This window comes from Malonomonas rubra (genome assembly GCF_003247215.1).
GTDB classification, from domain to species: Bacteria; Desulfobacterota; Desulfuromonadia; order Desulfuromonadales; family Geopsychrobacteraceae; genus Malonomonas; species Malonomonas rubra_A.
Map to the genome: position 1 here is coordinate 1 of NZ_QKAP01000081.1, position 56,925 is coordinate 56,925.

Annotated in this window: 61 protein-coding genes and 2 pseudogenes (1 of these 63 only partly in view); 53 read left to right on the forward strand and 10 right to left on the reverse strand. The window is 52.1% G+C overall.

What is annotated here, in order from left to right:
- The 43 genes and pseudogenes from Q7J88_RS08140 to ppdK form a co-directional block, all read left to right on the forward strand.
- A pseudogene (locus Q7J88_RS08140) lies at positions 1-196 on the forward strand (50S ribosomal protein L10); the annotation flags it as partial.
- Positions 197-254: 58 nt separating this feature from the next.
- Positions 255-635 (forward strand): 50S ribosomal protein L7/L12, encoded by a 381-nt coding sequence (gene rplL, locus Q7J88_RS08145; protein WP_303721672.1) that lies wholly within the window; start codon positions 255-257, stop codon positions 633-635.
- Between the two features lie 245 nt (positions 636-880).
- Positions 881-4,987, forward strand: coding sequence for a DNA-directed RNA polymerase subunit beta (gene rpoB / locus Q7J88_RS08150; protein WP_303721674.1), 4,107 nt, complete (start codon positions 881-883; stop codon positions 4,985-4,987).
- Between the two features lie 77 nt (positions 4,988-5,064).
- The gene (gene rpoC, locus Q7J88_RS08155; protein ID WP_303721675.1) at positions 5,065-9,219 is read left to right on the forward strand and encodes a DNA-directed RNA polymerase subunit beta'; all 4,155 of its coding nucleotides are present in this window, start codon (positions 5,065-5,067) and stop codon (positions 9,217-9,219) included.
- A gap of 185 nt (positions 9,220-9,404) precedes the next feature.
- A complete protein-coding gene (rpsL, locus tag Q7J88_RS08160; protein WP_303721676.1) occupies positions 9,405-9,776 on the forward strand; it encodes a 30S ribosomal protein S12 in 372 nt (123 codons plus the stop codon).
- A gap of 15 nt (positions 9,777-9,791) precedes the next feature.
- Positions 9,792-10,262, forward strand: coding sequence for a 30S ribosomal protein S7 (gene rpsG / locus Q7J88_RS08165; RefSeq protein WP_303721677.1), 471 nt, complete (start codon positions 9,792-9,794; stop codon positions 10,260-10,262).
- Between the two features lie 27 nt (positions 10,263-10,289).
- Positions 10,290-12,368, forward strand: coding sequence for an elongation factor G (gene fusA, locus Q7J88_RS08170; protein ID WP_303721678.1), 2,079 nt, complete (start codon positions 10,290-10,292; stop codon positions 12,366-12,368).
- Positions 12,369-12,391: 23 nt separating this feature from the next.
- Entirely contained in the window at positions 12,392-13,585 is a 1,194-nt protein-coding gene (gene tuf / locus Q7J88_RS08175; protein WP_303721679.1) for an elongation factor Tu, read from the forward strand.
- 15 nt (positions 13,586-13,600) lie between these two features.
- Positions 13,601-13,909: a 30S ribosomal protein S10 gene (gene rpsJ / locus Q7J88_RS08180; protein ID WP_029911171.1), complete on the forward strand. Its 309-nt coding sequence runs from the start codon at positions 13,601-13,603 to the stop codon at positions 13,907-13,909.
- A 35-nt stretch (positions 13,910-13,944) separates the two neighbouring features.
- Positions 13,945-14,568, forward strand: a complete 624-nt coding sequence (rplC, locus tag Q7J88_RS08185; RefSeq protein ID WP_369681996.1) for a 50S ribosomal protein L3 — start codon at positions 13,945-13,947, stop codon at positions 14,566-14,568.
- Positions 14,569-14,594: 26 nt separating this feature from the next.
- Positions 14,595-15,218, forward strand: a complete 624-nt coding sequence (gene rplD, locus Q7J88_RS08190; protein WP_303721680.1) for a 50S ribosomal protein L4 — start codon at positions 14,595-14,597, stop codon at positions 15,216-15,218.
- The gene (locus tag Q7J88_RS08195; RefSeq protein WP_369681997.1) at positions 15,215-15,502 is read left to right on the forward strand and encodes a 50S ribosomal protein L23; all 288 of its coding nucleotides are present in this window, start codon (positions 15,215-15,217) and stop codon (positions 15,500-15,502) included. Before rplD ends, Q7J88_RS08195 begins: the two co-directional genes overlap by 4 nt.
- A gap of 34 nt (positions 15,503-15,536) precedes the next feature.
- Positions 15,537-16,364 (forward strand): 50S ribosomal protein L2, encoded by an 828-nt coding sequence (gene rplB / locus Q7J88_RS08200; protein WP_303721681.1) that lies wholly within the window; start codon positions 15,537-15,539, stop codon positions 16,362-16,364.
- Positions 16,365-16,396: 32 nt separating this feature from the next.
- Positions 16,397-16,678 (forward strand): 30S ribosomal protein S19, encoded by a 282-nt coding sequence (gene rpsS / locus Q7J88_RS08205; RefSeq protein WP_303721682.1) that lies wholly within the window; start codon positions 16,397-16,399, stop codon positions 16,676-16,678.
- Between the two features lie 30 nt (positions 16,679-16,708).
- A complete protein-coding gene (rplV, locus tag Q7J88_RS08210; protein ID WP_303721683.1) occupies positions 16,709-17,041 on the forward strand; it encodes a 50S ribosomal protein L22 in 333 nt (110 codons plus the stop codon).
- A gap of 17 nt (positions 17,042-17,058) precedes the next feature.
- Positions 17,059-17,709 carry a 30S ribosomal protein S3 gene (gene rpsC, locus Q7J88_RS08215; RefSeq protein WP_303721684.1) on the forward strand — a complete coding sequence of 217 codons (651 nt, stop codon included), beginning with the start codon at positions 17,059-17,061 and terminating at the stop codon, positions 17,707-17,709.
- Between the two features lie 16 nt (positions 17,710-17,725).
- Complete coding sequence (gene rplP / locus Q7J88_RS08220) at positions 17,726-18,148, forward strand: 50S ribosomal protein L16 (protein ID WP_303721685.1); 423 nt, start codon at positions 17,726-17,728, stop codon at positions 18,146-18,148.
- Positions 18,138-18,329, forward strand: coding sequence for a 50S ribosomal protein L29 (gene rpmC / locus Q7J88_RS08225; protein ID WP_303721686.1), 192 nt, complete (start codon positions 18,138-18,140; stop codon positions 18,327-18,329). The genes rplP and rpmC overlap by 11 nt, the downstream gene beginning before the upstream one ends.
- A gap of 16 nt (positions 18,330-18,345) precedes the next feature.
- A complete protein-coding gene (gene rpsQ, locus Q7J88_RS08230) occupies positions 18,346-18,612 on the forward strand; it encodes a 30S ribosomal protein S17 (protein ID WP_303721687.1) in 267 nt (88 codons plus the stop codon).
- A gap of 11 nt (positions 18,613-18,623) precedes the next feature.
- Entirely contained in the window at positions 18,624-18,992 is a 369-nt protein-coding gene (gene rplN, locus Q7J88_RS08235) for a 50S ribosomal protein L14 (RefSeq protein ID WP_303721688.1), read from the forward strand.
- Positions 18,993-19,018: 26 nt separating this feature from the next.
- A complete protein-coding gene (gene rplX, locus Q7J88_RS08240) occupies positions 19,019-19,348 on the forward strand; it encodes a 50S ribosomal protein L24 (RefSeq protein WP_369681998.1) in 330 nt (109 codons plus the stop codon).
- 12 nt (positions 19,349-19,360) lie between these two features.
- Positions 19,361-19,900: a 50S ribosomal protein L5 gene (gene rplE, locus Q7J88_RS08245; RefSeq protein WP_303721689.1), complete on the forward strand. Its 540-nt coding sequence runs from the start codon at positions 19,361-19,363 to the stop codon at positions 19,898-19,900.
- A gap of 21 nt (positions 19,901-19,921) precedes the next feature.
- Entirely contained in the window at positions 19,922-20,107 is a 186-nt protein-coding gene (locus Q7J88_RS08250) for a type Z 30S ribosomal protein S14 (RefSeq protein ID WP_303721690.1), read from the forward strand.
- A gap of 23 nt (positions 20,108-20,130) precedes the next feature.
- Positions 20,131-20,529, forward strand: a complete 399-nt coding sequence (rpsH, locus tag Q7J88_RS08255; protein ID WP_303721691.1) for a 30S ribosomal protein S8 — start codon at positions 20,131-20,133, stop codon at positions 20,527-20,529.
- Positions 20,530-20,545: 16 nt separating this feature from the next.
- A complete protein-coding gene (gene rplF, locus Q7J88_RS08260) occupies positions 20,546-21,082 on the forward strand; it encodes a 50S ribosomal protein L6 (protein ID WP_303721692.1) in 537 nt (178 codons plus the stop codon).
- 27 nt (positions 21,083-21,109) lie between these two features.
- Positions 21,110-21,472 (forward strand): 50S ribosomal protein L18, encoded by a 363-nt coding sequence (gene rplR / locus Q7J88_RS08265; protein WP_303721693.1) that lies wholly within the window; start codon positions 21,110-21,112, stop codon positions 21,470-21,472.
- 11 nt (positions 21,473-21,483) lie between these two features.
- Positions 21,484-21,975 carry a 30S ribosomal protein S5 gene (gene rpsE, locus Q7J88_RS08270; RefSeq protein WP_303721694.1) on the forward strand — a complete coding sequence of 164 codons (492 nt, stop codon included), beginning with the start codon at positions 21,484-21,486 and terminating at the stop codon, positions 21,973-21,975.
- Positions 21,976-21,998: 23 nt separating this feature from the next.
- Positions 21,999-22,178 (forward strand): 50S ribosomal protein L30, encoded by a 180-nt coding sequence (gene rpmD, locus Q7J88_RS08275; RefSeq protein ID WP_303721695.1) that lies wholly within the window; start codon positions 21,999-22,001, stop codon positions 22,176-22,178.
- 19 nt (positions 22,179-22,197) lie between these two features.
- Positions 22,198-22,638, forward strand: a complete 441-nt coding sequence (gene rplO / locus Q7J88_RS08280) for a 50S ribosomal protein L15 (RefSeq protein ID WP_303721696.1) — start codon at positions 22,198-22,200, stop codon at positions 22,636-22,638.
- Positions 22,639-23,949 carry a preprotein translocase subunit SecY gene (gene secY / locus Q7J88_RS08285; protein WP_369682000.1) on the forward strand — a complete coding sequence of 437 codons (1,311 nt, stop codon included), beginning with the start codon at positions 22,639-22,641 and terminating at the stop codon, positions 23,947-23,949.
- A gap of 12 nt (positions 23,950-23,961) precedes the next feature.
- Positions 23,962-24,609 (forward strand): adenylate kinase, encoded by a 648-nt coding sequence (locus Q7J88_RS08290; protein ID WP_303721698.1) that lies wholly within the window; start codon positions 23,962-23,964, stop codon positions 24,607-24,609.
- Between the two features lies 1 nt (position 24,610).
- The gene (gene map, locus Q7J88_RS08295; protein WP_303721699.1) at positions 24,611-25,363 is read left to right on the forward strand and encodes a type I methionyl aminopeptidase; all 753 of its coding nucleotides are present in this window, start codon (positions 24,611-24,613) and stop codon (positions 25,361-25,363) included.
- A gap of 58 nt (positions 25,364-25,421) precedes the next feature.
- Positions 25,422-25,535: a 50S ribosomal protein L36 gene (rpmJ, locus tag Q7J88_RS08300; protein WP_029911095.1), complete on the forward strand. Its 114-nt coding sequence runs from the start codon at positions 25,422-25,424 to the stop codon at positions 25,533-25,535.
- 20 nt (positions 25,536-25,555) lie between these two features.
- Entirely contained in the window at positions 25,556-25,924 is a 369-nt protein-coding gene (rpsM, locus tag Q7J88_RS08305) for a 30S ribosomal protein S13 (protein ID WP_303721701.1), read from the forward strand.
- Between the two features lie 11 nt (positions 25,925-25,935).
- Positions 25,936-26,331, forward strand: a complete 396-nt coding sequence (gene rpsK / locus Q7J88_RS08310; protein ID WP_303721702.1) for a 30S ribosomal protein S11 — start codon at positions 25,936-25,938, stop codon at positions 26,329-26,331.
- Between the two features lie 19 nt (positions 26,332-26,350).
- The gene (gene rpsD / locus Q7J88_RS08315) at positions 26,351-26,980 is read left to right on the forward strand and encodes a 30S ribosomal protein S4 (RefSeq protein ID WP_303721703.1); all 630 of its coding nucleotides are present in this window, start codon (positions 26,351-26,353) and stop codon (positions 26,978-26,980) included.
- 37 nt (positions 26,981-27,017) lie between these two features.
- Entirely contained in the window at positions 27,018-28,028 is a 1,011-nt protein-coding gene (locus tag Q7J88_RS08320; RefSeq protein WP_303721704.1) for a DNA-directed RNA polymerase subunit alpha, read from the forward strand.
- A gap of 34 nt (positions 28,029-28,062) precedes the next feature.
- The gene (gene rplQ, locus Q7J88_RS08325; RefSeq protein WP_303721705.1) at positions 28,063-28,590 is read left to right on the forward strand and encodes a 50S ribosomal protein L17; all 528 of its coding nucleotides are present in this window, start codon (positions 28,063-28,065) and stop codon (positions 28,588-28,590) included.
- Positions 28,591-28,753: 163 nt separating this feature from the next.
- On the forward strand, positions 28,754-30,112 hold the full coding sequence (gene mgtE, locus Q7J88_RS08330; RefSeq protein WP_303721706.1) for a magnesium transporter: 1,359 nt from the start codon (positions 28,754-28,756) through the stop codon (positions 30,110-30,112).
- A gap of 9 nt (positions 30,113-30,121) precedes the next feature.
- Complete coding sequence (gene recO / locus Q7J88_RS08335; protein ID WP_303721707.1) at positions 30,122-30,856, forward strand: DNA repair protein RecO; 735 nt, start codon at positions 30,122-30,124, stop codon at positions 30,854-30,856.
- Positions 30,857-30,970: 114 nt separating this feature from the next.
- A complete protein-coding gene (gene glyQ / locus Q7J88_RS08340; protein WP_303721708.1) occupies positions 30,971-31,840 on the forward strand; it encodes a glycine--tRNA ligase subunit alpha in 870 nt (289 codons plus the stop codon).
- 43 nt (positions 31,841-31,883) lie between these two features.
- Positions 31,884-33,947 (forward strand): glycine--tRNA ligase subunit beta, encoded by a 2,064-nt coding sequence (gene glyS / locus Q7J88_RS08345; RefSeq protein WP_303721709.1) that lies wholly within the window; start codon positions 31,884-31,886, stop codon positions 33,945-33,947.
- A gap of 257 nt (positions 33,948-34,204) precedes the next feature.
- Positions 34,205-36,868: a pyruvate, phosphate dikinase gene (gene ppdK / locus Q7J88_RS08350; RefSeq protein WP_303721710.1), complete on the forward strand. Its 2,664-nt coding sequence runs from the start codon at positions 34,205-34,207 to the stop codon at positions 36,866-36,868.
- A 211-nt stretch (positions 36,869-37,079) separates the two neighbouring features.
- Here the strand turns inward: ppdK and Q7J88_RS08355 are convergent, their stop codons facing one another.
- From Q7J88_RS08355 to Q7J88_RS08385, 7 genes are all read right to left on the reverse strand, one after another.
- Positions 37,080-39,254, reverse strand: coding sequence for an EAL domain-containing protein (locus tag Q7J88_RS08355; protein ID WP_303721711.1), 2,175 nt, complete (start codon positions 39,252-39,254; stop codon positions 37,080-37,082).
- Positions 39,255-39,272: 18 nt separating this feature from the next.
- Positions 39,273-41,354: an HDOD domain-containing protein gene (locus Q7J88_RS08360; RefSeq protein WP_303721712.1), complete on the reverse strand. Its 2,082-nt coding sequence runs from the start codon at positions 41,352-41,354 to the stop codon at positions 39,273-39,275.
- A 312-nt stretch (positions 41,355-41,666) separates the two neighbouring features.
- A complete protein-coding gene (locus Q7J88_RS08365; protein ID WP_303721713.1) occupies positions 41,667-41,999 on the reverse strand; it encodes a hypothetical protein in 333 nt (110 codons plus the stop codon).
- 246 nt (positions 42,000-42,245) lie between these two features.
- Positions 42,246-43,442 carry a rhodanese-like domain-containing protein gene (locus tag Q7J88_RS08370; protein WP_303721714.1) on the reverse strand — a complete coding sequence of 399 codons (1,197 nt, stop codon included), beginning with the start codon at positions 43,440-43,442 and terminating at the stop codon, positions 42,246-42,248.
- A 195-nt stretch (positions 43,443-43,637) separates the two neighbouring features.
- On the reverse strand, positions 43,638-44,516 hold the full coding sequence (locus Q7J88_RS08375; RefSeq protein WP_303721715.1) for a Rossmann-like and DUF2520 domain-containing protein: 879 nt from the start codon (positions 44,514-44,516) through the stop codon (positions 43,638-43,640).
- The gene (locus tag Q7J88_RS08380; RefSeq protein WP_303721716.1) at positions 44,513-45,169 is read right to left on the reverse strand and encodes a fumarylacetoacetate hydrolase family protein; all 657 of its coding nucleotides are present in this window, start codon (positions 45,167-45,169) and stop codon (positions 44,513-44,515) included. Before Q7J88_RS08380 ends, Q7J88_RS08375 begins: the two co-directional genes overlap by 4 nt.
- 38 nt (positions 45,170-45,207) lie before the next feature.
- Positions 45,208-45,810 carry a trimeric intracellular cation channel family protein gene (locus Q7J88_RS08385; protein ID WP_303721717.1) on the reverse strand — a complete coding sequence of 201 codons (603 nt, stop codon included), beginning with the start codon at positions 45,808-45,810 and terminating at the stop codon, positions 45,208-45,210.
- Between the two features lie 110 nt (positions 45,811-45,920).
- Between Q7J88_RS08385 and Q7J88_RS08390 the strand changes: the two genes are divergently transcribed.
- The 5 genes and pseudogenes from Q7J88_RS08390 to Q7J88_RS15395 form a co-directional block, all read left to right on the forward strand.
- Positions 45,921-47,081 (forward strand): rhomboid family intramembrane serine protease, encoded by a 1,161-nt coding sequence (locus Q7J88_RS08390; protein WP_303721718.1) that lies wholly within the window; start codon positions 45,921-45,923, stop codon positions 47,079-47,081.
- A gap of 2 nt (positions 47,082-47,083) precedes the next feature.
- Positions 47,084-47,971, forward strand: coding sequence for a radical SAM protein (locus Q7J88_RS08395; protein ID WP_303721719.1), 888 nt, complete (start codon positions 47,084-47,086; stop codon positions 47,969-47,971).
- A gap of 42 nt (positions 47,972-48,013) precedes the next feature.
- On the forward strand, positions 48,014-49,534 hold the full coding sequence (locus Q7J88_RS08400) for an aldehyde dehydrogenase (NADP(+)) (RefSeq protein WP_303721720.1): 1,521 nt from the start codon (positions 48,014-48,016) through the stop codon (positions 49,532-49,534).
- A gap of 412 nt (positions 49,535-49,946) precedes the next feature.
- Positions 49,947-50,198 carry a hypothetical protein gene (locus Q7J88_RS08405; RefSeq protein WP_303721721.1) on the forward strand — a complete coding sequence of 84 codons (252 nt, stop codon included), beginning with the start codon at positions 49,947-49,949 and terminating at the stop codon, positions 50,196-50,198.
- 15 nt (positions 50,199-50,213) lie between these two features.
- Positions 50,214-50,360: pseudogene (locus Q7J88_RS15395) on the forward strand (DUF4157 domain-containing protein); the annotation flags it as partial.
- A 113-nt stretch (positions 50,361-50,473) separates the two neighbouring features.
- Here Q7J88_RS15395 and Q7J88_RS08410 read toward each other — a convergent pair.
- Entirely contained in the window at positions 50,474-51,739 is a 1,266-nt protein-coding gene (locus Q7J88_RS08410; RefSeq protein WP_303721722.1) for an acetate kinase, read from the reverse strand.
- A gap of 296 nt (positions 51,740-52,035) precedes the next feature.
- Between Q7J88_RS08410 and Q7J88_RS08415 the strand changes: the two genes are divergently transcribed.
- Entirely contained in the window at positions 52,036-52,200 is a 165-nt protein-coding gene (locus Q7J88_RS08415) for a DUF362 domain-containing protein (protein ID WP_303721723.1), read from the forward strand.
- An 89-nt stretch (positions 52,201-52,289) separates the two neighbouring features.
- On the opposite strand, the gene Q7J88_RS08420 is transcribed toward Q7J88_RS08415, so the two are convergent.
- The gene (locus tag Q7J88_RS08420; RefSeq protein ID WP_303721724.1) at positions 52,290-53,435 is read right to left on the reverse strand and encodes a DUF3426 domain-containing protein; all 1,146 of its coding nucleotides are present in this window, start codon (positions 53,433-53,435) and stop codon (positions 52,290-52,292) included.
- A 53-nt stretch (positions 53,436-53,488) separates the two neighbouring features.
- Complete coding sequence (gene hpt / locus Q7J88_RS08425; RefSeq protein ID WP_303721725.1) at positions 53,489-54,016, reverse strand: hypoxanthine phosphoribosyltransferase; 528 nt, start codon at positions 54,014-54,016, stop codon at positions 53,489-53,491.
- Between the two features lie 161 nt (positions 54,017-54,177).
- Here hpt and Q7J88_RS08430 point away from each other — a divergent pair, with 161 nt between their 5' ends.
- The 4 genes in view from Q7J88_RS08430 to Q7J88_RS08445 are tightly spaced (at most 33 nt apart) and all read left to right on the forward strand, a layout consistent with a single transcriptional unit that may run on beyond the window.
- Positions 54,178-54,855, forward strand: a complete 678-nt coding sequence (locus Q7J88_RS08430) for a DUF1573 domain-containing protein (RefSeq protein ID WP_303721726.1) — start codon at positions 54,178-54,180, stop codon at positions 54,853-54,855.
- Between the two features lie 33 nt (positions 54,856-54,888).
- Complete coding sequence (locus Q7J88_RS08435; protein ID WP_303721727.1) at positions 54,889-55,323, forward strand: ubiquinol-cytochrome c reductase iron-sulfur subunit; 435 nt, start codon at positions 54,889-54,891, stop codon at positions 55,321-55,323.
- Between the two features lie 9 nt (positions 55,324-55,332).
- Positions 55,333-56,427, forward strand: a complete 1,095-nt coding sequence (locus tag Q7J88_RS08440; protein WP_303721729.1) for a cytochrome bc complex cytochrome b subunit — start codon at positions 55,333-55,335, stop codon at positions 56,425-56,427.
- Positions 56,424-56,925: the 5' portion of a multiheme c-type cytochrome gene (locus Q7J88_RS08445; RefSeq protein ID WP_303721730.1), read on the forward strand. It continues 314 nt past the right edge of the window; the window shows 502 of its 816 coding nt (coding positions 1-502); its start codon is at positions 56,424-56,426; the stop codon falls past the right edge of the window. The genes Q7J88_RS08440 and Q7J88_RS08445 overlap by 4 nt, the downstream gene beginning before the upstream one ends.

Consider the following 56,925-nt stretch of genomic DNA (forward strand, 5'->3'; position numbering starts at 1 on the left):
GGGTGTTCTCAGTGGCAAAATGTTGTCGGTTGCCGACATTATTGCGCTGGCTGATATGCCGAGCCAGGAAGAGCTGCTCGCCAAGGCTTTGTCGTCGATGAACGCCCCAGTGTCCAACTTTGTTGGTGTCATGGCTGCTATTCCGCGCCAGTTGGTGCAGGTGATCAGCGCAATTGGGCAGAGCAAGGCAGCCTAATTACTGTTTAAATCAAACAATTTATAAAGAATAAGAAGCATAATTTTCGGAGGAAAAAATGGCTGATGTAACTAAAGAACAAGTTGTTGAGTTTTTGAAAGGTATGACCGTTCTGGAGATGTCTGAGTTCGTTAAAGAACTGGAAGAGATCTTCGGTGTTTCCGCGGCTGCTCCGGTTGCAGTTGCTGCTGCTCCAGTTGCTGGCGGTGGTGAAGCTGCTGAAGAGAAGGATGAGTTTGATGTTGTCTTGACCAGCGCGGGCGACAAGAAAATTAACGTTATTAAGGTTGTCCGTGCGATCACCGGCCTCGGTCTGAAAGAGGCAAAAGAGATGGTCGATGGCGCTCCGAACACCGTTAAGGAAGCTGCAGCTAAAGCTGAGGCGGAAGACATTAAGAAGCAACTGGAAGAAGCTGGCGCCAGCGTGGAGCTGAAGTAGACTCTTCGACCCAGTGTAAGACCCTAGCCAAGGTCGCCTTGTGCGGCCTTGGCTATTCTCGTTATCAGCCCTGGTGGAAACGCCAGGGCAGAACTGTCTGTTGGCTCAGATAGCAATCGGAGCTGACAGGTTACGTTGTAATTCGGGATAAACCTGCTATAACACGGCCTTAGGGTGCTGGTTTGATGTCGACATAGTGTATCGGCAGCTCGGCCAGTCTATGATCCTGAACCGAAGGAGAAATCATGGCCTATTCGTTTGCGAATAATCCGCTCCTCAGGAAGCACTTCGCAAAGGTTAGCAATATCATCGATATTCCTAATCTCATCGATATCCAAAAAACTTCCTACAAACGTTTTCTGCAGGCGGACTTACCCTCCAGCGCACGCAAGCCGAGTGGACTGGAAGCGGTTTTCCGTTCTGTGTTTCCGATTCGCGATTTCAGCGATACCTGTTCCATGGAGTACGTCTCTTATGGTTTGGGTACGCCCAAGTATGATGTAGAGGAATGCCACCAGCGCGGCATGACCTATGCGGCACCGATCAAAGTGAAGGTGCGGCTGGTGACCTGGGATGTCGACAAAGAATCCGGCACTCAGTCGATCCGTGACATCAAGGAACAGGAAGTCTATTTTGGTGAAATTCCGTTGATGACGGAGAACGGGACTTTCATAATTAATGGTACCGAGCGGGTTATTGTCAGCCAGTTGCATCGCTCCCCTGGTGTTTTCTTCTCCCATGACAAAGGAAAAACCCATTCGAGCGGGAAGGTGCTTTATAATGCACGGGTCATCCCCTATCGTGGTTCCTGGCTCGATTTCGATTTCGATCATAAAGATATCCTCTGGGTGCGGATCGACCGTCGTCGCAAGCTCCCGGCCACGGTTCTGCTGAAGGCTCTCGGCTATACCACTGAAGAGCTGCTGAACTACTACTATGATCTGGAAGAGATTAAGTGGGATGGCAAGGAGTACCGCAAGGCGATCAATTACGATCTACTTGCGGGCCAGCGTGCCAGTTGTGATGTGTTATCCAGTTCCGGCGAAGTTCTGGTCAAGGCAAACCGCAAGTTCACTCGTGCGGCGATACGCAAAATGAAGGAAGACAATGTCGAGTCGGTTCCGCTTTCGGCAGAGGGGTTGGTCGGCAAGATTGTTGCCAGCGATATCGTCGATGAGTCGACCGGTGAAGTCATTATTGAGTGTAATGGTGAACTGACCGAAGCCAAGCTTGAAGAGTTGCGTGAGAAGGGGATTAATGAGTTCTCGGTTCTCTTTATCGACCACCTTTATGTCGGTTCGTATCTGAGTGACACGCTCAAGGTCGACAAGGTTGAGACTGGTGAAGACGGGATTATTGAGATCTTCCGTCGCCTGCGCCCAGGTGATCCGCCGACGATCAAGACTGCAACTGCTCTGTTCGAGAGCCTGTTTTTCAATGCGGATCGTTATGACATTTCGGCGGTCGGTCGGCTCAAGCTGAACCACAAGCTTGGACTTGATAGCCCGCTTGAGCTGTCAACTCTTACCAAGGAAGATATCCTCCAAGTCGTTCGCTACCTGATCGACCTGCGCAACGGTAAAGGGCATATCGACGACATCGATCACCTCGGCAACCGCCGTGTCCGGGCCGTCGGTGAACTTCTCGAGAATCAGTACCGCGTTGGGCTGGTGCGGATGGAGCGGGCGATCAAGGAACGGATGAGCCTGCAGGATGTCGACAGCCTGATGCCGCATGACCTGATCAACTCCAAGCCGGTTTCGGCCGTGGTTAAGGAATTTTTCGGTTCGTCGCAGCTGTCCCAGTTTATGGATCAGACCAACCCGCTTTCGGAAGTTACTCACAAGCGACGCCTTTCGGCCCTCGGCCCCGGCGGTTTGACCCGTGAACGTGCCGGATTTGAGGTTCGCGACGTTCACCCGACCCACTACGGCCGGGTCTGTCCGATCGAGACACCTGAGGGACCGAACATTGGTTTGATTGCTTCGCTTTCGACTTACGCGCGTATCAACGAGTACGGTTTCGTGGAAACCCCGTACCGGATCGTTGAGAACGGTCAGGTGACCAACGAGATCAAGTACTTCTCGGCCCTTCAGGAAGAGGGGCATGCGATTGCCCAGGCCAACGCGCCGATTGATGAGGATGGCAAGTTTATCAACGAGCTGGTCAACGTGCGTAAGGATGGTGAGTTCATGCTTTTGGCACCAGACGAGATCAGCTTAATGGACGTTTCTCCGAAGCAGATCGTTTCGGTTGCCGCTGCGTTAATTCCGTTCCTCGAAAATGACGACGCCAACCGTGCGCTGATGGGTTCCAACATGCAACGTCAGGCGGTGCCGCTGCTGCGTGCCGATGCGCCGCTGGTCGGCACCGGGATGGAGCGTGTGGTTGCCCACGATTCCGGTAATTCGGTGGTCGCTCGTCATGACGGTGTGGTTGCGAGTGTTGATGCCGGCCGAATAGTTATTCAGATCGATGAAGCTGATATGGATGAAACCGGAACCGGCGTCGATATTTATAACCTGCTCAAATTCAGTCGTTCGAATCAGAATACCTGCATCAACCAAAAGCCGATTGTCAAAGTTGGCGACCGGGTTAAGAAGGGGGATGTGATCGCCGATGGCCCGTCGACCCAGTGGGGCGAGTTGGCCCTGGGGCAGAACGTGCTGGTCGCGTTTATGCCGTGGCACGGTTACAACTTCGAGGATTCGATCCTGATTTCCGAGAAACTGGTGCAGGAAGACCGCTATACCTCGATTCATATCGAGGAATTCGAGTGTGTCGCCCGTGATACCAAGCTCGGTAAGGAAGAGATAACCGACGATATCCCGAATCTGGGTGAGGACGCACTCCGCAACCTCGACGAGTCGGGAATCATCCGTATCGGTGCCAGCGTCAAGCCAGGTGATATTCTGGTCGGCAAGATCACTCCGAAAGGTGAAACTCAGCTCTCTCCGGAAGAGAAGCTGTTGCGCGCCATTTTCGGTGAGAAGGCCGGCGATGTACGAGATACCTCGCTGCGGGTTCCGCCGGGTGAAGAAGGGGTTGTGATCGGCGCCCGGGTTTTCTCCCGTAAAGGCTCCGACAAAGATGCCCGTACCGAGCAGATCGAAACCCGTGAGATTGAGAAGCTGCTCAAGGATCAAGAGGATGAAATCCGTATCCTGCGTACTTCGACCCGCAAAAAGATTCGTTCGTCGCTGGTCGGGTTGATTTCTGCAGTCGACATGATGGATGAGGACGGGACCGTCCTGCTGCCGAAAAAGCGCAAGATCAGCGAAGAGGATTTCGACAAGATTCCTTTTAAGCGACTGCGTGAAATTTCGGTATCGGGAGACCCTGAGACTGAAGAGAAGGTCAATAATCTGCTCAACCGACTGGCTGAGCGTGAGCAGCTGATTTCAGCAGTTTTCGAGGACAAGATTGAGAAATGTCAGCGTGGAGATGATCTGCCACCGGGCGTGATCAAGATGGTCAAGGTCTATATTGCCATCAAACGCAAGCTGCAGGTTGGTGACAAGATGGCCGGTCGTCATGGCAACAAGGGTGTCCTCTCGCGGATTCTGCCGCAGGAAGATATGCCGTACATGGCGGACGGAAGACCGGTTGAAATCGTTCTCAACCCGCTCGGCGTCCCGTCGCGTATGAACGTTGGTCAGATCTTGGAAACACACCTCGGTTTGGCTGCACGCGGTCTGGGTGACCAGATTCAGAAGGTGCTCTACGAGCAGTATTCGGAAGAAGCGCTGAAGAAGCAGCTCAAGGATGCTTATCAAGATCCGGAGCTGGATAGTTTTATCGATGCTCTCAATGAAGATGACCTGAAAGTGTTGGCTCGTCGCCTTGAGCGTGGCGTGCCGATGGCGTCCCCGGTTTTTGAAGGGGTTGCTGAAGAGCAGATGAAGGCCGAGCTGGAGCGTACCGGTTTCAGCACCAGTGGCCAAATGACCTTGACCGATGGCAAGACCGGTGAGCCGTTCAAGGAGAAAGTCACCGTCGGCATTATGTATATGCTGAAGCTGCATCACCTGGTTGACGACAAGATCCATGCCCGTTCGATCGGTCCCTACAGCCTTGTTACTCAGCAGCCGCTCGGTGGTAAGGCGCAGTTCGGTGGTCAGCGTCTCGGGGAGATGGAGGTTTGGGCGATGGAGGCCTACGGTGCCGCCCATGCGCTGCAGGAATTCCTCACCGTCAAGTCGGACGATGTCGCCGGCCGGACCAGGATCTACGAGGCGATCGTCAAGGGCAAGCATACTCTTGAAGCCGGCTTGCCGGAGTCGTTTAACGTTCTGATTAAGGAACTACAGGCGCTCTGTCTTGATGTCGATCTGCTGGAAGAAGAGGACTGATTTAGCGGTTCTCTGCTGAACGGCCGATTGTCTGAAATTTGTAAAGCTGAACACTCATCCTACAAGGAGGATGCGTTTTGGAAGATATTTTCAGTTTGTTTGAGCGCCCGAAAGATCCGTTGAGCTTCAACGCCATCCAGCTGTCGCTGGCATCGCCGGAGAAGATCCGCGAACGTTCTTTCGGGGAAGTGAAAAAGCCGGAGACCATCAACTACCGGACCTTCAAACCGGAACGTGATGGCCTGTTCTGCGCTAAAATCTTTGGTCCGACCAAGGATTATGAGTGTAACTGCGGTAAGTACAAACGGATGAAACACCGCGGTATCGTCTGCGAGAAGTGTGGTGTCGAAGTTATCCCGAGCAAAGTTCGTCGTGAGCGCCTCGGCCACATCGATCTGGCATGCCCTGTAGCGCACATCTGGTTTCTCAAGTCCTTACCGAGCAGGATCGGTGCGTTGCTTGACATGACCCTCAAGGATCTGGAGAAGGTTCTCTACTTTGAGGCTTATGTGGTTCTTGATGCCGGGGATACAAATCTTGAGCGCGGCCAACTGCTGCCGGAGGATAAGTACTCCGAGGCAATGGATGAATTTGCCGGACAGTTTGTTGCCGGCATGGGTGCCGAAGCGATCCGTGAGTTGCTCGCCGAAATCGACTTGGTCGAAGAGAGTGAAACTCTGCGGATCGAGATGAAAGAGGCGACCAGCGAGGCGAAGAAGAAAAAAGTTTCCAAGCGCCTGAAGGTGATCAATTCATTCCGGCAGAGCGGCAATCGTCCTGAATGGATGATTCTCGAGACAATCCCGGTGCTGCCGCCGGAACTGCGCCCCTTGGTCCCGCTCGATGGTGGCCGCTTCGCGACCTCCGACCTGAACGATCTGTATCGTCGGGTTATTAACCGAAATAATCGCCTCAAGCGACTGATCGAGCTGCGTGCGCCGGAAGTTATCATCCGCAACGAAAAGCGGATGCTGCAGGAAGCGGTTGACGCCCTGTTCGACAACGGGCGTCGCGGCCGGGCGATCACTGGCCCGAGCAAGCGACCGCTCAAGTCGCTCTCCGATATGCTCAAGGGTAAGGGGGGGCGTTTCCGGCAGAACCTGCTCGGCAAACGAGTCGACTACTCCGGCCGTTCGGTTATTGTTTGTGGCCCCGAGCTGAAGCTGCATCAGTGCGGTTTGCCGAAGAAGATGGCGCTTGAACTGTTCAAGCCGTTTATCTATCAGAAGCTGGAAGAGAAAGGTTTTTCGACCACGGTCAAGAGTGCCAAGAAGATGGTCGAGAAGGAGAAGACCGAGGTCTGGGATGTTCTTGAGGAGGTCATCAAGGAGCATCCGGTCATGCTCAACCGGGCGCCGACCCTGCACCGTCTGGGGATTCAGGCCTTCGAGCCGGTGCTGATCGAGGGGAAGGCGATTCAGCTGCACCCGCTGGTTTGTACCGCGTTCAACGCCGACTTCGACGGTGATCAGATGGCGGTTCACCTGCCGCTGTCGATCGAAAGCCAGATCGAGGCCCGCGTGCTGATGATGTCGACGAACAACATTCTCTCGCCGGCCAGCGGTAAGCCGATTATCGTGCCGTCGCAGGATATGGTTCTTGGTCTCTACTATATGACCCGTATTCGCCCATTCGTTATCGGTACCGGCAATGTTTTCATGTCGCCGGACGAGGTGCGTATGGCATTTGACGCTGGTGAGGCCGACTTGCAGGCCGCGATCAAGGTGCGGATGGTCCCTGAAACGGGGGCGGAAGAGCAGATTGTTGAAACCACTGTCGGTCGGGTGTTGCTGCGCGATGTTGTCCCGATGTCGATCCCGTTCAAGCATGTCAACAGGGTCATGGGCAAGAAGCAGGTGGCTGACCTGATTGATATCAGTTTCCGCCTTGCCGGTAACAAAGAGACGGTTATTCTTGCCGACAGGATCAAGGAGACCGGCTACCGTTATTCGACCCTGGCCGGTGTGTCGATCTGTCTGGACGATATGGAGATCCCGGCGTCGAAAGAAGAGCGGATCAAGGTGGCTGCTGACGAGGTCAAGGATATCCAGCAGCAGTACACCGAAGGTTTGATCACCGATGGCGAGCGCTACAACAAGGTTATCGATATCTGGGCCAAGTGTACCGAGGATATCGCCGGTACCATGCTTGGCAACATAGCGGTCGACAAGATCAAGTCGGAAGATGGCCAAGAGGTTGAGGTCTCTTCCTTCAACGCGATCCACATGATGGCCGATTCCGGTGCCCGGGGTTCCGCTCAGCAGATTCGTCAGTTGGCCGGGATGCGGGGTCTGATGGCCAAGCCGGATGGCTCAATCATCGAGACGCCGATTACTGCGAACTTCCGCGAAGGTTTGACCGTTCTGCAGTACTTCATTTCGACTCACGGTGCTCGTAAGGGTCTGGCAGATACCGCACTGAAAACCGCGAACTCAGGTTACCTGACCCGGCGTCTGGTTGATGTCGCTCAGGATGCGATTATCACCGAGCAGGACTGCGATACTCTCGACGGGATTATGGTTTCTTCACTCACCGAGGGTGGTGAAGTTATCGAACGTCTCGGCGACCGAATCCTCGGTCGGGTGGCATTGGAGGATATCGTCGATCCGATCACTGACGAGTTGCTGGTAGAGTCGAATCAGCTGATCGATGAAGATCTGGTGACCAAGATTGAAGAGGCCGGGATTGAGAAGATCAAGATCCGTTCGGTTCTGACCTGTAAGAGCAAGCGCGGCATCTGTGCCCTGTGTTACGGTCGTGACCTTGCTCGTGGGCATCTGGTCAATCTTGGTGAGGCGGTTGGTGTTATTGCCGCGCAGTCGATTGGTGAGCCGGGTACCCAGTTGACCATGCGTACCTTCCACATCGGTGGTACCGCATCGCGGCGTGCTGAGCAGACGGCCCTTGAAGCACGGTTCGATGGCCAGCTGAAATTTATCAACCTGATTACAGTTAACGATACCAAAGGGCTGCCGGTGGTTATGAACCGTAAGGGTGAGGTGGCCGTTGTTGACAGTACCGGCCGCGAGAAGGAGCGCTATGCCGTTGTTTACGGTGCTCACCTGACGCGTCAGGAAGGGGCTGAGGTTAAGGCTGGTGATGTCCTGGCCGAATGGGACCCGTACACCGTTCCGATCATCACCGAGGTAGGGGGTATTGTCCATTACGGGGATATCGCCGAAGGGATCACCATGGAAGAGCAGGTTGATGAGGTCACTGGTCTTTCACGTAAGGTTGTCACCGAATCGAAGTCTGCTGATAAGCGGCCGCGAGTCACCTTGAAGGGTGAGGACGGAAAGACTGCCAAGCTGCCGAACGGTGCGCCGGCGCGCTATATGTTGCCGGTGGGTGCGAATATCTCGGTCGAGGAAGGCATGGAGATCCATGCTGGTACCATCTTGGCGAAGATACCGCGTGAAACCACCAAGACCAAGGATATTACCGGTGGTCTGCCGCGGGTTGCCGAGTTGTTCGAGGCGCGCAAGCCGAAAGAGGTTGCGGTTATCTCCGAAATTGATGGTGTGGTTTCCTTCGGTAAGGACTCCAAAGGGAAACGGAAGATCATCGTTACACCAGAGCTTGGTGAACCGATGGAGTACCTGATTCCGAAAGGTAAACATATTTCGGTGCATGAAGGCGACTACCTGCGTGCCGGTGAGGAACTGGTCGATGGTTCCAGTAACCCGCACGACATTTTGCGTGTTCTAGGCAGTAAGGAACTCTCTAAGTACCTGGTTGACGAGGTGCAGGAGGTCTACCGACTGCAGGGCGTTAAAATTAACGACAAGCATATCGAAACCATTGTCCGGCAGATGCTGCGCCGGGTCCAGATCAAGGAGGTGGGAGATACCAACTTCTTGGCCGACGATCAGGTGGAGCGCTGGATCTTCGAGGAGGAGAACGATCGGGTAATGGCCGAGGGTGGCCAACCGGCGATTGGTGAGCCAATTATGCTTGGTATCACCAAGGCATCGCTTTCGACCGAGTCGTTCATCTCGGCGGCATCCTTCCAGGAGACGACCAAGGTTCTCACTCAGGCGGCGATTCAGGGCAAGGTTGACTCTCTGCGCGGCCTCAAGGAGAACGTTATTATGGGACGCTTGATTCCGGCGGGAACCGGGGTTGCCAAGTACCGGGCGGTCGAGTTGATGACGCCGGAGCCGGAGGCAAAATTGGAAGAACCGCTAGACATAGATGAGTCGGAAACGGATGTTTCCGAGACAATAGAATAGAGTGGAGCGAAGGCCCCAGTTAGGGGCCTTCTTGCTGTGTAAGTACTAATTTTTGGGAAGAAAAAAGAGCTTGACAAAGGCAAGGTCGATTGATAATCTCTGCGGGTTTTTCCCCTGAGAAAGACGATACGTAATGGCTGAGTTGAGGCCGTTTTAATATTGAAGAAGATTTGGGAGATAGTTAGATGCCAACAATTAACCAGTTGATTCGCAATGGGCGTAAGAAGAAGGTCTCTAAGTCGACCGCCCCTGCGCTGAAGAATTGTCCGCAGAGACGTGGAGTCTGTACCCGTGTTTACACCACGACTCCCAAGAAGCCGAACTCAGCATTGCGTAAGGTAGCCCGGGTTCGTTTGACCAACGGAATCGTTGTCACTTCCTATATTCCTGGTGTCGGTCACAACCTGCAGGAGCACTCTGTGGTGTTGATCCGTGGCGGCCGGGTTAAGGACTTGCCGGGTGTTCGTTATCATATTGTTCGCGGTACTCTTGACCTCGCTGGGGTTAAGGATCGTAAGCAGGGCCGTTCCAAGTACGGTGCCAAGCGCCCGAAGTAATAGGAAGAGGACGTTATGCCAAGAAGAAGAGAAGTCCCTAAGCGCATTATCCTGCCTGATCCGAAGTTTGGTGATCAGCTGGTTGCTAAATTTGTCAACAACGTCATGGTCGACGGTAAGAAGAGTACCGCTGAGCAGATTGTTTATGGCGCCTTCGATCTGGTTGCTGAGCGCACAGGCAGCAATCCGCTGGAAGTATTTAAGACCGCTATGGACAATGTTCGCCCGGTTCTTGAGGTTAAGTCTCGCCGTGTTGGCGGTTCGACTTATCAGGTTCCGGTTGAGGTTAGCACTTCCCGCCGTACTGCGCTGGCAATGCGCTGGCTGGTGACTTATGCCAAGGGGCGTAGTGAGAAGACGATGCGTGAGCGCCTGGCCGGTGAATTTATTGATGCTTTTAATAATCGCGGTTCCGCTGTCAAAAAGCGTGAAGATACTCACCGCATGGCTGAGGCTAACAAGGCCTTCGCCCACTACCGCTGGTAAGACCGGCCGTAATTTCAGGAGAACGTTGTGGCGCGCAAGGTTGCATTGGATAAGACCCGCAATATAGGGATTATGGCTCATATCGACGCTGGTAAAACGACGACGACTGAGCGGATTCTCTACTACACGGGTGTTTCGCATAAAATAGGTGAAGTTCATGATGGCGCTGCCACTATGGACTGGATGGAGCAGGAGCAGGAGCGGGGTATTACTATTACCTCAGCTGCAACGACCTGCTTTTGGCAGGATCATCGAATCAATATTATTGATACTCCGGGGCACGTTGATTTTACCATTGAGGTTGAGCGTTCACTGAAGGTCCTTGATGGCTCTGTCGCTGTTTTTTGCTCGGTTGGTGGTGTTGAGCCACAGTCTGAGACTGTCTGGCGTCAGGCTGACAAATATGGTGTTCCGCGGATCGCCTTTGTAAACAAGATGGACCGGGTCGGAGCCAACTTTCAGCGTGGTGTCGATATGATTCGCGATCGCCTTGGCGCCAATCCTCTCCCACTGCAGCTGCCGATCGGTGCTGAGGAAAACTTCCGTGGCCTGGTCGATCTGGTCGAGATGAAGGCGATTGTCTGGGATGACGAGTCGATGGGTGCCAAGTATGACGTTATTGATATCCCGGCCGACATGGCTGATGATGTCGAGCTGGCGCGTGAAGCTTTGCTTGAGGAGATCTCCTCCCACGACGACGAGCTGATGGAGAAGTATCTTGGTGGCGAAGAGTTGACTCTCGATGAGATCAAGGCCGCCATCCGCAAGGGGACCCAGGAAATTGCTTTCTGCCCGGTCCTCTGTGGCAGCGCTTTCAAAAACAAGGGTGTTCAGACTCTGCTTGATGCTGTTGTTGATTATATGCCTTCGCCGCTTGATGTCCCGGCGATCAAGGGTGTGCATCCGGATACCGGTGAGGAGCTTGAGCGTCCGGCAGATGATAATGCGCCATTTGCTTCGCTGGCATTCAAGATCATGACCGACCCGTTTGTTGGTCAGTTGAGCTTCTTCCGGGTTTATTCCGGGGTCGCTGAGTCTGGTACGACTGTGTCGAACTCGACCAAGGGTAAGAAAGAGCGCTTTGGTCGCATCCTGAAGATGCACGCTAATAAGCGTGAAGAGATCAAGCAGGTTTATGCCGGTGATATTGCGGCAGCGGTTGGTTTGAAGCATACCACTACGGGTGATACCCTCTGTGCTCCTGATAATCCGGTTATCCTTGAGTCGATGGAGTTCCCGGAGCCTGTTATTCATCTCTCGGTCGAGCCGAAAACGAAGGGTGATCAGGAAAAGATGGGGGTTGCGCTGCAGAAGTTGCTCTCGGAAGACCCGTCATTGAGAGTTCGCACTGATGAGGAGACTGGGCAAACCATTCTCTCTGGCATGGGGGAACTGCATCTCGACATAATCGTTGACCGGATGAAACGTGAGTTCAAGGTTGAGTGTAATGTCGGCGCGCCGCAGGTTGCCTACCGTGAGTCGATCACCAAGACCGTCGAGGTTCAGGGTAAATTTGTCCGTCAGTCTGGTGGTCGTGGCCAGTATGGCGACTGCTGGCTCAAGCTGGAACCGGGAGAGCCGGGTGAAGGTTTCACCTTTATCGACGAGATCAAGGGTGGTGTTATCCCGCGCGAATATATCCCGGCAGTCGGTAAGGGGGCTGAAGAAGCTTCTGAGCAAGGTGTTTTGGCTGGATTCCCGATTGTTGACGTTCGAGTGACGGTTTTTGATGGTTCTTATCACGACGTTGATTCCTCGGAGATGGCCTTCAAAATCGCTGGCTCCATGGGTTTCAAAGAAGGTGCCAAAAAGGCAGCTCCGACCCTGCTTGAGCCGATCATGGCCGTCGAGGTTGTGGTGCCTGAAGAGTATATGGGTGACGTCATTGGTGACCTGAATAGCCGTCGAGGTCGGGTTATGGGGATGGATGCCCGAGGTGGTGCCCAAGTGGTTAGCGCACATGTGCCGCTGTCGAGCATGTTTGGTTATGCGACCGACCTGCGCAGTGCGACCCAGGGGCGTGCCACCTATACGATGGTTTTCGATCATTATGAACAAGTTCCCAAAGCGATTGGTGACGAGATTATCGCCAAGGTCAACGGTTAAGGCCGGGAAAGAGGAGACGAATCATGTCCAAGGAGAAATTTGAGAGGACAAAGCCGCACGTCAATATCGGGACCATCGGTCACGTTGACCACGGTAAGACCACTCTGACTGCAGCAATCACCAAGGTTCTGGCGGAAGCCATGGGTTCTGGTGAGGTTAAGGCGTTCGATCAGATCGATAATGCTCCGGAAGAGCGCGAGCGTGGTATCACTATTGCTACCGCTCACGTTGAGTACGAGACTGCGAACCGTCACTACGCTCACGTTGACTGCCCGGGTCACGCTGACTACGTCAAGAACATGATTACCGGTGCTGCACAGATGGACGGTGCGATTCTGGTTGTCTCCGCTGCTGATGGCCCGATGCCTCAGACCCGTGAGCACATCCTGCTCGCACGTCAGGTCGGCGTTCCGGCCATGGTCGTCTTCCTGAACAAGGCCGATATGGTCGATGATGAAGAGCTCCTCGAGTTGGTCGATATGGAAATCCGCGAGCTTCTCTCCAGCTACGACTTCCCGGGTGACGACATTCCGATCATTGCCGGTTCCGCGCTGGCTGCTCTGGAAGGTCGTGACGACGAGATCGGTAAGGACAAGATTCTTGAGCTGATGGCGCAGGTTGACGAGTATATCCCGGAGCCGGAGCGTGCCATCGACAAGCCATTCCTGATGCCTGTCGAGGACGTTTTCTCGATCTCTGGTCGTGGTACCGTTGCTACTGGTCGTGTCGAGTCGGGTATTGTCAAGGTTTCCGAAGAAGTCGAGATCGTCGGCATCAAGGACACCACTAAGACTGTTGTTACTGGTGTCGAGATGTTCCGTAAGCTGCTCGATCAGGGTCAGGCAGGCGATAATGTCGGCATCCTGCTGCGCGGCGTCAAGCGTGAAGATATCGAGCGTGGCCAAGTTCTGTGTAAGCCGGGTTCGATCAAGCCGCACACCAAGTTCAAGGCTGAGGCCTACATCCTGACCAAGGAAGAGGGTGGTCGTCACACCCCGTTCTTCAAAGGCTATCGTCCTCAGTTTTACTTCCGGACCACGGACGTGACCGGAGTTGTGACTCTGCCTGAAGGTGTTGAGATGGTCATGCCTGGCGACAACATCGCTATGGAAGTTGAGCTGATCACCCCGATCGCAATGGATAAGGAACTGCGTTTTGCTATCCGCGAAGGTGGCCGCACTGTCGGCGCCGGCGTTGTTAGTGAAGTCGTCGAGTAAGAAGGATATAAAGTAATGTCTACACAGAAAATCAGAATTCGTCTGAAGGCCTACGATCACTCACTGCTCGATCAAGCAGTTGCTGAGATTGTCGACACCACCAAGCGTACCGGTTCTCGTCTGGTCGGCCCGATTCCGTTGCCGACTGTGATCAACAAGTACTGCGTGCTGCGTGGTCCACATGTCGACAAGAAGAGCCGTGAACAGTTCGAGATCCGGACTCACAAGCGCCTTCTGGATATCATGGAACCGACCCAGCAGACTGTCGATGCACTGATGAAGCTCGATCTGTCGGCTGGTGTTGATGTTGAGATCAAGCTCTAAGCTGATCCTGCAATAGCGAATTAAGGGCAACAGCAATGATCAACGGACTGTTAGGAAAGAAAATCGGGATGAGTCAGGTTTACGCTGCCGATGGGCAGCGGATTCCGGTGACCGTGCTTGAGGCAGGTCCCTGCACCATCCTGCAAAAGAAGACTGCCGATAGCGATGGCTACGAAGCTGTACAACTTGGCTTCGGTGCCAAGAAGACGCATCGCACCAACAAACCTGCGATGGGCCATTTCAAGAAAGCAGGCAAGGGTGCTTTTGCTCACATTCGTGAGTTCAGCAGCGACGCAGACTGTCAAATTGGCGATGAGGTGACCTGTGGCATGTTTAAGCCTGGGGATCGTATTGATGTAACCGGTACCAGCAAGGGTAAAGGTTTCCAGGGCGTTATGAAGCGTTGGGGATTTGCTGGTGGTCGCGCAAGCCACGGTTCCATGTTTAAGCGTGGCCCCGGTTCTATCGGTCAATCCGCATGGCCGTCAAAAGTTTTCAAGGGCAAGAAGATGGCTGGTCAGATGGGGAACATCCGTGTTACCACACAGAACCTGATCGTTGTCGATGTGCGCCCGGAGCAGAACCTTATCCTTGTGCGTGGTGCCGTGCCCGGTCCGAAAAACGGTCTGGTCGTGATCCGCAAGGGAATCAAGGCCTAAGCGCAGCGGATACAGGAGATTAAATAATGGCAACTGTAACAATTTTTGATCAGGACAAGCAGCAGGTCGGTGAGCGGGAAATCGCTGATGCGGTTTTCAACACCGAAGTTAAGGAATACCTGCTTCACGATATGGTCCGCTATCAGCTGGCCGCCCGTCGCCAAGGAACTGCAGCGGTCAAGAATCGCAGCGCCGTTGCCGGTGGCGGTAAAAAGCCGTTTCGGCAAAAGGGGACCGGTAATGCTCGCCAGGGTACCACTCGTGCGCCGCACTTTGTCGGCGGTGGTGTGGTGTTCGGTCCGCAGCCTCGTTCTTATGCGTTCAAGCTGAATCGCAAAGTCAAGAAAGCAGCGCTTTGTAGTGCTCTCTCGGCCCGCTATCAGGCTGAGAAAATGACCGTCATCAAGGAATTCAACCTTGAGGCGATCAGCACAAAAGCATTTGCACAGCTGATCAACAAGTTCGAACTGGAGGGGGCTCTGGTGGTTATCGATCAGGCCGACCCGAAGGTTGAGCTTTCTGCTCGTAACCTGCGTAATGTCAAGGTGCTGCGTGCAGAAGGCGTGAATGTTTACGATATCCTCAAATACCCGAACCTAGTGTTGACTGACGCTGCGGTGAGCGAGATTGAAGGAGCATTGGAAAAATGAAGCCTCTGTATGAGATTATCCGCAAGCCGCTGATTACTGAGAAGGCCAATCTGCTGAAAGAAGAGAATCAGGTTGTTGCTTTTGAAGTGGCCAAGACTGCGAACAAAATTGAGATCAAACAGGCTGTCGAGAAAGCTTTTGATGTCAAGGTTCAGTCGGTTAACACCATTCAGCAGCGCGGCAAGGTGAAGCGCGTAGGCTACAATATTGGTCAGCGCAGTAACTGGAAGAAAGCTTATGTGACTCTCGCTGAGGGGCACAATATCGATTTTTATGGTGTGTAAGGCCGCGTGTCTTGCAGGCATGGAGTAGCTAATCATGGGTATCAAGAAATTTAATCCGACCTCCGCTGGTCGACGTCATATGACTTCCTTGACCTTCGAGGAAATCACCAAGACTACGCCCGAAAGATCGTTGCTGGCACCGCTGAATAAGAGCGGTGGCCGCAACAATAAGGGGCGTATCACCAAGCGTCACACAGGTGGTGGTCACAAGCAGAAGTATCGGATTATAGACTTCCGTCGTGATAAGAAAGAGGTGCCGGCCAAAGTTGCTTCGGTCGAGTACGACCCGAATCGCAGTGCTAACATTGCCCTGTTGTTCTACGTTGACGGCGAGAAGCGCTATATTCTGGCACCTAAGGGCCTGAATGTCGGTGATACCGTGGTCGCCAGTGAAACTGCTGACATCACTCCGGGTAATGCCATGACCATCAAGTCGATTCCTCTCGGTACTTGGGTTCACAATGTCGAACTGAAGATGGGAAAGGGTGGGCAACTCGCTCGTAGCGCCGGGGCCTACGCGATGATCGCTGCCAAGGAAGGACGTTACGCTCAGCTGCGTCTGCCTTCCGGGGAGGTTCGGCTGGTTCTTCAGGAATGTGTGGCTACCATCGGGCAAGTTGGCAACCTTGATCATGAAAAGGTCAAGATCGGTAAAGCCGGTCGGAACCGCTGGCTTGGCAAGCGTCCGCAGTCCCGTGGTGTTGCGATGAACCCGGTTGATCACCCGCATGGTGGTGGTGAGGGTAAGAGCTCTGGTGGCCGTCACCCGGTTACTCCCTGGGGTGTGCCGACCAAGGGTTACAAGACCCGGACCAATAAACGTACTGATAAGTTCATCGTCCGTCGTCGGAATAAGAAGTAATTTTTTTAAGATACAGGTTCTAGGAGACAGCCGTGGCAAGATCAATTAAAAAAGGTTTTTACGTTCAGGAGTGCCTGTTGCGTAAAGTGGACCTCGAAGGTGAAGCGAATCGGAATAAGGTGATCAAAACGTGGTCGCGTCGTTCGACCATTATTCCTGAATTCGTCGGCTCGACTTTTGCCGTGCATAATGGTAAAAAGTTCGTCCCCGTGTTTGTGACAGAGAACATGGTTGGCCACAAGCTGGGCGAATTCGCGCCGACCCGAACCTATTATGGTCACGGTGCTGATAAAAAGAGCAAGGTCAGAAAGTAAGTCCGCGAGACCTGACAGGAGTTCCGAACAATGGAAACACAAGCTAAATTAAGGAACGTCCGCCTTTCTCCACAGAAGGCGAGACTGGTTGTCGATATGGTACGCGGCAAGGGGATTCAGGAAGCGATGAACATCCTTCAGTTTTCCCCGCAGAAGACCGCGCCCATTCTTTCTAAACTATTGAAATCAGCTGTTGCGAATGCAGAGCAAAAGGGCGTCTCTGATGTCGACCAACTGTTTGTTAAAACAGTTATGGTTGATCAGGGTCCGGTTTTGCGTCGCTTTATGCCCCGTGCACAGGGGCGTGCCAGCCGGATTCGTAAGCCGACCAGCCACATCACCGTGGTTCTGGACGTTAAGTAAGTCGAGGAGGTGACCCTTTGGGCCAGAAAGTTCATCCAATAGGATTTCGTCTGGGGATCAACCGGACTTGGGAGTCGCGCTGGTATGCGGATGCGGATTATTCCGAGAAGCTGCATGCAGACTTGAAACTGCGCAATTTCCTGAAGAAGCGTCTTTATCATGCAGGTATTTCCAAGATCGAGTTGGAGCGTGCTGCCAATAAAGTCAAGATCAATATTTTTGCCGCACGACCTGGCATCATCATCGGTAAGAAGGGTTCCGAAGTTGAAGTGCTGAAGAAGGATTTGGCAAAGATCACTGATGATGAGTGCTTCATTAATATTCAGGAAGTCCGTAAGCCTGAGGTTGATGCTCAGTTGGTCGCCGAGAATGTTGCGTTGCAGCTTGAACGTCGCGTCGCTTTCCGTCGCGCGATGAAGCGTAGCGTCAGCATGGCATTGAAGTTCGGTGCCAAAGGGATCAAGATTAACTGCGCCGGTCGTCTGGGTGGTGCGGAAATGAGCCGGACTGAATGGTACCGTGAAGGTCGTGTGCCACTGCACACCCTGCGTGCCGATATCGATTATGGTTTCGCCGAGGCGATGACCACCTACGGGATTATCGGTGTCAAAGTCCTGATTTTCAAGGGCGAAGTCCTTGGCAAAGAGAAGGAACAGCCGGCAGGCTGATCAGGGGTAATTCATCATGTTAATGCCGAAGAAGGTTAAGCGTAGGAAGCAGTTTACCGGCCGGATGACTGGTCAGGCGAGCCGCGGCACTGAGGTGAACTTCGGAGATTTCGGGTTGCAGGCACTGGAGTGTGGCTGGCTCTCTTCCCGTCAGATCGAGGCTGCTCGTCGTGCTATGACCCGTTATATTAAGCGGGGCGGTAAAATTTGGATCCGCTCTTTCCCACACAAGCCGTTGACCAGCAAGCCTGCTGAAACGCGGATGGGTAAAGGTAAGGGCTCCCCAGAAAAATGGGTCGCCGTAGTTAAGCCGGGGCATGTCATTTATGAAATGCAGGGTGTGACTGAAGAAGTGGCTCGCGAAGCGTTTCGTCTGGCCGCCCACAAGCTGCCGATGAAGACCAAGTTCGTGAAAAGAGAGGCCGGCGATGAAGGCTAGTGAAATTAAAGACCTGAGTGTCGAAGAGTTGCAGGCAAAGCAGGCTGAACTGCAGCAGGAGTTGTTTAACCTGCGTTTTCAGCTTCATACCGGTCATCTGGAAAATACAGCCCGGGTCTCACAGGTGCGTAAAGATGTTGCCCGTGTCAAAACCGTGCTGACCAGCAAGCTGAATGCCTAGCGGGTGTGAGGGAAAAATGAGTCAAGAACGAGGTAACCGGAGAACCCGGATCGGCGTTGTAGTTAGTGACAAGATGGACAAGACTGTGGTAGTTCGGGTCGATCATCTGGTCAAGCACAGCGTTTACAAAAAGTACATCAAGCGCAAGGTCAACTGTAAGGCCCATGATGAGGCGAACAGTTGTGGCGTTGGTGATAAAGTTCTGATTGTCGAAACCAGGCCCTTGTCGAAAGACAAGCGCTGGCGTGTCCGCCAGATCCTGGAGAAGGCCGTTATCGCGTAGGAGAGTAAGTCATGATCCAGATGCAATCAATGCTCAGCGTGGCGGACAATTCAGGTGCTAAGAAACTTTGTTGTATTAAAGTTCCTGGTGGGTCCAAGCGTGTGTACGCCGGTATCGGCGACGTAATTGTTTGCAGTGTGAAAGAAGCACTGCCGAATTCGAAGGTCAAGAAGGGTGATGTTGTGCGTGCTGTTATCGTCCGCACTGCAAAGGAAATCCCTCGTCCGGACGGTTCCTTCATTCGTTTTGACAACAACTCAGCGGTTGTTATCAATAATGCGAATGAGCCGATCGGGACCCGGATCTTTGGCCCTGTCGCCAGAGAGTTGCGGGCTCGTCATTTTATGAAGATCGTCTCGCTGGCCCCTGAAGTTCTTTAATTTCTGACTGTAGGAGAGTCGAAGCGATGGCTACTGCAAAAATTCATGTCAAAAAAGATGACATGGTGAAAATTATCGCCGGCAAGGAAAAGGGTAAGACTGGTAAAGTCCTGCGCGTTTTTCCGGCCAAGGGTCGCGTTGTGGTGGAAAACCTCAACGTTATAAAGCGCCATACCCGTCCCAGCCAACTGAATCCGGAAGGTGGGATTGTGGAGAAGGAAGCTGCTTTGAGCATTTCGAATGTAATGCTGGTTTGCAGCTCCTGTAACGAAGCAGCACGGACAGGTATCCGTAAGCTGGACGATGGCAGCAAGGCCCGTTACTGCAAAAAGTGTAACGCGAGCGTAGATAAGTAAACGGAGAGTTCGATGGCCAGGTTGAAACAGGCATATATTCAGGAGCAGATTCCTGCCCTGATGAAGGAATTTGGATACAAGAACGTTATGCAAGTTCCAAAAATCGAGAAAGTCGTTCTGAACATGGGCCTCGGTGAGGCGATTCAGAATCCGAAACTGCTGGAATCAGCAGTTGAAGAACTGGAGCGGATCAGCGGTCAGAAGGCTGTGATCACCAAAGCCAGAAAGTCGATCGCAACCTTCAAGCTGCGTGAAGAGATGGCAATTGGTACCTGCGTGACTTTGCGTCAGAATCGTGCCTGGGAATTCCTTGACCGTCTGATCAATGTTGCTTTGCCGCGTGTCCGTGACTTCAAGGGAGTTACCCCGAAGGCATTTGACGGTCGCGGTAATTATACTCTTGGTATCCGCGAGCAGCTGATTTTCCCGGAGATCGATCTGGATAAGATCGCCAAGGTTTCCGGTTTGAACGTCACTATTGTAACCACGGCAAAGACCGATGAAGAGGGCCGCGCTCTGCTGGCTGGACTCGGCATGCCGTTCAGAAAATAGCACCGGATAGCGGAGGATATTGTGGCTAAGAAGTCTATGATTGCTAAAGCGAAGCGGCCGAAGAAGTTCGCGGTCCGTGAGTACAACCGCTGTCCGATCTGCGGTCGTCCGCGCGCTTATTATCGTAAGTTTGATATGTGCAGAATTTGTCTGCGGAAACTGGCATCCGAAGGGAAAGTCCCTGGTGTTGTCAAGTCCAGCTGGTAACAGCAAAGAGGAGTAGCTAGAAAATGTCGATGACCGATCCGATGGCGGATCTGCTGACCCGCATCCGTAATGCCGGGATGGCAGGACACGCTAAACTTGATATCCCCTCCAGCAACTTGAAGGTTGCAGTAACCACGGTCCTGAAGGATCTTGGCTATATCAAAAATTTCAAAACCATCAGCGATAACAAGCAGGGTATGTTGCGGATTTATCTGAAATATGATGACAACCAGACCCCGGTTATCCATGAGATCAAGCGGGTTTCGACCCCGGGTCGGCGTGTCTACGTTGGTAAGGGGGAAATTCCTCGTGTGAAGAATGGCCTTGGGGCTTCGATTTTGTCGACCTCAAAAGGTGTTCTTGACGATGTCGCTGCTCGCAAGGCTGAAGTCGGCGGCGAAGTTATCTGCACCGTTTGGTAAGCAAGGAGTTACGACAATGTCACGTATTGGTAAATTACCTGTCGCCATTCCTGCCGGTGTCAAGGTGTCCCTCGATGGCACCAAGATGACTGTCCAGGGTCCGAAGGGAACCTTGTCTCAGGAATTGCACGAGCGGATGAATATTGCGGTCGAAACCGAGCAGATTCTGGTGACCCGTCCGACCGATGACAAGCAAGACACTGCTCTGCATGGGTTGACCCGTGCACTGATTAACAACATGGTCGTCGGTGTGACCACCGGTTTTCAGAAAGTTCTTGAGATCAACGGCGTTGGTTACCGGGCTGAGATCAGCGGCAAGATTCTGACTCTGAGCCTCGGATATTCGCATCCGGTTGTCTATGAGCTTCCGGAAGGAATTACCGTAGAGGTTGAGAAGCAGACCAAGCTGTCGGTGCAAGGTATCGACAAGCAGTTGGTTGGTTCGGCGGCAGCAAAGATCCGCTCTTTCCGTGCCCCGGAGCCTTATAAAGGCAAGGGGATTAAGTATGCGGACGAGCGCATCGTGCGTAAGGCTGGTAAGGCCGGTAAGTAAGAATCATAAACGTATAGGAGCATTACTGTGAACGAATCCCAAAAAAGACGTGCCGCTCGTTTGAAGCGTCAGGCGCGTGTTAGAAAAAAAGTGCGTGGGACCACTGAATGCCCCCGGCTCTCCGTCTTCCGCAGCGCCAAGCATATTTATGCCCAGATTATCGAGGACACTACCGGGAAGACCCTGGTGGCAGCTTCGACTGTCAGCAAAGATATCGATTTGGCTCAGTGCGGCAATGTGGAGGCAGCCAAGGCAGTCGGTTCCGCTATTGCAAAAAAGGCTCTTGACCAGAACATTACTCAGGTCGTTTTCGACCGTAACGGTTTCCTGTACCAGGGGCGTGTCCAGGCGCTTGCTGATGCTGCACGTGAAGCCGGACTGAAGCTTTAAGGAGAAGGGCTGTGCTGCACATTGATCCTGATAAATTGGAATTGACCGATCGGGTCATTCATATCAACCGTAACGCCAAAGTTGTTAAAGGCGGTCGTCGTTTCAGCTTCTCTGCACTCGTCGTTGTAGGCGATGGCGAAGGTCATGTCGGGTATGGTCTCGGTAAGGCGAAAGAGGTTCCTGAGGCTATCCGTAAAGGTGTCGAGCAGGCTCGAAAAAGTCTGATCAAGGTACCGATTCAGGATGGTAGAACCATTCCTTACGATGTTATCGGCAAGTATGGTGCCGGGAAGGTGCTGCTCAAGCCTGCATCTGAAGGTACCGGTGTGATTGCCGGTGGTGCTGTTCGCCCGATTCTGGAAGCTGTCGGCGTCGGCAATATTTTGACCAAGTGCCTCGGATCCAACAACCCACACAACGTGGTCAAAGCGACTATCAATGCTCTGAAGATGCTGAAGAGCCCGGCAGAGATCAACGCCCGTCGCGGCATTGCCAACGACTAAACGACGTTGAGGAGGACTGAAAAATGGCGACAGAAGTGAAAGTCACCCTGAAGCGTAGTCCGATCGGGCGTAAGGAATATTTCGGCAAGGTTCTTAAAGGACTTGGGCTGAAGCGTCTGCATCAGACAGTGACCTTGAAAGACACCCCGGAAATCCGTGGGATGATCCGCAAGGTCGAACATATGGTTACGGTCGAAGACTGATAACGCAGAGGATAGCAAGATGGATTTAAGTAATCTGAAACCGGCTGCCGGTTCGACAAAAAATAGAAAGCGCATTGGCCGTGGCCCCGGATCTGGTGCCGGGAAGACTGCTGGCAAGGGGCATAAGGGCCAGAATGCCCGCAGCGGCGGTGGCGTAAAGCCTGGCTTCGAAGGTGGTCAGATGCCCCTTCAGCGGCGGTTGCCGAAGCGCGGTTTTGCTTCGCTGAATAAGAAAGTCTATGCTTTGGTTAACCTGCGCGATCTCGACGCGTTCGATGCCGGCGCCGTCGTCGATATTGAGGCTCTTGGCAATGCTGGTTTGATCAGCGGAGTTAAGGATGGCGTCAAGATTCTAGCTGATGGCGACATCAGCAAAGCGCTGACTGTACAGGCTCATAAATTCAGCAAGTCTGCCGCTGAGAAAATTGTGGCTGCAGGCGGTAAAGCCGAGGTACTCTAAATCATGTCGACCCTGCAAAATATTTTTGCCATTCCGGAGCTGCGGCGCCGGATTATGTTTACGCTTGGCATGCTGGCTGTTTATCGGGTCGGCTGTCACATCCCGACACCGGGTGTTGACGCGCATGTTCTGGCAAAGTTTTTTGAAGGGACAGAGGGGACACTGCTCGGTCTGGTTTCGGCATTCACGGGTGGTGCGCTGAAGCAGATGGCAGTTTTTGCTCTCGGTATCATGCCCTATATCAGCTCCTCGATTATTTTCCAGCTGTTGACAGTGGTCTTCGAGCCGATTGAAAAGCTCTCCAAAGAGGGAGAGCAGGGGCGTAAAAAAATTACCCAGTACACCCGTTATGGAACGATTGCTCTGGCGATCATCCAGGGGACGGGTATTGCAACTGGTCTTCAGGGGATGGTTGGCCCCGCCGGTGAGCCGGTGGTGCCTAATCCAGGTATCGGGTTCATCTTGATGACCGTTATTACTTTGACAGCTGGTACTGCATTCATCATGTGGCTTGGTGAGCAGATCACCGAACGTGGCATCGGTAACGGTATTTCACTGATTATCTTCGCCGGTATCGTAGCAGGAACTCCCTCGGCAATCGTCAACTCGATGCGACTGGTGGAAACCGGAGCCATGACCGTTACGACTGTCGTGTTTATTCTTGCCTTGATGCTGATTGTGGTTGCGGCAATTGTTTATATGGAGAGTGCGAGACGTCGGGTACCGATTCATTACGCCAAGCGGGTTGTCGGAATGCGCAACATGGGCGGTCAGGCCAGTCACTTACCATTGAAGATCAATATGAGTGGAGTTATTCCACCGATTTTCGCCAGTTCGATCATGATGTTTCCCGCGACTATCGCGAATTTTATCGATGCTCCCTGGGTAAAATCAGTATCAGCGGTGTTGGCTCCGAGCCACTGGGTCTACAACGTTTTTTATGTTGCTTTTATCGTTTTCTTTTGCTACTTCTACACGGCTATTACCTTCAACCCTGTAAATGTTGCCGAAAACGTCAAGAATCAAGGTGGTTTTGTGCCTGGAATTCGTCCTGGGAAGGAAACTGCCGACTATCTTGATACAGTGCTTGGACGACTGACCTTCGCTGGTGCGATTTATATCTCGCTGGTCTGTGTGTTGCCGACATTGCTGATCAATCAACTGAATGTACCGTTTTTCTTTGGCGGGACTTCGTTGTTGATTGTTGTTGGTGTCGGGATGGATACTGCGTCGCAGATTGAGGCACATTTGATCTCGCGTTCGTATGAAGGTTTTATGAAGGGCGTTTCGTTGAAGGGCCGGCAGGGTTAAGGTTCGATTGATATGAAACTTGTATTGCTTGGTCCTCCAGGGGCGGGGAAAGGCACTCAGGCTGCGATGCTGGTCGAGAAGCTCGGAATTCCGCAGATTTCGACAGGTGATATGTTGCGTGCCGCTGTTAAAGCGCAATCACCCATGGGGATGAAGGCAAAGGAATGTATGGATTCCGGTGCCTTGGTGCCTGACGAAGTCGTTGTCGGCATTGTCCGTGAGCGTTTGCAGGAAAATGACTGCCAAGCTGGATTTATTCTTGATGGTTTTCCGCGTACAGTTCCTCAGGCTGATGCATTGAAAGATGTTCTGGCGGAGCTGGGTAAGGATCTTGATTCGGTTGTTTCCCTCGAAGTCGATACTGACGCCTTAGTCGAACGTCTGACGGGTCGGCGCACTTGTGGTGCCTGTGGGAAGGGATTCCATTTGAAATTTGACCCTCCTGGCGTAGATGGCAAGTGTCGCGCCTGCGGCGGCGAGCTTGTTCATCGTGATGATGACAAGGAAGTTACGATACGCAACCGCATGGACGTTTATCACCAGCAGACTGCACCACTGGAAGATTACTATCGCAAAGAAGGTTTGTTGCAGGCAATTGATGGCATGCAAGAGATTTTTGCTGTTCAGCAGCAGATAGTGTCGATTCTGCAGGCTGTCTGAGGTGATAGTTCTCAAGTCGAAAACCGAACTTGAGAAGATGCGCAGGGCTGGGCGGATGGTAGCCGAGGTTCTGCAACAACTGCGGGAACGGATTAAGCCTGGAGTTACGACTCTAGAGCTTGATCGACTGGCAGAAGATCAATGCAAAAAATGGAAGGCTCGCCCCGCCTTCAAAGGCTACGGCGGCTTTCCTTTTACTATTTGTGCCTCACCGAATGATCGCGTGGTGCACGGTTTCCCGAATCAGCAGCCGCTGCAGGAGGGAGATATTTTAAGTATAGATTTTGGCCTGATCATCGATGGATTTTACGGTGATTCGGCGGTAACTATACCGGTTGGCGAAATCGATGCGACAACGCAGCGCCTGCTGGACGTCACAAAAGAGTCTCTGGATCTCGGCATTGCGGCTGCTCAGCTGGGCGGTAGACTCTCTGACATATCTCATGCAGTGCAAACTCGTGTTGAGCAGGATCATTTTAGCGTGGTCCGTGAGTTTGTCGGTCACGGAATCGGACGCCAGTTGCATGAGGATCCACAGATTCCAAATTATGGTCCGCCTGCACGGGGACCACAGCTCAAAGCCGGGATGACGCTGGCGATTGAGCCGATGGTAAATATTGGTTTGCCGGCAGTAAAGGTGCTTGAAGATGGCTGGACCGCGGTGACTATTGATGGTCGACGCTCAGCACATTTTGAGCATACTGTCGCAATAACAGAGAATGGGCCAGAAATCCTGACCCGTCTGGATGATTAAGTAAATAGATCGGTATAAAGTCGATCAGCGGAGATATCAGTAGAAAAGGAATCTCAAGATGAAGGTAAGAGCTTCGGTCAAAAAAATCTGTGACAAGTGCAAGGTTATTAAACGCAAAGGCGTTATCCGGATCATCTGCGAGAATCCGAAACACAAGCAAAGACAGGGTTAAGACCCTAGGAGGATAAGACATTGGCACGTATTGCTGGAGTCGATTTGCCGCGCAATAAGCGCATTGAAGTGGCCATGACTTACATCTATGGCATTGGTCGTACTACGTCGCAGAAGATTCTTTCGGAAGCAGGTGTTGACTTTAACTCTCGCACCGACGACTTGACTGAATCTGAGCTGGCGAAGATTCGTGAAGTCATTGATCGCGGTCATGTGGTCGAAGGTGATTTGCGCCGTGAAATTACGATGAACGTCAAGCGTCTGATGGACCTTGGGTGTTATCGGGGATTGCGTCATCGGAAGGGTTTGCCTTGTCGTGGTCAGAATACCAAGAACAATTCCCGTACCCGTAAAGGTCCGAAGAAAACCGTTGCCGGTAAGAAGAAATAAGCGGAGTTATCATGGCTAAGTCAGGTAAGAAGGTCGTTCGGAAAAAGGTTGAAAAGAAGAATATCGCCAAAGGCGTTGTGCATATTCAGTCAACTTTTAACAATACTATTGTGACCATCTGTGATCCGGTAGGCAACGTTGTTGCTTGGTCGACCGCAGGTGCAAAGGGATTCAAAGGCTCCCGGAAAAGTACTCCGTTTGCCGCCCAGATGGCAGCTGAAGAAGCTGCTACCAAGGCAATGGAACACGGAATGCGTTCGGTTGAAGCTTACGTCAAGGGGCCGGGGAGTGGTCGTGAGTCTGCATTGCGCGCTTTGTCCCTGGCTGGTCTGACTGTTACGATGATCAAGGACGTGACCCCGATTCCTCACAATGGTTGCCGTCCGCCTAAGCGCCGTCGCGTCTAAAGCGTAGAGGAGAAATAAGGTGTCTAGATATTCAGGTCCCGTCTGCCGTCAATGCAGAAGAGAAAATGCAAAGCTGTTCCTCAAGGGGGACAGATGTTACACAGATAAATGTGCCGTCGAGCGTCGTAACTACGCTCCTGGCCAGCATGGTCAGCGCCGTACCAAGGTTTCCGATTACGGTGTCCAGCTGCGCGAAAAGCAGAAGGTTAAGCGTACCTACGGTCTTCAGGAGAAACAATTCCGTCTGTACTTCAAAAAAGCTGACCAGATGAAGGGTGTTACCGGTGAGAATCTGCTGATGCTGCTTGAGCGTCGTCTTGACAGCATTGTTTACCGTCTCGGTTTTGCGGTATCTCGCGCACAAGCGCGTACCCTGGTTCGTCACGGCCACTTCCAGGTGAATGAGGGTAAGGTTGATATCCCGTCGTATCTGGTTCGCCCGGAAGATGTTGTCAGTCTGCGTGAGAAAAGCCGCGAGATCGCTTGTATTAACGAGTCGCTCGACAGCGTTATGCGTCGTGGTTTGCCATCTTGGGTTGAACTCGAGCGCGATGCATTTAAGGGCAGCATTAAGACATTGCCTGTCCGTAGCGAGTTGACGACACCTGAGTTCCAAGAGCAGCTGATCGTCGAACTTTACTCGAAGTAATCACCTCATCAGCTAGCTTGAGAGGGAGAAACAATATATGTACAAAAACTGGAGAGACCTGATCAAACCGAAGCGTCTCGAAGCAACCGAGTTGACCGAAACTTATGGTAAGTTTGTTGCTGAGCCATTTGAGCGTGGATTTGGGACCACGCTTGGCAACTCGCTGCGTCGTATTCTGCTTTCCTCACTACAGGGCGCTGCAATCACCTCGGTTCGGATCAAGAATGTTCAGCATGAATTCTCCAGTGTCGTCGGCCTGACTGAGGATGTGACTGACATCATTCTCAATCTGAAGGGCGTTAAGGTTCGCCTCCATGGTCATGATCCGCGGAATGTGCGGATCGTGCAAAAGGGCGCTGGTGTGATCAAGGCTGGGGATATTATCACCGACAACAATGTTGAGATTCTCAATCCTGATCATCACATAGCCACCTGTGGTGACGAGACCGATCTCGAAGTCGATATGACTGTCGCCATGGGCAAAGGGTACGTCGCAGCTGACAAGAATCGTGACGAAAATGCGCCGGTCGGAACAATTCCGATTGATTCGATTTTCTCGCCGATTCACAAGGTCAACTTTAATGTGTCCAATGCCCGTGTTGGTCAGATTACCGACTACGACAAGCTGACGCTGGAAGTGAACACAGACGGTAGTCTAAAGCCTGAGGATGCTGTCGCATATGCCTCTAAAATTTTGAAGGAGCAGTTGCAGATTTTCATCAATTTCGATGAAACTGACGAGCCGGTCCAAGAAGAAGAGGATAGCGAGACTCAGAAGATCAACGAGAACCTCTATCGCTCGGTTGAAGAATTGGAGCTTTCGGTTCGCAGTGCCAACTGCCTGAAGAATGCTCAGATCAACCTGATCGGTGAACTGGTCCAGAAGACTGAAGCTGAGATGCTGAAAACCCAGAATTTCGGACGCAAGTCGCTGAACGAGATCAAGGATATCCTGGCTGAAATGGGTTTGAGTCTCGGAATGAAGCTGGAGAATTTCCCTGATCCGGAATATTTGAAATTGATTCAAAAAGGACAGGACGAAGAATAGTCCCCTTTTTAAGGTTCAGAAAGGAAGCAAAGCAATGCGTCACAATAAAACCGGCAGACGTCTTGGCCGTAAGCCAGACCACCGTCAGCATATGATGCGGAACATGGTGACCTCTTTCTTCGAATGCGAGAAGATCACCACCACCGATACCCGTGCCAAGGAACTGCGTAAAGTTGTCGATAAGATGATTACCCTTGGTAAGCGTGGCGATCTGCATGCTCGCCGTCAAGCCTTGCAAGTTATCCGCGATCGCAAGGTGGTTGGCAAGCTGTTTGAAATGATTGCTCCGCGTTATACCGACCGTCCCGGTGGTTATACTCGGATCATCCGGTTGGCCAATCGTCAAGGCGATAACGCGCCGATGGCGATCATCGAGCTGGTCGAAGAGGAATTTTCCCCGAAGCCGAAGAAGGCTGCTCCGGCTCCTGCTGCAGCTGCTGTCCCTGCTGCTGAAGAGCCTGCCGAAGAAGTTGCAGCGGCCGCTGAAGAAACTGAAGCAGTAGAAGAGCCTGCTGAGGAAGTTGCCGAAGAAGCGAGCGAGGAGAAAAAGTCGGAAGACTGATTCCAGATTGCATCGAAAATGAAAGGGGCAGGGAGTTATTTCCTTGCCCCTTTTTTTGTGGGCGGTCAACTGCCATTTGACTCTCACAAAACCGAATGTTAATTTCTCTGCGTTTCAATTCAATCTGTAGACGAATTGGCTCCGTGGTGCCAGGGAGGCTCTGATGCACGAACAAAAAATGCAGGTTCTGCAAGGTACCGTGAGTAAGTTGTTGCGCCGTGGTGCAACCAGCAACCTGAAAAAGGCGCTTGGGAAGATTCACCCTGCGGATATTGCTCACCTGTTTCGTTATTTCAGCCTCAGTGATCAAAAGAAGCTGCTCGGGTTGGTTCCGGAACTTGACCAGGCGGCGGAGGTTTTCAGTGAAATAGAGTCAGATTCACAGGCCAAGCTAGCCGAACTTCTCGATAAGGAGTTCCTGGTATCTTTGGTCGGGCAGATGGCGGATGATGACAGTGCCGTTCTGATCCGCAGCTTGCCGGATGAATTAGGCGAAGATGTCCTGTCTGCTTTGCAAGACGATCATTCCGAAGACGTCGAGCAGTTGCTCGGCTATGATGAAGACACTGCAGGCGGTATCATGTCGACCGATGTGTTTTCCCTCGGCCAGGATTTGACCGTCAAGCAGGCGATCGAGGCGTTACAGGATGCAGAAGACTACGAAATGGTTTTTTATGTTTACGTGGTCGATGAGCATAACCATCTGGTCGGAGTGCTCTCTTTGCGTCAGCTGCTGACCGTTCCGCCGGCGACCCCCCTTTGCGATATCATGACCACCGATGTCCTGCGCGTGCGTACCGACATGGATCAGGAAGATGTCGCCGAGTTGGTCGCAAAGTACAATATCCTGGCTATTCCGGTTGTTGATGAGCATGGAAAATTGATGGGTCTGATCACCGTTGATGATGTCATTGATGTCATGCGTGACGAAGCGACCGAGGATATCCTGCGGATGGCCGGTACCAGCGAAGAAGAACTGCTGTACGGCTACAAGTCCTTCCATGTCGCCCGCCTGCGTTTGCCCTGGTTGCTGACCACCTTGGTTGGTGGGGTGATTACCGGTACCCTGATGTGGTACTTCAAGGCAACCCTTGAACAAGCGATCATGCTGATTTCCTTCATTCCGGTTATCACCGGCATGGGGGGAAACGTCGGTGGTCAGACATCGACCATTATTGTTCGGGGGTTTGCCACCGGTCGGATTGATTTTTCCATGTTGCGACAGGTTTTTTTCAAGGAGTTGCGGGTCGGTTTGATTATGGGCTCGGTTTGTGGGCTTATGATTGCTCTGATCGCCTTGATCTGGCACCAGAATCTCTACTTAGGGCTGGTAGTTGGTTTGGCGATGGTGATAGCCATTTCGGTTGCCGCCAGCATGGGAGTTCTGGTGACTGCCTTTTTCAAGAAGATCGGGATCGATCCGGCGATCGCCTCAAGTCCTTTTGTGCAGACGGTTAACGACATCACCGGTATTCTGATCTATTTCACTACCGCGACCATGTTCCTGCAGCAGCTTATCTAAGAGAGCAGCATGGCGGCGCCGGTTCAGTATTGTGAAGCATTGGTCCTGCGCCACACAGATTTTTCAGAGGCTGACCGGATCGTTTCGCTGCTGACTGCCGAGTTTGGCCTGCAAAAAGGTTTTGCCAAGGCCGCTCGCAAGAGTCGCAAGCGTTTTGGAGCGGCCTTGGAACCGTTTAGCCAGGTTGGCGTGCATTGGCGGGTTGGCCGCGGCCAGCTATGGTCGCTGCAGGAGATGGACCTGTTCGATTCGCGCTCTGGTCTGCGCACGGATCTGCAACGGCTGGCGTTGGCGAGTTATGCGGTCGAGTTGGTCGAAGTGTTGTTAGAAGAAGGGCAACCCCATCAACAAATCTATGAATTGCTATGTGCTTTTCTTAATTTCCTGACGCAGGGAGGCGATAGAGCTACTGCCCGTTTGCTTTTCGAGTTGCGGCTGGTTTACCTGCTCGGATATATCCCCCATCTTTTACATTGCAGCGAGTGTCTGAAAATCTTTGCCGACGAACCGGTTCGTTTTGATGCGGTTCGGGGCGGCAGCCTTTGTATGAACTGTGCTGCCGGAGGCGGAATAGCGATCGGGCTTGGCACAATCGGCTCGTTGGCGCGGACCCTGAATGTGACTCATCGTCAGTTCACCGGGTTCCGTTTCGGGGCGCAAACCTTGGAGGAAGGGGGGCGGATGCTTGCCCAGGTTCTGCAGGTTGTTCTGCCCCGCCCTTTAAAATCACTAAAATTTCTGTAATCAAGCTAAAAGACTGAGTTTCTTGACATATTTTGAGGTCAAAGCTACACTCGCTTTTTGATTCTTTATCCGCACTTCCCGCATGCTGCGGCGCTATAGATTTTTGGAGGCAATGTGACATTTCAGGATCTGATTCTTTCCCTGCAAACTTATTGGGCCAAGCAGGGCTGCATCATTCAGCAGCCGTACGATATCGAGAAGGGTGCTGGGACGTTCAACCCGGCGACCTTCCTGCGCGCACTCGGTCCGGAGCCTTGGAAAGTGGCCTATGTCGAACCTTCCCGGCGACCGACCGACGGTCGTTATGGTGAGAACCCGAACCGGCTGCAACACTACTACCAGTTTCAGGTGATCCTCAAGCCTTCGCCGCAAAATATTCAGGACCTGTACCTCAATTCACTGAAGAGTTTTGGCATCGATCCGAATGCGCATGACATCCGGTTCGTCGAAGACGACTGGGAGTCACCGACCCTCGGGGCTTGGGGGCTCGGCTGGGAAGTTTGGCTCGATGGGATGGAGATTACCCAGTTCACCTACTTCCAGCAGTGTGGCGGCATTGACCTGAAGCCGATCTCCGGTGAGATCACATATGGCTGCGAACGGATCGCCATGTACCTGCAGGGGGTTGACAATGTCTACGACCTGGAGTGGGTCAACGGCATCAAGTATGGCGATGTTCACCACCAGACCGAGGTCGAATTCTCTCACTACAACTTCGAGGAAGCCGACACCGGTATGCTCTTCCAGTTGTTTGACATGTACGAGAAAGAGTGTATCCGTTTGGCTGGAAAAGAGCTGGTTTTTCCGGCCTACGATTTCGTCCTCAAGGGGTCGCACGCGTTTAACCTGCTCGACGCTCGCAGCGCCATTTCGGTTACCGAGCGCGCCAGCTACATCGGTCGCGTCCGCAATATGGCCAAGCTCTGCGCTGAAGGCTATGTCAAGCAGCGCGAGAAACTAGGCTTTCCGTTACTGAAGAAATAATTACTCGACCGGCATTGGCCGAGATTCAAATTTGGAGCGAAAGATGTCTGCAGAACTTTTTCTTGAATTGGGTACGGAAGAGATTCCCGCCGGATTCATTCCCCGGGCACTGAAAGATATTGAGCGCCTGCTTCGCCAGGAACTGGAGAATGCCCGTATCGCTTACGGCGAGATCCGCACCTTTGCCACCCCGCGCCGCCTGGCGATTTCGATCGCCGAGGTTGCCCGCCAGCAGCAGCGTCAGGAGCTGGAGTTGACCGGCCCGCCGGCACGGATCGCTTTTGATACTGACGGCAAGCCGACCAAAGCGGCCGTAGGTTTCGCCCGCACTAATGGGGTAGGTGTTGATGAGCTGCAAACCATCGAGACCGAAAAAGGCACCTATCTGTTTATCTCCAAGGTGATCGAAGGGGGCGAGTCGGCTGAGCAGTTACCGGAAATTCTGCCTCGTGTGATCGGCAAGATCCCGTTTAAGAAATCAATGCGCTGGAAAGATCTCGATATCCGCTTTGCGCGGCCGATGCACTGGATCGTGGCTACCTATGGTGGTGAGGTGGTGCCCTTTACTTTCGGCGATCTACAGAGTTGTAACATGTCCCGCGGCCATCGCTTCATGGCGCCGGCGGAGTTCAGCGTCAATGGTGCAGAGGATTACCTCGTCAAAGCGGAAGAGCATTATGTGATTCCTCAGATCGAGAAGCGTCGCCAGCTGATATCTGAGCAGCTTGAAGCATTGGCCACAGAGTTGGGCGGGAAGATCAATCCGGATGCCGAGCTGTTGGAAGAGGTCAGCTTTCTGGTTGAAACCCCGCAGGCATTGGCCGGGACGATCGAAGATCGTTTCCTGCAGTTGCCGCCGGAGTTGTTAATTACCAGCATGCGTGAGCATCAGCGTTATTTCACCCTGATTGATGATAACGGCAAGCTGTTGCCGCACTTCATCACCATCGCCAATACCTTGGCGAAAGAACCCAAGGTTGTTGTTGCCGGAAACGAGCGGGTTCTGAAAGCACGTTTGTCCGACGCCATGTTCTTCTGGGAAGAGGACCAGAAGAAAAAACTGGAAAGCCGTCTTGAGCCGCTTAAGAAGGTTGTTTATCAGGCCAAGTTAGGCACCAGTTTTGAGAAGATCGAACGTTTTTCTGAGTTGGCGATCGGCTTGGCCCAGGCACTGGCTCCCGCCGATCTGGAGCTGACCAAACGTGCGGCGTTGCTGGCCAAGTGTGATCTGGAAACCGGCATGGTTTACGAATTCCCCGAATTGCAGGGGGTTATGGGTCGCGAGTACGCGCTGATCGAAGGGGAAAATCCGCGTGTCGCCAAGGCAATTTTCGAGCACTACCTGCCAACTCAGGCGGGTGGTGAATTGCCGAGTGATGATGTCGGTGCTTTCGTCTCGGTGGCGGACAAGATCGATACCATCTGTGGTTGCTTCAGCGTCGGCCTGATTCCGACCGGAACCGCCGACCCGTATGCGTTACGAAGGGCAGCAATAGGCATCCTCGCGATCATCCTCGAACGTGGTTATGAAATTTCCATCCCCGAGTTGGTAGAGAAGAGCGTTGCCCTGCTCGAGGTGAAACTCCTGCGTCCAGCGGGAGAGGTGACCGACGACGTGATTGAATTCATCCGCCTGCGGCTGGTCAACATGTTGACCGGACAAGATTACCCGACCGATGTGGTTGATGCGGTTCTCAGTGCGGCATTCACCGAGCCGGTTGATGCGGTTGAGCGGGTTAAGGCTTTGGCGGCGCTAAAAGGGCGCGAGGATTTTGAACCTTTGGCTGTCGCTTTCAAGCGCGTTGGCAACATTATCAAGGGAGGAGTCGAGCAGCTGGTTGATCCTGCCCTGTTTGAAGCCGACTGCGAAAAACAGCTTTACGAACAGCTGCAACAGGTACAGAGCCAGGTTGCCGAGTTGGTGGTCGGGCGCAATTATCCTGCAGCACTGGAAGCCATTGCCGGACTTCGGGCTCCGGTCGATGACTTCTTTGACGGCGTTATGGTTATGGTCGATGACCAGGCAATCAAAAACAATCGACTGGCGTTGTTGACCAGTATTGCCGGACTCTTCAAAGGGGTTGCCGACTTTAGTCGCATCGCCTGAATGGCAGCGGACTGATCGCCCGCAAAGTGATCAAATTAGCTACATGCTTTTGTGGCCGGAAGTGCTTTTGGTTACGGGGGAGGTTCTTGGATGAAAAGAATCGTCGTAATGTTAGGTGAGAGTTCAGATGTCGTTCTGAACGCTGAGCTATCGCTATGTCGATTCTCTGTTTTCGAGGCCTCGCTCTTAAGCTGATTCATTTTTCCGGCTTTTTTTATTGTTCGATTGTGGACGAGACAGAGAAGAGGAGTAGTTCAATGACGAAGTACGTGTATTTTTTTGGTGAAGGCCAAGTGGAGGGCGCTGGGGATATGAAGAATCTCCTCGGTGGCAAGGGTGCCAACCTCGCGGAGATGTTGTCGATCGGTTTACCGGTTCCGGCCGGTTTCACCTTGACCACAGAAGTTTGCACCGACTTCTACAAAAACAATCGCCACTACCCGGATGGTCTGACCGACCAAGTCAAAGATGCGCTCGGTAAAGTCGAAGCGCAGATGGGGAAGAAGTTTGGCGATCCAAAGAACCCGTTGCTGGTTTCGGTGCGTTCCGGTGCTCGTGCATCGATGCCGGGGATGATGGATACGGTCCTCAACCTGGGGCTGAACGATGAGACCGTGCAGGGGATCATCGATCAGAGTGGCGACCCACGCTTCGCCTACGATTCCTACCGCCGCTTTATCCAGATGTACTCCAACGTCGTGCTCGAGATGGATGGTTCCATTCTTGAGCATATTCTGGAGCAGATGAAAGAGGAAAAAAGAGTTGAGCTCGATACCGAGCTAAACGCCGCTGACTTGAAACAGCTGGTTGAGCTGTTCAAGAAGAAGGTTCAGGAAGAGATCGGGCAGGCGTTCCCGGAAGACCCGGAAGAGCAGCTTTGGGGGGCTATTGGCGCGGTGTTTGGCTCCTGGATGAACCAGCGCGCGATCACCTATCGTAAGCTGAACAACATTCCCGAGGAATGGGGTACCGCTGTCAATGTTCAGTCGATGGTTTACGGTAATATGGGGGATGACTGCGCTACCGGCGTTGCCTTTACCCGTGACCCTTCGACTGGCGAGAACTACTTCTACGGCGAGTACTTGGTCAACGCCCAGGGCGAGGATGTGGTTGCCGGTATCCGTACTCCGCAGCCGATCAATAAGGCCAAATACAAAGAAGGCGATCTGCCGGCGATGGAAGATGTGTTGCCCGAATGCTACGAGCAGTTGCTGAAAATCCGCAGCATTCTGGAATATCATTATAAGGACATGCAGGACATCGAGTTTACCATCGAAAAAGGCAAGCTTTATATGCTGCAGACCCGTAATGGTAAACGGACTGCCCGTGCCGCGATTCATATCGCAGTGGATATGGTCGATGAAGGGTTGATCGACGAGAAAGAGGCCGTGAAACGGATCGAGCCCGCTCAGCTTGATCAATTACTGCATCCGTCCCTCGATCCGGCAGCGGAAAAAGACGTGATCGCCAAAGGCCTGCCGGCTTCACCGGGGGCGGCCAGCGGTATGGTGGTCTTTAACGCCGACGAGGCCGAGGAACAGGCGCGTTTGAAAAAACGGGTCATCTTGGTGCGGGTTGAGACCAGCCCGGAGGACATCCACGGCATGCATGCCGCACAGGGGATCCTAACTGCCCGGGGCGGAATGACCTCGCACGCGGCAGTTGTTGCTCGTGGCATGGGTAAGTGCTGTGTCGCTGGGTGTGGCGACCTGAAAATCGATTATGAAAAACAACAGTTCACTACCAAGGGCGGAGTGGTGGTCAAGCGCGGCGATATGATCACTCTGGATGGTTCAGCCGGAGAGGTGATTTTCGGTGACGTGCCGAAGGTGCAACCGGAATTGAGCGGCGATTTTGCTAAGGTGATGGGTTGGGCTGACAGGTTCCGTCGCTTGAAAGTAAGGACCAACGCCGATACTCCACACGATTCCAAAGTGGCGCGCGAATTCGGTGCCGAAGGTATCGGTCTGTGTCGGACCGAGCACATGTTCTTTGAAGGAGACCGTATCCAGGCGGTGCGCGAGATGATTCTGGCTGATGATCTGGAAGGGCGCAAGAGGGCACTGGCGAAGATTCTGCCGATGCAGAAAGGTGACTTCCTCGGTATCTTCCGCGAGATGAAGGGACTGCCGGTCACCATCCGTCTGCTTGACCCGCCGTTGCATGAGTTCCTGCCGCAGACCGATGACGATGTTGCTGAATTGGCTGCCGCCTGCGGCGTTAAGTTCTCCGATGTCAAGGAACACGTTGAGCATCTGCACGAGTTCAACCCGATGCTCGGTCACCGCGGCTGCCGTCTCGGTATCAGCTACCCCGAGGTTTACGACATGCAAGTCCAGGCAATCATGGAAGCCGCCTGCGAACTGGTCAAGAATGATGGTTTTGAAATTGTCCCGGAGATCATGATTCCGCTGGTCGCTCACGTCAATGAATTGAAGATTCTGCGTGCCAATGCCGTTGCTGTTGCCGAAGAGGTTTGCGAGCGTTACGGGGTCAAGGTCGAATACCTGATCGGCACCATGATCGAACTGCCGCGTGCTGCGCTGATGGCAGACAAAGTTGCCGAACAGGCCGATTTCTTCTCCTTTGGCACCAACGACCTGACCCAGACCACCTACGGCCTATCGCGGGACGACTCAGGTCACTTCTTGCCGGACTACGTCGAACGTGGTGTGTTTGTACGAGATCCGTTCGTTTATCTCGACCGTGCTGGAGTCGGCCAGTTGGTCCGCATGGGTAAGGAGAAGGGGCGTGCAACCCGTCCTGACCTAAAGGTCGGGATTTGTGGTGAGCATGGTGGCGAGCCGACCAGTGTCATCTTCTGTCACGAAATCGGACTCGATTACGTCTCCTGTTCGCCCTACCGGGTGCCGATCGCTCGATTGGCAGCTGCACATGCTGCGATTCAGGAAGAAGGTTAATTTAAAAAAGAAAGGCCCGGTTATTTTTTGCCGGGCCTTTCTTTTTCGGTCCTATAACCCAAAAGAAGGTTGAATTGTGATTCCCTCAAAAGGCCAGGTAGTTAGCCGGCTGGGGTGTTTGTAGGCGAAACGGCTAACCTTTCGAATATATGTAGCTTATCGATAGCTATCTTTTTTTGGGTTATAGATCCGTTCTTTTTTGAAGAGAAGTTTATTGAAACTTTTGCCTGTCGTAGTTTTTTATAAAATTGAACGTTTTTTCGCTATCTGCCGGACGGCTGTAATAATAACCTTGCGCAATGCAAGGACCGAGCGATCTCAGGTAATTGTGTTGCGACTTGGTTTCCACCCCTTCGGCGATAAAGTCGAGCTGTAGTCCGTTGGAAACATTGAGCATCGCTGGGATAATAGTGTTGTCGTCATTTTCCGTTGTGATCTTCTTCATAAAGGACTTATCCAGCTTCAGGGTGTTGAGGGGCAGCTGGTCGAGGTAGCTCAAGGACGAATAGCCGGTTCCAAAATCATCAATGGCCATCTTGATTCCATGGTTGGTCAATTTGAGGATATTGGCCAAGGTCATTTCCATATTCTTTATCAAAACATTCTCAGTGATTTCAATCTCGAAGGTAGTCAGTTGCAGATTACAGTCCCTGATCTTGCTCATCAGGTAATCGGCAAAGCCGTCCATCGCCAGTTGGATGGCTGAAATGTTGATGCAGACGTTTGTTCTGACCCCGCCATTCTGCCATTGACGGATATCCTGGAAAATGTTTTCCAGAATACAGTCGCCTAGCTCGTTGATTAGGTTCGATTCCTCGGCGGTTTCAATGAATCCGGCCGGAAGGACGATGCCATGTTCTGGAGAATCAATCCTCACCAACGCTTCGACCGCGTGCAGTTCTCCGGTGGCCAGGTTGATCTGGGGTTGATAATAGATTCGAATTTGATCGTTGCTGATTGCGGTACGGATTAGGTTCTCGGTGAATACTTTGTTGCTATTGTTGTTCTGAAGCGTGGGATTGTAAATACAGATATTGCTTCTGGAGGTCTGCTTCGAGGTACAGACAGCGATGTCCGCATTTCTGATCAACTGTTCTTTGTTTGTTCCTGAATCGGGATAAATTGCCATGCCGATACTCAAGTTGACGTGTACGTCCTCGCCAGCGACCTGCATTGGTAAAGCGGTTTCCTGAAGGATTTTTTCCGCGACGTTGAGAGCTTCCTGCTCAGATTGAATTCCGGGCAGCAACAGAATGAATTCGTCGCCGCCAATCCGGGCGACGGTGTCTGTTTCACGGGTATTGCGTTCCAGAATGCCGGCGACCAGCTGAATGACCTCATCACCGCTATCCTGTCCGTAGGTATCGTTAATAAGTTTGAAGCGGTAGATATCGATATACAGAAATACCAATTTTTCCTTTTTGCGTTTGGCATGGCCCAGAAGCATCGTAATCCGCTCGTTGAGCAGGTTCCGGTTCGGTAGCCCGGTCAGCAGGTCGTGATTGTGCTGAAACCGGATAATTTCTTCGGCACGTTTTTTTTCGGTGATATCACGCGCCACACCGTAGGTTCCGATGAAAAATTCTCTCTTTTTAGTGTTCCCGTTGTTGTTTAATTTGTAGCCGCCGGCGAAATTCCTTTCCACCTGCATAGCCCTGACCTCGACATGCAAAGTGGAGCGGTTATCTTTACACTGCAGGCGCAACTCCACTTTCTTTGTTCCTTTGGGAAGCCTTTGGGTGGTGAAAAAGTAATTGGCGCGATTCAAGTCATTGGGGTGGATAAACTCGGAAAAATGTTTGCCCATCACTTCCTTTTGCGAATAGCCGAGAGTTCTGGTCAGGTTGCGATTGACAAAGGTAAAGATGCCGTTCCGGTCGAGCATGTAAAGCAGATCGGGGGAATTATGCACCAGGAATTTGTGGAGCGCTTCGGATTCCCTAATCTTTTCTACCATGTTGCGGTTTTCGATTTCCAGCGCGCGTTTTTCCAGGACATTTTTTACCGAAAATAACAGCTCATCCGGAGAATAGGGCTTCCGGATGAAGTCCTGGGCGCCGTTGGTAAGGACTTCAATCGCCTTGTTGAGCTCCAGTTCGCCGCTGACGACAATGATGTTGGTAGAGATATTGTTGCTGTTGATGTGATTGATCACATCGATGCCATCGACATTCGGCATATTCAGGTCGAGCAGGATCAACTGGTAATTCTTCTGTTCCAACGAGCGCATTGCAGCAAAGCCGCCAACCACGTACGAACAGTTTAATCCCGAGGAAGAAATGATCTGCTGCAGACTTCTGCAGATCCGCGGATCATCATCGACGATCAGCACTTCAATCGGCTCAGCAGAAGCGGTTCCCCCATTCAAATTTGACATGTCAAACATGGCAGTTGCCTATTCCGTTTAATGTTCAGTCGTAATTCGAGGGAGCAGAATTTTAAACTCGGTTCCTTGCCCTTTTCCTGAGTAGCAGGAGATGGTTCCTGCCATTTCTTTGATCAAGTCGGCTACGATAGACAACCCCAGACCTGAATGTCCTTTTTTGGTGCTTTCGACCGGCTGGAATAGGTTTTGCAAAATTCGCACAGGGATTCCGGGACCGTTGTCCCTGAGTGAAATTTCGACAAATCGGTTGCCGTCTTGAAAACAGTTGTCTCGCGTGGTAATTGTTATCTCCCCGGCATGTGGCAGGGCCTCAACGGCGTTTTTGATGATGTTGATGAACACCTGCTTGAGATTATTCTCCGGGTACTTCAGTTCCGGGATTTCGGGGTCAAGGTTTAGGTGGCACCGAATCTTTTTGCTGTTGTAAAGTGAGTTGCCGAAGAAGCTGTTCAACTCATCCAGCAACCGGTTGATGTCGGTATTTTGGGTGCCGTCGACCGGTTGCTCTCGATCCCTGGCTTTTGCGAGGATCACACTGATCCGCTCCATCTCTTCTTTGATGAAATCGATCTCTTCTTTCGCAGAATGATTTTCATCCAGCTTGCGACTCAGTATATAAAGGTAATTGTTGATAATTGTTAACGGATTTTTTACTTCGTGAACAATTTTGTTGAACTCGGTCAGACTAATGCTCGCCTCTTGTTCAATGGCGGCGCTGAATGTAGCGTATTTTTTGCCGATCTGTTTGATCAGCAGTTGCAGCAGGGGAAGCTTTTCGCGGAGCGCTGCTAGATCATTGCGCTTACAGCCGATAACCATTACACCGACTTGCTCTGCGCCGTTGTAAAGTGGCAGGAAATACCCGCATTCAGCATCTATAATGCGAATCAGCTGGTTGTCGGCAATGGTGCAAGGCTGACTAACAGAATCGTAGATTTTGTTTTCACTGAGCGCCCTGACAGCAGAACTGCTTTGATCGTTCAGGGTAAAGTAGATTTCCGACAACTTGCCACGTTTTAGGTCGTTGTAGGGGATCAGCCTGTCTTGCTGCTGGTGCAAAAAGACGAAATGCTGCAGATTGAAGAGCAGAGCTAGACTGACTCTCAGTTCTTTGACCAGACTTTCTGTGTTCTGGCTTTCACCGTTCATGAAGCAGTAGCTGAGGGTCAGGTTCTTGATCTGTTCTTCCAGTTCCTGAGCTTTCTGCAGACGGATCGTTTCCACCTTTGCAGTTTCATTGGGATCGATAAAGCTCTCTTCGACATCAAAACCAAGTTCGGTAAGAACCTTGCGGCTGTTGTCCAAGGCAGAGGCCAGACATTCAAGTGTGGCGTCCTGCGACAGCTGCAGCAGCAGTTTGGCATTCTCAATATCTTGCTCGCAAGCCTCAGTATTGGGGGGGGAGGATAGCGCACGAGCAACAGCGACTATTTTTAATAACGGGGGGGAGTTGAGTAACTCATGTGCTGGAGCGTTCTGAAACAGAATCGCATCTGCCAGCAGGGAATCGAGGTGCCAGGTTTCAACCAGAGCAGCGCCCAGTTCACAGTGATCTATACCATAGTTCTGTTGTTCCAACTCAGAATAGTTTTCGGTCTTATCGTAAAGATCGAAGATCTCCTGATAGTTGTCTTTGTAATTCGCCAAAAGCATAATAATGCCGATTTGGTGCAGTAGACCTCCCAGATAGGCCTCATCCGTTTTTGGGTAACCGGTTTTGCGGGCGAGCGCTTCGGCAAGGTGAGCACAGACCAATGCCCGCAACCAGAAGTGATAAGCGGAACGGTTTTGGGAGAAGGAAAGTTTGTTGAAGAAGTTCTGCACTGCACTAGTGATAATTATTTTGCGCACATTCTGCAGGCCGAGAACGATCAGCATCCGTTTTAATTCGACGACGTCATTCCATTGCCGATAGAGCGGGGAGTTGGCGATCCGCAGAAATTGGGCAGTCAGGCCGCTGTCCCGCCTGATTGTGAAAGCAAACTTGTCAAAGCCTGTTTCCTCATTACGACACAGACCGAGCAACTCTACGAGAAGACCTGCTTCCGAGGGTAAGGTATCGATCGAGAAACTTCTGTCTTTCAGATAGATACGCTGCATTTCTGTCAAAAACCTTCTTTGCGATGAGTGTATGCACTGTGTTGCTAGCTTGGAAAGTTCTAATATACAGCGATTCAATTATAAATCAAATAAGTTTATTTATTGGAGCCTTTTTTTTTATTTTTTGGCAACTTAAATATGTTTTTCGTTAGTAAGAATTATATATGGTTTGAGATTTTTGTGAGAGCAGTTGCCTCGAGATGGGCGATTGCCTGGAAATGGTTACTGCAAAATGGCTATTTCAGTTTGGAATGGCGGGTTAAGGGGGGGCGATAAGAGGGTTCTCCTGACAACTTGCAGCCCTCACTTTTGTTAGCTTTTTTCTGAATCGATCCGGTCGTCCCCTTTTTTATCTGCCAAGACATGCAACCCGCAATGGACACATCTGCGAACTGGGAAGAAGGTTGGTCCGTGGGTGTGAAAACAGTTACCGCACTCAGGGCAGCGGATGACCACCGCCATGCCCACCACGACACAAAGTATAACCAGCCAGACGAAAAAAGCCTTTATCACTGTATTCCAACCGCCGTCCGACTGTAGAGCAAGAAGCATCGCGGGAACATACGCGACAATGGTGAGCCAAAGCATCAGCCGGCGTTGACGGATTTTTTTAAGTCCTTCCTGAAGTTCCAGCATTCCACTCATTCTATTCCACCCCATCCTGATCAAAGAGATATCTGAATTGCTGTTACTCTGATTGGAAAATAACAATGGTTTGATACTACTGTTTTTCAGTCGGGATAGCAATCGAAGAAGTGATTGCGGTCAATGTAAGAAAACAATTGAATTTAAGCGGACAGTTGTATGCAGGTTGCAGAAGAAAAGAATGGCACTGAAAAAATAAACGCCTCCGCAGTTTTGCAGAGGCGTTGTGTCGGCTCCTCGTTTGGCCTAGTGCCCTTCACCGACGGTGAAGGAACCATCAGGATTGATGGTAATGACAGCGTCAAGATATTGCAGGTTATTCTTGTTGACGTAGTCTGATTCGCCGAGAATCGCGTAATAAGCGCCTCCGGCGCGGCCGCCGGTTGCACAGAGGAGTACCACACGCCCTTCTTGCGGTAGCTTGGCGACTGCTTCCTTGGCCTTGAAGATAAAGTCTTCATCGTAGATGTTGAGAGCCCCCGGAATGTGTGCAGCTAGGTAATCTTCAGCGGAACGGACATCAACGACGGTGACCTTGCCTGCATCCACCAGCTCTTTGAATTCTTTGGGGGAAATCGCTTCCGGCAGGGCTGCAGTATTCGTTTCCTCTTTCACGACGCCACTGGCGGTATCGCCCCAAAAAGGCAGACCGGCTTTCTTCCAGGCTGGCAGTCCGCCAGCATAAACAGAAATTTTTGTGTAGCCCATAGCAAGAGCTGCTTTTGCGCTCAGGTGGCTCAGTTCGCACTTGTAGCCGCCACAGTAGAAGATCAGCGGAAGGCTCTTGTCGGTCGGCAGCAGCCCTTTTTTCAGCTCGATCTCTGCTTTTGGCAGAGAGATCGCTTTCGGAATAAAGGATTGCTGGTATTTAACAGCCGGGCGAGCATCAATCAGCAGGAAGGGGGTCAGGCTCTGTTGCATGATGATTTTTTCGAGCCCGGCAGTTTCCATTTCGGCGTAATTCCCGGCTTTCACCCAGCCCGGCATCCCTTCGTACCAAACTTTAACGTTTGTAAACCCGGCTTTAATTGCGATCTCAGCAGAGGCAGGGCTCAGCTTGCAGTGCACCCCGCCGCAATAGAAGATGATCAGTTTGTCTTTCGCCAGCTTGTCGAGATTTTTTTCCAGCATCGGTTTGGGGATGCTGATTGCGCCCGGGACATGGCCTTCATCATATTTGTTGACCGGGCGGGCATCGATCAACTGGAAGGTCTTGTTTTTTGCCAGGGTTGCCTCAATCAAGGGTGCCTCACCGAATTCTTTGGAAAACAGAGCCATGACCTCTGTTGTGGTGATACGTAATTTCTGATCCTGAGGAACATTCTGTGTTTCCGCAGCCGCTGTTTTATTGGCAGCAGGTGCATTTGAGGTGGTGGTTTGACAACCAGTCACCAGAAAAGTCGCTGCCAAAATACCTATGAGCAACAATGTTAATCTTTTCATGCCTGATGATCTCCTGAAAAATATGGGTTGAAAAAGACCGCATAAATGGTCGGTAATTAATCTGGGCGAATATAGCACATTTAATGTTAATTTACAGCCTTAACCATTGGGAGTGATTAATGGTTTTTTGTTGGGTTTATAGGCAGGGGCATGACGTTAAAACAGCTAACGTCTGCAGTTCGGGATAATAACACGCTAAAAGTTCTTTCCCAGGATCTTCTCCAATTTTTCTGCATCTGCAGGTTGCAAACGACCTGATTTTTGGGCAAGCTCGACAGTGCTGCAACCCAAAAACTTGTAAAACATGCCGATCTGGAGAGAAACCTTTTCCAGCGCCGCTATGTGGGTTGCGACGGTTCCCTGGTCGCCACGCACGATTGGACCAGTCAAACCTTGTTCCGGGCCAAATTCAGTCACATTTTCGATGGTCGTTTTGATCAACGGGGATAACAGGTTGCCGGCCTGCTGTTGATCGATTCCACATTCGCCTAGTAGTTTGGTGGCCGTTGCCAGCAAAGTCACCAGAAAATTCGAAGCGATACAGGCACTGGCATGGTAGAGCGCTTTTTGGTCAGAAGCGATCCGAAACGGACGGCCGCCAAAGGCACTGACTAGCTCTTTCCCAAGCTGAACAGCTATTTCTTCCCCTTCGACCGCACAGGGGCAGTTGTACAGCCGTTCGCTCGCCAGTTGCCGGTCGGCAAACGACAACAGCGGATGGATCGACAGAAGCGTGGCCTGGCAACCGGGTGAACGCATAATCTCCGCCGGATGCAGACCACTGAAATGTAGCAGAGTTCTCCCTTCCTGTGCCGAAAGTTGCTGGGTCAAATTCGAGGCGAGACCGGTGATTTGATCGTCTGGAACCGCCAGCAGGATGAGCGTCGCAGAGCTGGCTCGCTGAAGATCGGTTGTGGCTGTCTGCGTTGTACAGCCGATGAAACTGCAGGCATCAACCGCTCGGGATAGGTCCCGGCTGATCACGGCGGAAATCGAATAGCCGGCCTGTCGCAGCCGTTTGCTGACCGCGCAGCCGACCTTGCCCGGCCCGATCAGCGCGAGCGATGGTTTCATGCCACCGTCACCTGCAAGGTGCCGACGTTCTCGATTTCACCGTAAAGTTGATCGCCGCTCTGAATGCGGCTGACGCCGGCCGGGGTGCCGGTCAGAATAATATCGCCCGGCTCCAGCGTGTAGTACTGGGAAATCTCAGCAATGATCTCTTCGACGTTGCGCATCATCTGAGCGGTAGTGCCGTCCTGCCGAAGCTCGCCATTGACCTTCAGGGTTAGTCGGATCGCGTTCGGATTGTCGACTTGATCTGCCGGGACAAAATCTGATAGCGGGCAGGAGGTGTCGAATCCTTTAGCAATCTCCCACGGCAAACCTTTCTCTTTCAACTCGCTCTGTAGGTCACGCAGGGTCAGGTCGAGCGCAACGCCGTAACCAGCGACATGTTGCATGGCCAGTTCTTCACTGATGTTTTTCCCAGCAGTGCCGATCAGGACGGCCAGTTCTAGTTCATGATGGCAATCGTTCGTATAGTCAGGCAGGATGATCTGACCGCCATCTGGTAGCAAGCTGCTGGCCGGTTTGCAGAAGATCACAGCCCGGTCCGGAACCTTGTTGCCCAGTTCGCGGATGTGGTCAAGATAGTTGCGGCCGAGGCAGACAATTTTACCTACCGGGTAGCTCTTGTCGATTCCTTTGATTTTGGCTTCACGCATCTTGCAGGTCCTTTGAAGAATGGTTTTTGAATAGAATGTTAGTTCGCTTTCGGCAGCGACCAGTTATAGTTGATGGATAGTAATCTCAAGATGATAACGCTTGCTGCCGCAGAGGGTAAGGAAAGATTGTCTGGCAGCTGCAGTTTTTGCAGCATCACCAGAAGGGCACCTCCAAAAATGCAGGCTGAAGCATAGATCTCGCGGCGCATGATCAGAGGAACCTCGTTCGACAGGATATCGCGAAACACCCCCCCGGCAGTGCCAGTCATGACCCCCATCAGGACCGCGCCGAGCGGACCTGTTTGAAAAGCGATCGCTTTGCCGGTCCCGATGACGACAAAGGTTCCCAGCCCAATGGCATCCAGATAAAGTAGAGGACGTTCTATTTTCGGCAACCGGCGGTGGGTAATAAACACCAGTGAAGCGACCGCTACCGGCAGCCAAAGGTAGATTTCGTTCCGCAAGCAAAAAGGAGGCAGGTCGCCGAGTAGCAGGTCACGTAGTGTACCTCCACCGATTGCTGTGACCATCCCCAGAACCCAAACACCGAACAGATCCATTTCTCGGCGCACACCAGCCAAGGCCCCAGAGGCAGCGAAGGCGACTGTGCCGATCAGGTCGAGAAGATAAAGTAGACTCATGGGGGGAAGATAACGGTATGTAACGCGAAAGGCAAGCCTTCTGCTTGGGATCAGGTCAGGCGTTATGCTAGGATATTTAATTACTTGTTAGCCGACCTTCCGGAGTTCTGATGTTTTTACCGATTGCTGATACTCCTAACCCTTCTGAAAGAGCCTATGTCACCTGGCTGCTGATTGCCGCCAACGTAGCAGTTTATCTGCTGATCAGTTTGCCGGCGACATACAGCAGGGTCGATCTGCAGGATCCTGCTTTGCTTGAATACCTGCGAAATGTCGGGTTACTAGGTAAAGTCAGCGCTCGTCAGGTCTATCAGAACATCAGTGCTTATGACCTGTTGGTCTTCGAGTATGGCTTTCGTCCTGCACAGTTTTCCCTCGCCACCCTGTTCGCTTACCAGTTTCTGCATGGCGGCTTCATGCATCTAGCCGGGAATACCATATACCTGTTTATTTTCGGTGATAATGTCGAGTTTCGCCTCGGGAGGATCCGTTTTTTGCTGGTCTACCTGATCTGCGGCGTAGCTGCCGGTCTGTTCTTTGCCCTCTTTGCCGGCAATTCCCAGGTGCCATTAATAGGAGCATCTGGGGCGATCTCCGGAGTGCTTGGCTGTTATTTCCTCTGGTTCCCGCGCAACAGAGTCCGTTGCTTTCTGTTTCCGTTTCCGTTCAGCTTCTATCTGCCGGCCCGGTTTGTCCTCGGTTTTTACCTCGTGTTTGCCAACATTTTTCCTTTTCTGTTTTCCGGCGCCCAAGAAAGCAGTATCGCTTATGGCGCCCACATCGGCGGGTTCCTGACTGGCCTAGGGATTGCCTGGGCGACAGATCAAATTTATCAACTGCGGCGCGGGTGGCAACGTGAGTCCAAAACAGAATCGGCTTCGCTTTCCTCTTTACAGCACATTTGTCCCGCCGTGCTGAGCGGGGATCTGATTGGGGCGAGTAACTGCTACTTGAATCTCGACAAACGCGAAGATCGGAATCAAGTCGATGCTGCCGATGTTATGGCGGTTGGCAACTATCTGCTTATAAATGGTCGCTGGCGTGAGGCGTTGCATGTTTTCCGCCGTTTTGTCGCCGAGCGACCGAACGATGAGCGGATTGATCAGGCCTATCTTGGGGCAGGGAAAGCGATGTTGCAGCAACCCCGTTATCAGACCAGCGCTTACCATTATTTTCTTTCCGCACTCGATTTAGCCCGCAGTGAACAATTGGCCGCAGAGGCGCGCATGCATCTGCGACTGATCGAGAAGCAGCGGGCTACCGAAAGTTGACCATGTATTACTTCGATTATGTAGAACCGGTATTCCGTCCGCCGTCCGAGGCGCGGTCACTGATTTTTCAGATTACAGTTGGCTGTAGCCAGAATAATTGTCGCTTCTGTGGCATGTACAAGATGAAACAGTTCCTCATCCGGCCGGTCGACGAAATTGCGGCCGAAATCGCTGCCGTACCTAAGAAGCATCGCAGCTTTTATCAGCGAGTGTTCCTGGGAGATGGTGATGCACTGGTCTACCCGCAGCAGCAGTTATTGCAGATTCTCGATCTGCTGGCGGCTAACTTTCCCAACCTGACCCGCGTCGGGGCCTACGCGTCACCGAACAGCCTGACGACTAAAACAGTTGCCGAGTTGAAGGAGTTGAAAGCGAAGAAACTGCGGATTCTCTATTTCGGTCTGGAGTCGGGAGACCCCGATACGCTACAGCTGGTCAACAAGGGTTTTACCCCGCAGCGGATGCTGGATCTCTGCCGCGACGCGCAACAGGCGGGGATGAAGCTGTCTGTCACCGCGATCCTCGGTCTGGCAGGCCGGGCGCGTTCGGCGGAGCATGCTGCCGCGACCGCCGACTGGATCAACCAGCTGTCGCCGGAGTATTTTTCCTTGCTGACCATGTTCAAGCGGCACAATGACGACTATTTTACGCAGATTGATGCGTTGACCAACGAGGAGATCATCGAGGAAGCGTTGGCGGTCGTCAAGCATATGCAGCCGCGCAAGTGTATTCTGCGCTCCAACCATGTTTCCAATATTCTCAACCTGGCCGGCAGCTACCCGAAGGATCGGGAGAAACTGATCGTACAGGCTGAAGCGGCCCTGCGAGAAGCCCGGCGACACCCGCAGTGGTGCAGGCAGATCCCCGATTACGGCGAGGAATATTATTGATTTTCATCGGTCTTTAACCGAGTTCAATTCAGGGAGGAAGGCATGACGTTGACCGGAGGTTCGATCGTCGCAGCAGCATTGTCGCAGGGGACTGGCAAATACTTTTGGGCCAACGACCCGGCCACTGACGAACAGTTGCAACCAGCGTTTTTCGAGGCCTCAGAGGTGCAGATCAATGATGCGGTCGAGGCTGCGGAAAATGATTTTGATCGATATCGGCGGTTGCCATTTGCGCAACGGGCTGATTTTTTGACTGCGATAGCGGAGCAGTTGCGGATTATTGAAGGGGACGTGATTGTCCGAGCCCAGCGTGAGACTGCTCTGTCGCTGCCCCGCCTGCAGGGTGAATTGACGCGAACCGTCAATCAGTTGTTGATGTTCGCCGCCTATGTCCGTGATGGCTCTTTTCTGCATTGCAACATCGATCCGGCTTTACCGGAACGGCAGCCACCCCGGCCTGATCTGCGCATGACTCAGGTGCCCCTCGGCCCGGTAGTGGTCTTTGGCGCCAGTAATTTCCCTTTCGCCTTTTCGGTTGCAGGAGGCGATACCGCGGCGGCTCTGGCCGCTGGTTGTCCTGTAATTTTTAAGGGGCATCCCGCTCATCCCGGCACCTGCGAACTGGCAGGTCGAGCGATTGCGCGGGCGGTCGAACTCTGCGGTGTGCCGCAAGGGGTGTTTTCTATGCTCCAGGGGGAGCGGCATGAACTGGGAGCCGAGCTGATCAAACATCGATTGGTGAGAGCGGTCGCTTTTACCGGTTCCCGGATTGCGGGTCGGGCGCTGTTCGACCTTGCTGCTTCGCGCCCCGAACCAATTCCGGTGTTTGCCGAGATGGGCAGCGTCAACCCGGTTTTCCTGCTGCCGGCAGCCCTTGCCGCATGGAAAACAGAGTTGGCGTGCCAGTATGCTGAGTCAGTTACGCTTGGCGTCGGTCAGTTCTGTACCAATCCGGGGATGCTGTTCGCTGTGGCCGGCCCGGACTTGCAGGCTTTTACGGCGGCGGTACAGACACGACTGGAACAGCTAGGGGGTGGGGTGATGCTGCATGCCGGTATCAAACGGAACTACCAGACTGCGTTCGACATATTGTCCGAGCGACCAGGGGTTGAGATCCTCTCAGGACCGGGTGAGCAGGCTGGCTGTCGGGTTTCGCCCGCACTGCTGAAAACAACGGCCGAGTCTTTTTTGAGCGACCCTGGCATCGCCGAAGAGGTTTTTGGTCCCTCGGCGATTGTTGTGGCTTGCCGATCCATGGAGCAGATGTCGGCATGTGCCGGGGCGCTGCAGGGACAGTTGACCGCCACCGTCCACGCCAGTGATACCGAAGAGGATATTGCGCGGCAGTTGTTTTCGATTTTGGAGCGTAAGGCAGGCCGTTTGCTTCTTAACGGCTTCCCAACAGGTGTCGAGGTCTGCTCCGCGATGATTCACGGGGGTCCTTACCCGGCCACTACCGACAGCCGCACGACCTCCGTCGGAACCGAAGCTTTGCAGCGTTTTTTACGTCCCATCTGTCTGCAGAATTTTTCCTCAGGACTTCTTCCCGGAGAACTTCAATAACTCTCCGATTGCGGACAAACATTTTTAAATGCGGATATTTCGAAGCTCTGTTCAGGGTCTCTGTTGTCATTGTAACCCATTGATTTAAAATAAATTTTACTTTTGCCTGTAGAGATTTTATCTAATCATTTATTTATAATGAATTGATATTGCTATTGAATTGATCTGAATGATTGGGGGGGCTGATTAACTAAAAAAATGGTTCCGGCGGCCGGGATCGGATGCTTAGTTATTTTTCGCAACTTCAAGCCGCTTTTGTCCATATGGGGAAAAGCGGCTTTTTCTTTTTTTGCTAATTGCTGATGGATGAGGCTCGATAATTTACGAGGCGTTAGAAATCCTTCACAGTGAAATCAACGACTGCCTGAAGTTGTTACCGGAGCTGAAAATTTCTAGAACTTCTGTGGTTAGCATGTCGAATGTGGTTAAGGATGACGGTAGCGTTGAGATCCCGAATAATAAACTCGGCCTGACGCTGGTGAATATCGAGGAAGAGGGGATTGTGCGTGATGTTACCCTGCACTGGGCCAATCCTGATCACAGTATCAGCCATCTGAACTCGGAGATTCGCCTCAACCTGCTGGTCCTTTTTGTTGTGCATTTCACCGATCAACGCTCTGCGCGTCGGTGGGCGGTCGTTATCAACTGCGGAACGGGCTTTTAGACTCGTTTAGGGGCCTATTTTTCCGGGGGGCGGGAGCATGACGGCCGTCGGGCAGTGCGGCTGGCACGCTCGGTTCGGGCGCGAGCCTTTCCCGTTGGGCAGTACCTGGTATTTGGTGCCGGCCAGTACGACCCCGGTTCTCAAAAAGGCCGAAACTGCTGACACACGAGCAGACCCATGTAATTCAGTAAAAAGGGGGAAGCAAGTAACACGCACAAGGCCGACAGGAAGCGCTTCCTGTCGGCCTTGTTTATCTCTGTCTGCGCGAGTTTATATCAGGTGCGCTGGAAAGTGCTTTCCGCAAACGAATACTTGAAGTTCATGTGATCGGTGTAGGTTTCTTCGAGGATCGCCACCACATCTTCTGTGAACACCAGTTCTTCATCGGTCGGGATGACAAACACCTTGACCGGCGAGTCGGGGGTGCTGATCATGGTTTCCTTCTTGCGGGTCATGGTGTTGCGGTTTTTTTCCTTGTCCAGTTTGATGCCGATGTGCTCCAGGTCGGTCAGGGCTTTCTCGCGGAGCAGCCAGCCCATCTCACCAACCCCGGCGGTGAAGACGACCGCATCAAGAGCTCCTAAGGCGGCGCAGTAGGAGCCGATGTATTTCTTCAGGCGGTAACCTTCGATATCAAGAGCCAGCTGGCAGCGCTCGTTGCCGGCTTCGGCCGCTTCGATGACGTCACGGCGGTCTGTGAATTCACCAGTAACACCGAGAACACCGGCCTTTTTGTTGAGGACGTTGTCGACTTCTTTCGGCGAGAGGTTTTCCCACTGCATGATGAAGGCCGGGATCGCCGGGTCGATATCGCCACAGCGGGTTCCCATCATCGCCCCTTCTAGCGGGGTCAGCCCCATAGAGGTGTCAACCGAGATGCCATTTTTGATAGCACTGTGAGAGACGCCGTTACCGATGTGCATAGTGATGATATTGCAATCCTTTGGATCCTTGCCGAGCAGTACCGAGGCCCGCTTGGAAACGTACAGGTGGCTGGTGCCGTGGAAGCCGTAGCGACGGATACCATGTTTTTCGTACCACTCGTAGGGAATCGGGTAAGTATATGCATGCTCCGGCATGGTCTGATGAAAAGCGGTGTCGAAGATGGCAACATGCGGAACATACGGCAGGTTGGCTTGAGCTGCTTCAATTCCGGAGATGTTCGGCGGATTGTGCAACGGTGCAAGATGCTGGACTTCCTTGATCGCATCGAGAACCTCGTCGTTGATCATCACCGATCGGGTGAATTTTTCGCCACCATGAACCACACGGTGGCCAACTGCAGAAATTTCTGCCATCTCTTTGATAACACCATGCTCGGCATCGGTGAGAATTTTGACGATCAAATGCACGGCGGTCTTGTGGTCTGGGCACTCGTACTCTTCGCGATAGGTTTCTCGCCCCGGGACTTCATGGATGATGTAGGAATCGCCGATGGTGACCCGCTCAACCATCCCCTTGGCGATGACCTCTTTTCTCTTCCAATCGAAGAGCTGGTACTTAACAGAGGAACTGCCGCAATTTAATGCAAGAATATCCATTGCTTATCTCTCCTTTAACGCATTTTTTGCCAAATTGGTATTTTAGCTAAGATAAAAAATCGTTTTATTTTTGCTTAAATAAAATATTGAGATATTTGATAAAACGACAAAAACCCTGTGCTATAAGGGGGTTGTCGAATAAAAAGAGCGTACAATCTAGCTTATAAAAACATATCTTGGCAAGGTTTTTTCTGGGCTGGACAGGCGCAGCAAGATCGGTTAAAGTTGACGCCAACCTAAAAAACAACCCCCAAAATGGGCGTTGACTTATCTCACTATTCGAGGAGGAGAGAAAAATGCACAAGATTTCTGATGAATGTATTGCTTGCGGCGCTTGCGCTGATTCCTGTCCGGTTGGTGCCATCTCTGAAGGCGATCCGATCTACGTAATCAGCGATGAGTGTACTGATTGTGGCGCTTGCGTTGATACCTGCCCGGTAAGCGCAATCGCTGAAGCTTAATTTAAAGCAATCACACAACAAAAAAGCGGCGGCTATTATTAGATAGCCGCCGCTTTTTTGCTTGGATCCGTCAGTGTTATAGAAGCATTCTATTTTGTTGCTGGCTCTGAAGAGGTGACGTCAACGGTGAATTCTGAAAGATTCTGCGGCAGGTCACGAAAGGCTATGACAAACGGAATTGACTCTTTGCTGTTAACCTTCATGTTCTCCAATGACTTGCCGAACTGGTTGCGCATCATTTCTTCCAACTTGCTGAAAGGCAAGGTCTGCAATTCCTGATCGTTGATCGGGTTGCCGCAGAAGATTGTTTTTTGCAGCAATGGTTTGCCGTTCTGATCAAAAATCACTCCCTTGACCTGAATCGCTGCTCTAGGCTCTTTGTATTTGTTGGTGGCCTCGCCACGAATAACGAACAACTCACCTGCGTCCTGGTTGTTGATAAATTTCCCTTCTAGATTGTCCAAGGCAATTTGTCCCGATTCTGCTGGTCGCACATATTGACCGAGGATCTGCTCAATTGCTTGCTCAATCTGTTCCGGGCCATTGATGAAGTAGAGGGCGGCACCGATGATGACCAGCCCGAGAATTAGCAGCAACAGGACCCGGATGATGCTTGACGACGGGCTGCTTTTGGCTACTGCTGCTGACCGTTCAGGTTTTGCCTCCTGTTTCGGTTCCTCTTCAGCGAAGATGCTGGCGATTTTTTCTTCCGCGGTTAGCTGCGGCTTTTTAACCGCGTGCTCCGTTCCCTCGGATTCAATCTCTTGCTGCGCATGTTCCACCTCTTCCGCAGTGCCGAAACTGAAGGAGGCTTCCTCTTCTTCCGGCTCTACGTCTTTCGTTTCGAAATCCGCTTCTTGCTCTGTCTCTTCTTCCCCACCAAAGGTGAAGTCTTCTCTTTCAGGGCTTTTGTTGTCGAGTTCACGGAACTGATCATAACTGAAGACTTCCTCTTCTTTCTCAGGTGCCGATTCTAAGATTGAAAAAGGTTTTTCTGTCGATTCATCCGCTTCTTCGACTGGTGGTTCCGACCTGACTGGTTGAGTTTCTTCCTCTGGCTCTTCTGGGGAGGTCTCCGGCATGCTGATAATCGGTTTCAGTTCCTCTTCGTGGACTGGTTTGGTCGCCAGGAAGATATGCTTGCAACGGGCGCAACGGACCTTGGCCCCTGAAGCAGGGATGCGCTCCGGGTTGACACGGAACTTGGTTGAACATTCTGGGCAAATGATGACCATCAGTTTTCTCCTTTGTCGGAGTCCGGTGCCGGGGCAGGCATTTTCACGGACAATCAGACCTCTTCGACCAAGTATATATCAGGCAGGTTACGGTAGTACTCATCATGATCAAGTCCGTAACCGATAATAAAACCGTCATCCATGCTGATACCTACGTAATCTGCTTCGATTTCAACTTCGCGACGGGCACGTTTATCTATCAGGGTACAGATTTTCAGTGACCGTGGCTCTTGCAGCAGCAATTTATTGTAAAGACATTCGAGAGTATAGCCACTGTCAATTATGTCTTCTATGATAATGACTTCACGACCGCGAATCGACATCTCCAACTCTTTGCGGAATTCGATAACTCCAGAGGTCTGGGTGCCTGAACCGTAGCTGGCTAGGCGTACAAAGTCGACAAGAGTCGGGAGTTCTATCTCACGAATCAGATCAGCGATGAACAGGAAAGAACCTTTCAACACACCGACCAGCATCACTTCTTTGCCAGCGTAATCAAGACTGATTTCATGGCCAAGGCGTTTGACTTCGGTAGCAATTTTTTCGCGGGGAAAAAGAATTTTGCGGTTTGGTTCCTCCATAAGGCTTATACTCCAAGGATTAGATAAGTTAAATGTACTCTATAGCAGGAAGAATGCAAACCTGTCAATTGCAACTAGAAGGACTTCTAATGTTTTGCTAAATGGTTTGTGCTATGATTCAAAGCTGTTAGGATGATGACTTTATTGGAAAGGATTGCGTTATGTTTCGGTTGTTGATTTTGCTTTTGTTGTTTGGTTATTCCTCTCTTGCTTGGGCCGCTCCGCAGTTGGTGATTGAAAAGAGTGATTACAATTTTGGTGACTTGATGCAAGGCGAGAAGGTCGAATACGTATTTCGTTTCAGAAACGCTGGAGATGAGGTCCTGCAGGTCAGTAATGTCCGGACTTCCTGTGGCTGTACCGCAGCCTTGCTGTCAGCAACCCGGATTGCTCCGGGGGATATGGGGGAGTTGCGAACCACTTTCGATTCCGGTCGTTTCAAAGGGACGATTCATAAAACCATAACCATGGAAACCAACGACCCTCTACATCCACGGGTCTCCTTCGGTCTCACTGGAAACGTCAAAGTTGAATTATTGTCTGAGCCGGATCGGATTTCCTGGGGCCAAGTTAAAGCGGACGAACCACTGATAGCGAAAGTTATCCTGAAGAATTTAGGGAAGAATTCGATCAATCTGCTTGGAACCTCGGCAACTACAACCTCTTTGAGTGGTACCCTGAGTGGTAGCGTACTTATGCCGGGGAAAGAGGTTGAGTTAAAAATCGAAGGGAGTTTCCCGGAGGGGAAAAAAAGGCTTAGCGGTTATGTGATTATTGCTACCGATTATCCGAAGGCTCCGCAAATCAGGATTCCGGTTTCAGCACGTCTGGGGAAATAGGACGCGCAATTTTATTCTTTCTGAGGAGTGGCAATGAGTGAACCAGTGGACAACACCAATGAGCGTAGAACGTTTCTCGGAATTATCTTGGGAGGGATCGGGGCAGTTGTCGCCAGTGTTTTGGCTTGGCCGATGTTCCGGTATCTTTCGCCAATCGCAAAAGGAGAAGGTGAGCAGGTCGTGCGAATCCCCCGGGCTAAGGTTAGCGTTGGCGGCGCGCACTTTTTCTCTTATCAGGGACGCCCTGCGGTACTGCTGCAGCCTAAGGCAGGGGAGTTTACGGCGCTCAGTGCTGTTTGCACTCATCTAGGTTGTATTGTTAAATGGGTTGCCGACGCTCAACAGTTTCTTTGCCCTTGCCATGGTGGCCGTTTTTCCGCAGAAGGAAAGGTGTTGGGCGGCCCGCCCCCGAAGCCATTAGAGACTCTGCTGGTATCATTAGTCGATGATCAGGTTTTGGTCGGATAGGGGGATGCCATGTTAAAGCGTCTCTACGCGTTTTTTGAAGTGCGGCTCGGCATCAATGATATTCTGGAGCAGAATCTTACTAAATATCTCCTGCCCCGAAATGTCAATATCTGGTACACATTGGGCGCGGTTCTGCTCACTCTGTTTGTCCTGCAATTCGTCACCGGCATTTTGCTTCTGGTTTATTATGTCACCGATCCTGTTGAAGCCTATCAAAGCGTCGAGCGGATTATGAACGAGATTCCTTACGGCTGGTTGATCCGTTATCTGCACGCTGTCGGTTCCAATGTCATCGTCATCGCTTTGCTGTTGCATATGCTTTCGGTTTTGTTTATGGGTAGTTATAAAAAACCACGTGAGTTGACCTGGGTTTCCGGTTTTATCCTGTTTAATCTGGCTTTCGCCCTCTGCCTGACAGGCTATTTGCTGCCTTGGAGCCAGCTGTCCTTTTGGGCAACCACTGTGGCGACCGAGGCTGCTGGCGCCGTACCGGTAATTGGAGACGCGCTGGTCCGTTTCTTACGCGGTGGGGCAATGGTTGGTGATGCCACTCTGGGCCGTTTTTTCGCTTTGCATGTTATGGTGCTGCCAGCCGGGTTGGCGGCGTTAATCGGATTTCATCTTTTTTGTGTGAGGCGGATCGGCATTTCGCGGCCACCCTTTGGAGACGGTTATCGGCCGGCAGAGGTCAAGGGATACTTCGAGCACGAAGCGCATCCTGGCGGCATTCCTTTCTTTCCGAACTATGCGATCAAGGATGTCGCCGTAATCTCTTTTTTCCTTGGTGCGCTGGTGCTGTTGGTCTTTTTTGCTCCGGGTCTGTTTATCCCACCGTCTGCTTTCGAACCGGCCGATCCCTTTACAACGCCCGAACATATCAAGCCAGAATGGTATTTCCTCTGGGCCTATCAGACCTTGAAAATTTTCCCAAGTGAGTTTCTTGGCCTGATGGCGCAAGGGGCGATAATGACAGTGTTGGCTTTGCTTCCTTTCCTCGATCGCGGCAGTGAACGAAGGCCGGTTCGTAGACCGATCTTTGTCACCTGTTATCTGCTGGGGATCATGTTGTTTGTGGCTATTTCTATCTGGGGGCATTACTCATGATGGTCGTTAGAGGTTTTAGACATCTACTGGTGTTTATGACTGTCCTGCTGCTCTTGACCTCCCAGGCGGCGGCCGAGGAATCGGTTTGTCTCCAATGTCATGGCGGACTTGAAGGGCGACTCGGGGCACCGGTGGCGGAATGGCGGACGAGCATACATGCCGAGAATGGTATTAGTTGTCATGATTGCCATGGAGGCGATCCGACTGATTTCGCCATGGCAATGAGTCCGGAGCGAGGCTTTCTCGGTGTGCCGGAATATGAAGCGGTACCGGAATTTTGCGGCCGTTGTCATATCGGTGTGAAAGAGGATTATCTGCTCAGTGCTCACGGACAGGCAATTAATCAGGGGGGGGCTCAATGCGTCGTTTGTCATGACAATCACAAAGTGAAAAAAGCCAGTCCGGATCTCATCAATCATCAGGATTGCAGCCGCTGTCATGAATACGGTCGCGCAGACGAGATAAAGGCTGCAGTTTCCGATACCGACCGGATGTTGG

Coding starts and splice junctions, on each gene's coding strand:
- rplL (WP_303721672.1), top strand. CDS start 255: ATGGCTGATGTAACTAAAGAACAAGTTGTTGAGTTTTTGAAAGGTATG.
- rpoB (WP_303721674.1), top strand. CDS start 881: ATGGCCTATTCGTTTGCGAATAATCCGCTCCTCAGGAAGCACTTCGCA.
- rpsL (WP_303721676.1), top strand. CDS start 9,405: ATGCCAACAATTAACCAGTTGATTCGCAATGGGCGTAAGAAGAAGGTC.
- rpsG (WP_303721677.1), top strand. CDS start 9,792: ATGCCAAGAAGAAGAGAAGTCCCTAAGCGCATTATCCTGCCTGATCCG.
- tuf (WP_303721679.1), top strand. CDS start 12,392: ATGTCCAAGGAGAAATTTGAGAGGACAAAGCCGCACGTCAATATCGGG.
- rpsJ (WP_029911171.1), top strand. CDS start 13,601: ATGTCTACACAGAAAATCAGAATTCGTCTGAAGGCCTACGATCACTCA.
- rplC (WP_369681996.1), top strand. CDS start 13,945: ATGATCAACGGACTGTTAGGAAAGAAAATCGGGATGAGTCAGGTTTAC.
- rplD (WP_303721680.1), top strand. CDS start 14,595: ATGGCAACTGTAACAATTTTTGATCAGGACAAGCAGCAGGTCGGTGAG.
- Q7J88_RS08195 (WP_369681997.1), top strand. CDS start 15,215: ATGAAGCCTCTGTATGAGATTATCCGCAAGCCGCTGATTACTGAGAAG.
- rplB (WP_303721681.1), top strand. CDS start 15,537: ATGGGTATCAAGAAATTTAATCCGACCTCCGCTGGTCGACGTCATATG.
- rplV (WP_303721683.1), top strand. CDS start 16,709: ATGGAAACACAAGCTAAATTAAGGAACGTCCGCCTTTCTCCACAGAAG.
- rplP (WP_303721685.1), top strand. CDS start 17,726: ATGTTAATGCCGAAGAAGGTTAAGCGTAGGAAGCAGTTTACCGGCCGG.
- rpmC (WP_303721686.1), top strand. CDS start 18,138: ATGAAGGCTAGTGAAATTAAAGACCTGAGTGTCGAAGAGTTGCAGGCA.
- rpsQ (WP_303721687.1), top strand. CDS start 18,346: ATGAGTCAAGAACGAGGTAACCGGAGAACCCGGATCGGCGTTGTAGTT.
- rplN (WP_303721688.1), top strand. CDS start 18,624: ATGATCCAGATGCAATCAATGCTCAGCGTGGCGGACAATTCAGGTGCT.
- rplX (WP_369681998.1), top strand. CDS start 19,019: ATGGCTACTGCAAAAATTCATGTCAAAAAAGATGACATGGTGAAAATT.
- rplE (WP_303721689.1), top strand. CDS start 19,361: ATGGCCAGGTTGAAACAGGCATATATTCAGGAGCAGATTCCTGCCCTG.
- rpsH (WP_303721691.1), top strand. CDS start 20,131: ATGTCGATGACCGATCCGATGGCGGATCTGCTGACCCGCATCCGTAAT.
- rplF (WP_303721692.1), top strand. CDS start 20,546: ATGTCACGTATTGGTAAATTACCTGTCGCCATTCCTGCCGGTGTCAAG.
- rpmD (WP_303721695.1), top strand. CDS start 21,999: ATGGCGACAGAAGTGAAAGTCACCCTGAAGCGTAGTCCGATCGGGCGT.
- rplO (WP_303721696.1), top strand. CDS start 22,198: ATGGATTTAAGTAATCTGAAACCGGCTGCCGGTTCGACAAAAAATAGA.
- Q7J88_RS08290 (WP_303721698.1), top strand. CDS start 23,962: ATGAAACTTGTATTGCTTGGTCCTCCAGGGGCGGGGAAAGGCACTCAG.
- rpmJ (WP_029911095.1), top strand. CDS start 25,422: ATGAAGGTAAGAGCTTCGGTCAAAAAAATCTGTGACAAGTGCAAGGTT.
- rpsK (WP_303721702.1), top strand. CDS start 25,936: ATGGCTAAGTCAGGTAAGAAGGTCGTTCGGAAAAAGGTTGAAAAGAAG.
- Q7J88_RS08320 (WP_303721704.1), top strand. CDS start 27,018: ATGTACAAAAACTGGAGAGACCTGATCAAACCGAAGCGTCTCGAAGCA.
- rplQ (WP_303721705.1), top strand. CDS start 28,063: ATGCGTCACAATAAAACCGGCAGACGTCTTGGCCGTAAGCCAGACCAC.
- mgtE (WP_303721706.1), top strand. CDS start 28,754: ATGCACGAACAAAAAATGCAGGTTCTGCAAGGTACCGTGAGTAAGTTG.
- recO (WP_303721707.1), top strand. CDS start 30,122: ATGGCGGCGCCGGTTCAGTATTGTGAAGCATTGGTCCTGCGCCACACA.
- glyS (WP_303721709.1), top strand. CDS start 31,884: ATGTCTGCAGAACTTTTTCTTGAATTGGGTACGGAAGAGATTCCCGCC.
- ppdK (WP_303721710.1), top strand. CDS start 34,205: ATGACGAAGTACGTGTATTTTTTTGGTGAAGGCCAAGTGGAGGGCGCT.
- Q7J88_RS08355 (WP_303721711.1), bottom strand. CDS start 39,254: ATGTTTGACATGTCAAATTTGAATGGGGGAACCGCTTCTGCTGAGCCG.
- Q7J88_RS08360 (WP_303721712.1), bottom strand. CDS start 41,354: ATGCAGCGTATCTATCTGAAAGACAGAAGTTTCTCGATCGATACCTTA.
- Q7J88_RS08365 (WP_303721713.1), bottom strand. CDS start 41,999: ATGAGTGGAATGCTGGAACTTCAGGAAGGACTTAAAAAAATCCGTCAA.
- Q7J88_RS08370 (WP_303721714.1), bottom strand. CDS start 43,442: ATGAAAAGATTAACATTGTTGCTCATAGGTATTTTGGCAGCGACTTTT.
- Q7J88_RS08375 (WP_303721715.1), bottom strand. CDS start 44,516: ATGAAACCATCGCTCGCGCTGATCGGGCCGGGCAAGGTCGGCTGCGCG.
- Q7J88_RS08380 (WP_303721716.1), bottom strand. CDS start 45,169: ATGCGTGAAGCCAAAATCAAAGGAATCGACAAGAGCTACCCGGTAGGT.
- Q7J88_RS08385 (WP_303721717.1), bottom strand. CDS start 45,810: ATGAGTCTACTTTATCTTCTCGACCTGATCGGCACAGTCGCCTTCGCT.
- Q7J88_RS08390 (WP_303721718.1), top strand. CDS start 45,921: ATGTTTTTACCGATTGCTGATACTCCTAACCCTTCTGAAAGAGCCTAT.
- Q7J88_RS08395 (WP_303721719.1), top strand. CDS start 47,084: ATGTATTACTTCGATTATGTAGAACCGGTATTCCGTCCGCCGTCCGAG.
- Q7J88_RS08400 (WP_303721720.1), top strand. CDS start 48,014: ATGACGTTGACCGGAGGTTCGATCGTCGCAGCAGCATTGTCGCAGGGG.
- Q7J88_RS08405 (WP_303721721.1), top strand. CDS start 49,947: ATGTCGAATGTGGTTAAGGATGACGGTAGCGTTGAGATCCCGAATAAT.
- Q7J88_RS08410 (WP_303721722.1), bottom strand. CDS start 51,739: ATGGATATTCTTGCATTAAATTGCGGCAGTTCCTCTGTTAAGTACCAG.
- Q7J88_RS08415 (WP_303721723.1), top strand. CDS start 52,036: ATGCACAAGATTTCTGATGAATGTATTGCTTGCGGCGCTTGCGCTGAT.
- Q7J88_RS08420 (WP_303721724.1), bottom strand. CDS start 53,435: ATGGTCATCATTTGCCCAGAATGTTCAACCAAGTTCCGTGTCAACCCG.
- hpt (WP_303721725.1), bottom strand. CDS start 54,016: ATGGAGGAACCAAACCGCAAAATTCTTTTTCCCCGCGAAAAAATTGCT.
- Q7J88_RS08430 (WP_303721726.1), top strand. CDS start 54,178: ATGTTTCGGTTGTTGATTTTGCTTTTGTTGTTTGGTTATTCCTCTCTT.
- Q7J88_RS08435 (WP_303721727.1), top strand. CDS start 54,889: ATGAGTGAACCAGTGGACAACACCAATGAGCGTAGAACGTTTCTCGGA.
- Q7J88_RS08440 (WP_303721729.1), top strand. CDS start 55,333: ATGTTAAAGCGTCTCTACGCGTTTTTTGAAGTGCGGCTCGGCATCAAT.